Source organism: Rhizobium sp. KDH_Rht_773_N (assembly GCF_052946295.1).
Map to the genome: position 1 here is coordinate 57672 of NZ_CM129525.1, position 55193 is coordinate 112864.

Consider the following 55193-nt stretch of genomic DNA (forward strand, 5'->3'; position numbering starts at 1 on the left):
GATGGCGGCCTTGGCCATTTCCGAAGCGCCCGCATTGGTCGTCATGATCAGAACGACGTTGCGGAAGTCGATCTTCTTGCCGTTATGATCGGTCAGCGTGCCATGGTCCATGACCTGCAGCAGGATATTGTAGATATCCGGATGCGCCTTCTCGATTTCGTCGAGCAGAACCACGCAATGCGGATGCTGGTCGACGCCATCGGTCAGGAGACCGCCCTGATCGAAGCCGACATAGCCGGGAGGGGCACCGAGCAGACGGGAAACCGTATGCCGCTCCATGTATTCCGACATGTCGAAGCGCAGCATCTCGACACCGAGCGAGGCGGCAAGCTGTTTGGCGACTTCCGTCTTGCCCACGCCCGTGGGGCCGGAGAAGACATAGGCGCCGATCGGCTTGTTCGGCTCGCGCAGGCCGGCACGCGCCAGCTTGATCGAGGTGGACAGGGCTTCGATCGCCGTATCCTGACCGTAGACCACCGAGCGCAGTTCCTGCTCGAGATTGGCAAGAACGGCTTCGTCGTCCTTCGAGACGGTCTTGGCCGGAATGCGGGCCATCGTCGCAATCGTCGCTTCGATCTCCTTTTCGGTGATCAGCTTGCGGCGCCTGGAGGGCGGCAGCAGCATCTGGGCCGCACCGGTCTCGTCGATGACGTCGATCGCCTTGTCCGGCAGCTTGCGGTCCGAAATGTAGCGGGCCGAGAGCTCGACGGCAGTCTTGATCGCCTCGTTGGAGTAGCGCAGATGGTGATACTCTTCGAAATAGGGCTTCAGGCCCTTCATGATCTCGATCGCATCGTCGATCGAGGGTTCGTTGACGTCGATCTTCTGGAAGCGGCGGACCAGAGCCCGATCCTTTTCGAAGAACTGGCGATATTCCTTGTAGGTGGTCGAACCGATGCAGCGGATCGCGCCCGAAGACAGAGCCGGCTTCAGGAGGTTCGAGGCATCCATGGCCCCGCCCGACGTCGCACCCGCACCGATGACGGTGTGGATTTCGTCGATGAAGAGCACGGCGCCCGGATATTCTTCCAGTTCCTTGACGACCTGCTTCAGGCGCTCTTCGAAATCACCGCGATAGCGGGTGCCGGCCAGCAGCGTGCCCATGTCGAGCGAGAAGATCGTGGCGTCAGCCAAGGCTTCCGGCACCTTGCCTTCGACGATGCGCTTGGCCAGGCCTTCAGCAATGGCAGTCTTGCCGACGCCGGGATCGCCGACATAGAGCGGGTTGTTCTTGGAGCGACGGCACAGGATCTGGATGGTCCGGTTCACCTCGGCGTGACGGCCGATCAACGGGTCGATCTTGCCGCCCTTGGCCTTCTCGTTGAGGTTGACGCAGTAAGCCTTCAGCGCATCCTGCTGCTTCTTCGGGCCGCCCTCTTCCTCGTTGCCGCGTGCGGTCGGCTTGGATTCGGATTCTTCTTCGGCGCCGCGCGGGGGGCGGCTTTCCGACGAGCCCGGACGCTTGCCGATGCCGTGGGAGATGTAGTTGACGGCATCGTAGCGGGTCATTTCCTGCTCCTGCAGGAAATAGGCAGCATGGCTCTCGCGCTCGGCGAAGATCGCGACAAGCACGTTGGCGCCGGTCACTTCCTCGCGGCCCGAAGACTGGACATGGATCACCGCGCGCTGGATGACGCGCTGGAAGCCCGATGTGGGCTTGGAATCCTCGTCGTAGCCGGTGACCAGGTTGGAGAGTTCGTTATCGACATATTCCAGGAGCGTTTTACGGAGCGCGTCGAGGTCGACATTGCAGGCACCCATGACCGCTGCCGCATCGGCATCGTCGATCAGGGCGAGCAACAGATGCTCGAGCGTCGCATATTCATGGTGCCGCTCGTTGGCAAAGGTCAGTGCCTGATGGAGCGCCTTCTCAAGACTAGGCGAAAATGTTGGCACGTTCAGTTCCTCACTTCTTTTCCATGACGCATTGCAGCGGATGCTGGTGCTGCCGGGCAAAGTCCATCACCTGGCTCACCTTGGTTTCCGCCACCTCGTATGTGAATATTCCGCATTCGCCGACGCCGTGGTTATGGACATGCAGCATGATGCGGGTGGCACTTTCCCGATCCTTCTGAAAAAAACGCTCCAGGATATGGATGACGAATTCCATTGGGGTGTAGTCGTCATTCAAAAGCAGTACGCGATAGAGATTAGGTTTCTTGGTCTTCGGCTTGGTGCGCGTAATGACCGAGGTTCCGCGATTTCCGTTGTCCCCGTTCCTTTCGCTGTCATTCTGCATCCGGATCGGTCTGGCGATCATTGTCATTCATTCCTCAATCAATCCGGCAGGCAGCATGGGAGGGGTGCTTTCCCGTCGAATATCTGAAACACTAACGTAGTTCATAATAGAGCGATTTTAAGCCCCTTGTTTCCGACTGCAATCACAATTCCGCAGGACTTGACGCAAAGGCCAAAAAAGTCTGCGTAAAAACCGGGCGTGCTTCGGGAAACAAAAAAGACCGGCCGCAGATGCGGTGCCGGTCCTTGATTTTCAATAGGCGGCGCGGCGCGCCACAAGATTTATGCGGCTGCGGGGGCGACCGGAGCGGCTTTCGAAACCTTGGCGGCAGCAGCAGCCATCGGTGCTTCGTAGGGCTTATAAGCATTCTTGGCGATGTCGGCATACATTTCGCCGAGCTTGGTCGCCTCGGCGATGAAGGCCTCGTAGGAAGACTTCGCATAATTGGTCTGCAATTCGAAGGCCGCCTCGAAGCTCTTTAAGCCCGACAGCGTTTCGAAATGGGTGACGGCATCCTGGAAGGACTTCTTGGAATATTCGGCCGCCTCAGAGGCGATCGCCTGGAAACCCTTGGCGGTATCGGAATAGCTCTTGAGCATCGAATCCACCGCTTCCTTGCTCTTCCGGTTTGCATCGTCGAAATTGAACATGACCATCCTCCAATTGGCTGTTGCAGGCAGAGGGTAGCTGCAACGCACAAAGAGTCAAGTAGTCTTGTGCATCGCAAAACACCCAAAGGTTGCGGCGACGATCGGCGCCAAAGGCCGGATTTCCGGGCACGTTCGTCTTTTATTGATTTTGCTAAAATATATCACGCGGCTGCAACCAGAGGGTTATCGGAAATTTTGGCAGACCGGCGTATCCGGCGACGGGCGCAAACAAAAAGCCGTGCATCGGTTGGCGACGCACGGCTTTCGATCGAAGTGACGAACAATCAGAGATCGACGTCGAGAATTGCCATCGAGAAATTGTAGGAACGGTCGCCGTCCTCGTCATCGATGTAGATGACACCCAGAAATTCTTCGCCGATATAGACTTCCGCGGAATCGTTCTTACGCGGACGCGCCTTCACCACGATCTGCGGGTTCAGCGTGCGTTTGAAATAGGCGTCGAGCTTCTTGATTTCTTCGGGCTTCACTCTTTCATCTCCGTAATCGATCTCGGTTGGCCGCTTCTTGCACAGGTAAAGCGGCGCTGTAAAGGTCGCGAGATCGAGTTAGCAATGTCTGTCCCTGCCTGGATTTAGGCGCTTTCCCGCATTTTTCCAATGAAAGTTCAGATATCGGCGCCGATGACCTGATCCATGATGCGCGCAGGCTCGGAACAGCCTGCCTCGCCGACGACCTTGGCCGGCACGCCCGCCACCGTCGTCTTCGGAGGCACGGGCTTCAGCACGACGGAACCGGCGGCGACGCGGGAGCAGAAGCCGATCTCGATATTGCCGAGGATCTTGGCGCCGGCGCCGATCAATACGCCCGTGCCGATCTTCGGATGGCGGTCCGCACCTTCCTTGCCGGTGCCGCCGAGGGTTACGCCATGCAGGATGGAAACATTGTCGCCGATGACGGCGGTTTCGCCGACGACCAGGCCCGTCGCGTGGTCGAGGAAGATGCCCTTGCCGATCCGCGCGGCCGGGTTGATATCCGTCTGGAAGACGCTGGACGAACGGCTCTGCAAGTAGAGCGCGAAGTCGCGGCGGCCGCGGTTCAGCAGCCAATGGGCCAGCCGGTGGGTCTGCAGGGCATGGAAGCCCTTGAAGTAGAGAACGGCTTCCATGAAGCGCAGGCAGGCGGGATCACGATCATAGACAGCCTGGATATCGACGCGCAGGATCGAGCCCCATTCCGGCCAGTCCTCCAGCATTTCCTCGAAGGTCTGGCGCAGGAGGTTTGCCTGCATGTCGGGGTGGTCCAGGCGCTCGCAGATGCGGTGTATGACGCATTCTTCCAGCGAGCGATGATTGATAACCGTCGAATAGAGGAAAGCGGCCAGCACCGGATCGCCTTCGGCGGCAAGACGTGCCTCCTCGCGCAGGCTGTCCCAGATCGGGTCCATCACCTTCAGCGGATGGGCTGTGTCCAGCGTGCGGATATCCGTCTTAGCGACCATTACAGGTCTCCTCATTTCCCGTTGGAATGCGATTATATAGAGGAAAACGCCGATAACATAAATGGGTGCCGGAGCCACGCATTTTCAGCGCGTTTTTCGCGATATCACGCATATGTCACCCGCCGGCGACATCAGCCGGCGGCAACCCTTTCGTAGAATTCCAGAACGGCCTTCTTGAAGACCCTGTCGCCCACGGCCAGCATGTGGTCGCGGCCTGGAATATCCAGCGCTTCGGCATTCTGCATCAGCGCCGCAAGCTCCTGGGGAGAGCCGGCGATATCGTCCTTCGTTCCAACCCCGATCAAGGTCGGCGCCTCGATCCTGCCCATATCGGCGCGGGCAACCAGATCGCGCGATCCCTTGATGCAGGCGGCAAGCGCCTCGCGGTCGCTCTTCGTCTGCTCGGCAAAGGCGCGGAACATCTGACCGCGCTGATGGGTGACATCGGCGAGCGACGGCGCCAGCAGCGCATCGGCAATCGGATCCCAGTCGCCGACGCCGTCCGTCATGCCGATGCCGAGGCCGCCGAGAACCAGCGAGCGGACCCGGTGCGGATGGGCAAGTGCCGCAAAGACGGAAATGCGGGCGCCCATCGAATAACCCATCAGGTTGGCTTCGGGAATGCCGAGATGATCGAGCAGCGCAATCGCATCGCCTGCCATGAACCACGGCCTGTAAGCCTCGGCATCACGCGGCTTGTCGCTGGCGCCATGACCGCGGTTGTCGATGGCGATGACCCGGTAGCCGGCGTCACCCAGCGTCTTCAGCCAGCCCGGATGAACCCAGTTGACATTGGCCGAGGAAGCAAATCCGTGGATCAGCAGCACCGGTGCGCCGGACGGATCGCCCTCGTCGAAATAGGCGAGTTTCAGTCCATCATGCGTGAAGCTTGAAAATGCAGGCGTATTCAGGTTCATCGGGTCGTCCTTGTTTGGCGCGACCATAGTCGAGCGGTCTTTCAGCGTGAAGCCAAAAACTCGCAGGGGAGCCATGCTTTGGCACTACACTTTTCCTGCGAAGGCCTATAAGGTCCGCGCAGAATTTCAAAGCATTCGGAGACAGACATGGCCGGCCACAGCATTCCCCACTTCCAGAACGACGGCGGTCACCGCGTTATCGAAGTCGGTGTCAAGGAATTCATGTGCACCGGCGCATCCGTTCCCTTCGACCACCCGCACATCTTCATCGATATGGGCGACGATAACGAGAAGGTCTGCTCCTACTGCTCGACGCTTTATCGCTTCAACGCGTCGCTGAAGTCCAACCAGACCAACCCGCCCGGCTGCGTCTTCCACGTCAAGGCGGCGTAATTTCCCTCTTTAGATCGGATATCCCATGCCGGTCGAACATGCCGCCATTATCGGCGCCGGAATTGCAGGCCTGACGGCCGCTCTGGCGCTGGCGCGACGCGGCATCAGCTCCGATATTTTCGAACAGGCGCCCGAGCTTGCAGAGGTCGGCGCCGGGCTGCAGATCTCTCCCAACGCGTCGCGCGTGCTTGCCGAACTCGGTGTGCTCGACGGGCTTGCCAGCCTCTGGCTCGAGCCGCAATCCATCCGGCTGATCGCGGGCAGTTCGTTGCGCGAACTCGCCGCCGTTCCTGCCGGGAGTTTCGCCAGGAACCGCTGGGGCGCACCCTATGGCGTCCTGCACCGCAAGACGCTGCAAAAGGCCCTTCTGGATGCGGTCAGCGCCAATCCGCTCTGTGCGCTCCATCTGGGAACGCGCTTCGAATCGGGTCTGCCGCAGGCTTCGCGTCCTGCCGATGTCGTCATCGGCGCCGACGGCGTCTGGTCCAGGCTGCGCCAGGCAATACCGGGCGCCCCTGCCCCGCGCTTCTCCGGAAATATCGCCTTCCGCTTCACCATCGCAGAAGCGGAGGCGCCGGGCTTTCTCGATCGCAGCAGCGTTTCGGCCCTGCTCGGCTCGTCGGCGCATATGGTCTGCTATCCGCTGAAGGAAACCGGCGGCTTCAACATGGTGGCGATCACCGCCGGCAATATTGCGCCGCAGGCCTGGCAAGGCGAACCGACCAAGGCGCAGCAGCAGCTTCTGCAGTCGCGCTTCCGCCGCTGGCATCCTGCCGTTGCCGCCTTGCTCGCGCGGCACAGCGATATCACCTTCTGGCCGCTTTTCGAGGCAACGCCAGGCAGATGGCAGGACGGCGGCAGGACCGTGCTGATCGGCGATGCGGCGCATGCCATGATGCCCTTTGCCGCCCAGGGCGCAGCGATGGCGATCGAGGATGCGTTCGAGCTTGCCGCCTTCCTGGCCACCCGGCCGGTTGCGGAAGCCATTTCGCTCTTCGAACGGCATCGCACGCCGCGCATCGCCAGGCTGCGCCAGCGCGGCGCCTTCAACCGCTTCGCCTATCATGCAAGCGGACCGATCCGCCTCGGCCGGGATATCGTGCTGTCGCTGAAACCGCCGCAAAGCCTCGCGGCGGATCTCGACTGGATTTACGGCTACCGCCCGGTTGGCTGACCGGACAAGGGCCGCTCAGACGGCATTTGCCGCAGCAAAGCCGCGCTCGATATCGGCCTTGAGATCAACAATATCTTCAAGGCCGATCTGCAGGCGAATGACCGGACCTTCGGCCGGCGCCGTGGCGATCTTGCGGTCGGAAAGATTGACGAGCACGGCAAGGCTCTCATAGCCGCCCCAGGAATAACCCAGCCCGAAATAGGAAAGCGCATCGAGGAAGGCATGGGCCTTCTGTTTGGCTTTCTGCGGATCGTCGGCCCGCAGCACGAAGGAAAAGATGCCGCTCGCGCCCTTGAAGTCGCGCTTCCAGATGTGATGCGAGGGGAAGCTCGGCAGGGCCGGATGAAGCACGCGGGCAACCTCCTCCCGGTTTTCAAGCCATGAGGCAATCTTCAGCGCGCTTTCGTAGTGACGCTCGAGCCGGATGCCCATGGTGCGCAGGCCGCGCAGGATCTGGTAGGAATCATCCGGCGCGCCGCAGAGGCCAAGCGTGCCGTGCGTTTCGATCAGCCGCGGCCAGTGTTCGGCATTGGCGGAAATCGTTCCCATCAGTATGTCGGAGTGCCCGGAAGGATATTTGGTGGAGGCATGGATCGATACGTCGACGCCATGGTCCAGCGGACGGAAATAGAGAGGCGTGGCCCAGGTATTGTCCATCAGCACGACGGCGCCATGTTTGTGCGCGACAGCCGCGATGGCCGGGATATCCTGCATTTCGAACGTATTGGAACCGGGTGCCTCGGTCAGCACGACCGTGGTGTTCGGCTTGATCATCGTCTCGATGCCCGCACCGGCGGCCGGATCGAAATAATCGACCGCAATGCCCATCCGCTTCAGGATCGTATCGCAGAAATGGCGCGTCGGGCCGTAGACGGAATCGACGATCAGCGCATGATCGCCCGCTGCGACATAGGCCAGAATGGCGACGGTGACGGCCGCGAGCCCGGAAGGCACCAGCACGGTTCCGGCGGAGCCTTCAAGCGCGTTGATCGCTTCGGCGAGGGCGTCGGTGGTCGGCGTGCCGCGCGTGCCGTAGGTATATTTCTTGGTACGCGTCTCCATCGATCTGGCATCGGGAAAAAGCACGGTCGATGCGCGCACGACCGGCGGATTGACGAAGCCGTGGTAGTCGCTGGGGTCGTAGCCGATGTGGGAAAGACGGGTATTGACGCCGGCATCCGGCAGGAGACTGTCTAGATCTTTCATATGGAGAATGGCCTTCTGGCAAGCGTATGCGGAGGCGCAAACTTTTGAACCCCGTGCCCTTTCCGGTCAACCCCTACAACTTGACGTGATCGGCCAGGCCAACGGCGCCTGCGGCCTTTACATCGTGATTTCAGCGCTATTTTTCGTCAGTGCGGCGCTCAATTTCTGACCAAGTGCCTATGGACGCGGCGCAATCTGCCAAAATGCTGAAATTTGCCGCAATTATCGGCCGCGACACTTGACCATGGTGACATTTGCGACTGTGATAGAACCACTCGCGCCGGGAGGGTTGCGGGAAACGGGGAGGCAAACGGGCAATTTCAAACCGGCCAGTCCCCGAATAGATAAAGATAAGACAACGGAAAAGGTTGGGAAAAATGAAGTACAAGCTCCTGTCCGCCGCAGCAGTCGGCGCAGCAGTTTTCGCTTTTGGCGCTTCGGCCGCTTCGGCCACCACACTTGAAGATGTAAAAGCAAAAGGTTTCGTGCAGTGCGGCGTCAATACCGGCCTTGCCGGCTTTGCCGCTCCTGACGCGTCCGGCAACTGGTCCGGCTTCGACGTCGATTTCTGCCGCGCAGTTTCTGCTGCGATCTTCGGCGACGCCAACAAGGTAAAGTTCACCCCCCTCAGCGCCGCCAACCGCTTCCCGGCCCTGCAGTCCGGCGAAGTCGACGTGCTGGCCCGCAACACGACCTGGACGATCAACCGCGATACGGCTCTCGGCCTGAACTTCCGCTTCATCAACTATTATGACGGCCAGGGCTTCATGGTTCGCAAGAGCCTGAACGTGAAGTCGGCGCTCGAGCTTTCCGGCGCATCCGTCTGCGTGCAGTCCGGCACCACGACCGAGCTCAACCTCGCCGACTATTTCAAGGCCAACAACCTCCAGTACAATCCGGTGGTCTTCGAGAAGCTGGATGAAGTCAACGCCGCCTACGATTCCGGCCGTTGCGACGTCTACACGACCGACCAGTCCGGCCTCTACTCGCTGCGCCTGACGCTGAAGAACCCCGACGAACACATGATCCTGCCGGAAATCATCTCCAAGGAGCCGCTGGCTCCGGCCGTGCGCCAGGGTGACGACCAGTGGTTCGATATCGTCAGCTGGGTCGGCTATGCGATGATCAACGCCGAAGAATTCGGCATCACGCAGGCCAATGTCGACGAGATGAAGAACTCGCCGAACCCGGATATCAAGCGCTTCCTCGGCGTTGAGGCCGATACGAAGATCGGTACCGACCTCGGCCTGACCAACGACTGGGCCTACAACGTCGTCAAGAACGTCGGCAATTATGGCGAAGTCTTCGAAAAGAACATCGGCCAGGGCAGCCCGCTGAAGATCGCACGCGGCCTTAACGCGCTCTGGAACAAGGGTGGCATTCAGTACGCTCCGCCGGTTCGCTGACCGGCATTACGCATGAAAAGCCGGAAAGGCGGGCGACCGCCTTTCCTCCTCCTATAAAAAAGCTCCGAAAAGGGGCGCATAACGTGGGGAATTGGCCAGGAATGACGCATCAGGTTGCGGAATCTACACCCATATCCAGGAGCGGATGGACCTTCCAGTCCGCCCTTTACGACCCCAAAATCCGGGGCATCTTCTTTCAAGCTCTTACCATCATACTGCTGGTCGCCTTCATCTGGTCGGTTGCTCACAACACGGCCGTGAATCTGGCCCGCGCCAACATCGCATCGGGTTTCGGCTTTTTGAACGGCCGCGCCGGCTTCGAAGTCGGCCAGTCGCTGATCGCCTATTCGAGCGATTCGACCTATGGCCGCGCGCTGCTCGTCGGCTTCCTCAACACGCTGCTGATCGCCGTGACCGGCATCATCACCGCAACGATCATCGGCTTTGTCATCGGCATTGGCCGCCTTTCACGCAACTGGCTGATCGCCAAGCTCTGCACGGTCTATGTGGAAGTCTTCCGCAATATTCCGCCGCTGCTCGTCATCTTCTTCTGGTATTCCGGCGTGCTTGCCGTTCTGCCAAACGCGCGTGAATCGCTGCACCTGCCCTTCGGCTCCTATCTCAACAATCGCGGCCTTTCTTTCCCGAAGCCGATCTTCGGAGAAGGCTTCTGGTTCGTCGGCGTCGCGTTGCTGGTTGCGGTGGTCGCGGTGATCGTGACCGCCCGCTGGGCACATAACCGGCAGGCGAGAACCGGTCAGCCGTTCCACACGATCTGGGTTTCCATCGGCCTGATCGTCGGCCTGCCGCTTATCGCCTTCCTGCTTGCGGGCGCACCGCTTTCCTTCGACTTTCCGGTCGCGGGCAAGTTCAACCTGAGCGGCGGTTCCGTGATCGGCCCGGAATTCATGTCGCTTTTCCTGGCGCTTTCCTTCTACACGGCGGCATTCATCGCCGAGATCGTCCGTTCGGGCATCCGCGGCGTGCCGAAGGGACAGACGGAGGCGGCAGCCGCACTTGGCCTGCATCCGTCGTCGATCACCCGTCTGGTGGTCATTCCCCAGGCATTCCGTATCATCATTCCGCCGCTCAGCAGCCAATATCTGAACCTCACCAAGAACTCGTCGCTGGCGATCGCCATCGGCTTTGCCGATCTCGTGGCCGTCGGCAGCACGACGCTCAACCAGACTGGCCAGTCCGTCGAGGTGATTCTCATCTGGATGGTCATCTATCTCGCCATCAGCATCGTGACCTCGCTGCTGATGAACTGGTTCAACGCCAAGATGGCATTGGTGGAGAGATAAGATGAGCGACAGTTTCGTCAGAACCAACATGCTGGCGCAGGAACCGCCGCCGCCCGGGGAAAAGGGCGCCGGAGCCTGGATTCGCCGCAACCTGCTTGCAACGCCGAAGGATATCGTCTTCACCGTGCTGGCCCTGGCCTTTCTCGGCTGGGCACTGCCGCAGGCCATCAACTGGCTGTTCGTGCAGGCGGTCTGGACGGGTCCGGACCGCACGTTCTGCGCCACGACTGTTCAGGGCGGCATCCAGCCCGACGGCTGGAGCGGAGCCTGCTGGGCCTTCGTCAACGCCAAGTTCGACCAGTTCATCTATGGACGCTATCCGCTCGACGAGCGCTGGCGGCCGACCCTCGTCGGCATTCTCTTCGTGCTCCTGCTCGTGCCGATGCTCATTCCTTCGGTGCCGCGCAAGGGCCTGAACGCGATCCTTCTTTTCATCGTGCTGCCGATCATCTCCTTCGTCCTGCTCTATGGCGGCTTCGGTCTCGAGACGGTCGAAACGCCGCTCTGGGGCGGGTTGATGGTGACGCTGGTTCTCTCCTTCGTCGGCATCGCGGTTTCCTTCCCGGTCGGCATTATCCTGGCGCTCGGAAGACGCTCGCATATGCCTGTCATCCGCATGGTCTGCATCGTCTTCATCGAAGTGGTCCGCGGCGTTCCGCTGATCACGGTGCTGTTCATGGCAAGCGTCGTGCTGCCGCTTTTCCTGCCGGCGGGCTGGACGGTGGACAAGCTGCTGCGCGCGATCGTCGGCGTGTCGATCTTCGCCTCCGCCTATATGGCCGAGGTCATTCGCGGCGGTTTGCAGGCTATCCCGAAGGGTCAGTTCGAAGGGGCGGATTCGCTCGGCCTCGGCTATTGGCAGAAGATGCGGCTGATCATCCTGCCGCAGGCGATCAAGCTGGTGATCCCCGGCATCGTCAACACTTTCATCGGCATGTTCAAGGATACGTCGCTGGTGTCGATCATCAGCATGTTCGACCTGCTCGGCATCGTCCGCCTGAACTTCACCGACGCCAATTGGGCAACTGCCGTGACGCCGTTGTCCGGGCTGATTTTCGCGGGCTTTACCTTCTGGCTTTTCTGCTTCGGCATGTCTCGCTATTCAGCATTCATGGAACGTCATCTCGATACCGGCCACAAACGATAAAAAGAGGAACAAGCAATGGCAGAAGCCCAAACGAAAAAGATGACCGTGTCGGCAACCGACGTTGCCGTCGAGATCATCAACATGAACAAGTGGTACGGTGACTTCCACGTGCTCCGCGACATCAACCTGAAGGTCATGCGCGGCGAGCGCATCGTCATCGCCGGTCCGTCCGGTTCCGGCAAGTCGACGATGATCCGCTGCATCAACCGTCTGGAGGAGCATCAGAAGGGCAAGATCATCGTCGATGGCACGGAACTGACAAACGATCTCAAGAAGATCGATGAAGTGCGCCGCGAAGTCGGCATGGTGTTCCAGCACTTCAACCTGTTCCCGCATCTGACCATCCTGGAAAACTGCACGCTGGCGCCGATCTGGGTGCGCAAGATGCCGAAGAAGCAGGCGGAAGAAATCGCCATGCATTTCCTCAAGCGCGTCAAGATCCCCGAGCAGGCCAACAAATATCCGGGTCAGCTGTCGGGCGGCCAGCAGCAGCGCGTGGCGATTGCCCGCTCGCTCTGCATGAACCCGAAAATCATGCTGTTCGATGAGCCGACCTCGGCTCTCGACCCGGAAATGATCAAGGAAGTTCTGGATACGATGGTGGGCCTTGCCGAGGAAGGCATGACCATGCTGTGCGTCACGCACGAAATGGGCTTTGCCCGGCAGGTGGCGAACCGCGTGATCTTCATGGACCAGGGCCAGATCGTCGAGCAGAATTCGCCGGCCGAATTCTTCGACAATCCGCAGCATGAGCGCACCAAGCTGTTCCTCAGCCAGATCCTGCACTGATCGGCGATCTCCGCTTCAAAACCCGCCGGCGGGCTGCCGGCGGGTTTTTCCTGTGCTTCAGCGCGATGCCGTCGAACGCAGCAGGCCACACAGTCCGGCAAGGCCGGAATCGTAGCCGCCGCCGGCGGTGATATCCCGGCCGAAAACTGTCAGTGCCTGCCTCGGAATGAGCGCCCAATCCCCAAGAATGGGAACAGCCGGCCTCGTATTTTACGGCAACCCGCTTCAGATCAGTTGCGGCCGTCGTTCGGCCGCGACTTTCGCGCCTGTGTGCTGCGGGAAGAGGCGGTCTTGCCGTCGGGCTGACGGCCGAAACAGGTTGCGCCGAGATGTCCGCCGGCACTGGTCTTCTCTACCTGCCGCTCTGCTTTCCCGCGGATCTCGTCTGAATCGGTCTTGCCCGTTCGGATCGCCATCGTTGGAACAATGGACGATCGCACAACCTTTGCAGCCCGATAGGGTTCCATAAAAGACGGCCGCGGCAGGTTGGCACAGGCAACGGCCGGAACCAAAATGAGAGCAAAGACTTTCCTGCCTTGGTTATGACAAAGCCGACGCTATATCCTTCCTGCGATATCCAAAGGAGATTGAAATGAAAAAGATACTCGCAACCACAATCGCCGCAGCCTCGCTGCTTCAGGCCTTCGTCATGGGTGCCAGCGCTGCAGACATGGTACGGGCGGCGCCGCCGGCTGCTCCCGACGTCAGCGGGGGCGTGAAGATCGGCTACCTTAGCTGCGATATCGGCGGCGGCGTCGGCTATGTGCTTGGCTCCTCCAAGCAGATCGATTGCGTCTTCCAGCCGACGAGCAATGCGGAAGCGCCCGAACATTACAGCGGCGCGCTGCGCAAGTTCGGCGTCGATCTTGGCTTCACCACGCGCGGTCGCCTCCTTTGGGCCGTCTTCGCACCGACCGCCGGCTATCATCGCGGCTCCTTGGCCGGCCTCTATCAGGGTGCAACCGCTGAAGCGACGCTGGTCGGCGGCATCGGCACCAACGTGCTCTTTGGCGGCACCTCCGGTTCGATCCATCTGCAGACGATCAGCGTGACCGGCCAGCTTGGTCTCAACCTGGCCGCCACCGGCACATCGATGACGCTGACGCCCGAGGGCTAAACGGGCAAGGGCCGGCGGCGCCTCGTCATACCGCGTGCGCCGCCGGCCGAACTATTGCTGCCGATGCCAAACAGCATTTGACCGCGAACAGCGGTTCACGGCCAGTCACGGCGTCCAGAAAAGTCTGAAAAGATGGCGACCCCTGCAGGACTCGAACCTGCGACCTGCTGCTTAGAAGGCAGCTGCTCTATCCAGTTGAGCTAAGGGGCCGTCTCAATGTCGCGATGGCGCGACACCAGGCATTTCAGCATGCAAGCCGCAAACGGATCAATGCGTCCAGGGCTGCGTGCGGGTATAGCGGAAATTGTCCGGATAAGCGACGACCTGGCGGGCCGGGTCCTTCGGAGCGATGACGCGGTATTCGATGCCGTTGCGCTTGGCATAGGCTTCGGCAAGTTCCTGCGTTTCGAAAGTCAGCTTCAGCTGCTGGCGCATATCGCCAGACGACGTGTAGCCCATGATCGGATCGATCTTGCGCGGCTGCTCCTGATCGAACTCCAGCACCCAGAGATGGGTCTTGGCCTTGCCCGACTGCATTGCGGTCTTGGCCGGACGATAGATCTTAGCAGACATGACTGCGACGCCTCCGATATGCGGGCAAGGCCCGCCTTTCATGACTTAGCCCGTGACAGGGCGCTTCCACACCCAGCATGGCAGGAAGAAGTGAATTTTGCTTATCCGCGAATCCCCGTTTTTTCAAGGGAAAAGCGCCGTTGCCACAGGACCGGCGGATCGGTGAAACCGAATGGCTCGCAGCGCGTTATTGCTGCAGAGCGCGCAAGCGCAGCCCTCATTCGCAGCCGGGTGTGGATAAACGGGCAATCCTGTCAGCCGATCCGAAATGTTTCGGATTGTTGCATGTTTTGATCGCTTTCTAATTGTTATGGCCGGCATAGGCGACTAGGGTGTCTACCAACCGTTGTGACACGGGTGCGAGCTATGAGAACCTCAGCGGAATTTCATGCCATCATGATTGGAGCAAGCATCACTGCGTTTTTCTATGCGGCGATCAGCTATGCCCAATATGTCGGCCTGCTTGCTCAGGGCTGATTGACGGCACGCCTCAGCAGGCGTGCCCTGCCATGTGAACGGCATCGTCACCATCTTGCAGATCGGGGAAACCATTCTGGCCGAGGGATTTCCTGAACGCGAACCGGCCCTGCGGCCCGCATGTCGACGGACTGCGAAACCAGCTTAAATCACGGAAAATATTGGGAAAACAATGGTCGGAGTGGAGAGATTCGAACTCCCGACCCTCTGGTCCCAAACCAGATGCGCTACCAGACTGCGCTACACTCCGAGCCTTTGATGGCAGCGGGAATACACGCTTCCCCCTGCCCTCGCAACCCCATAAATCGGCCTTTGCCGCCAGATTTCACAGGCTTACTTTGCCTTTTTCGTCGTCGTGGCGCTGACGAGACGATCGCCGGGGCGGATGTTGAGCTTGCGGGCGATGCCGGCATTCAACTCGACCACATAGCGGACCTCCCCCATCGAATCGATGATGTCGCGGGAAAAAGGTGTGGCGTCTTCCTTGATATGGGTGATGATGCCCCTGTCGTCCGCAAAGAGCATGTCGAGCGGCAGCACGGTATTTTCCATCCACATGGTGACGCGCCGCGATACGCCGAAATCGAAGATCATGCCGGCATCCTCGGCCATCGCCTTGCGGAACATCAGCCCGTAAGCGCGCTGGTCGCCGGTGGCGGCGATCTCGACGGTGAAATGCAGCATCTTGCCGGCAGCCGTCTGGATGATCAACGGCTCCTTGTCGAAGTGCATGTCCTGCTGCGCAAATGCCGGCAGGGCGATCATGAAAAAAAGCGCCATGAAGGCGCTTCTCATCATCTCCACAGAGAACAGGCTGCGCATCAGTGAGACCGGCCGACCGGGCTCGGAACGTCAGGATGGATTTCCGCGGCCATCAGGCCCTTCTCGCCGTCGCCGAAGCGCACCAGCACCACCTGGCCGGGCCGCAGTTCCGTGAGGCCGAAGCGGCGCAGCGTTTCCATATGCACGAAAATGTCTTCCGTGCCTTCGCCGCGCGTCAGGAACCCGAAGCCCTTGGTGCGGTTGAACCACTTTACAAGCGCGCGTTCGAGGCCGCTCGTTGCCGTGACCTGCACGTGGGTGCGAACCGGCGGCATCTGCGAGGGGTGGACCGCAGTCGACTGATCCATGGAAAGGATCTTGAAGGCCTGGAAGCCGCGCTCGCGGCGCTGGATGAGAGCGACGATGCGTGTGCCCTCGAGGATGGTCTGGTAGCCGTCGCGGCGAAGGCAGGTCACGTGCAGCAGCACATCCTGCATGCCGTTATCGGGAACGATGAAACCAAAGCCCTTGGCCACGTCGAACCATTTCACCACGCCGGTGATTTCAACGAGGTCAACCGGTTCCCCCGACAACTCTTCAAGGTCGGTAAAGCCATTCGGTGAAATCCTGTCAGCCATGTCGCCAGCCCCTCAATACGCGTCACACTGTTACGGTTAACTGATTCTTGAAATCAAGATTAACATCTTGGTAACGGATAAGCGCAAGTCCTAGTTTTCGGTTATTCCCAACTGTACATTTTATCGCGATGACTTGCCCGAAACTGGCGTCTGTTACTCCAGATGGGCTAGCCTAAATAGAGAGAGGAAACACAATGCGTTATCTCCACACCATGGTTCGCGTCAAAGACCTCGACGCTTCCCTCCATTTCTACACCACACTCTTCGGACTCGAGGAAATCCGCCGCCATGAGAACGAGAAGGGCCGCTTTACGCTCGTTTTCCTGGCTGCTCGCGATGATCTCGACCGCGCCCGCAGCGAAAAAGCCCCCTGCCTGGAGCTCACTTATAACTGGGACACGGAAGATTATACCGGAGGACGCAATTTCGGTCACCTCGCCTATGAGGTGGATGATATCTACGCGATCTGCCAGAAGCTGATGGATAACGGCATAATCATCAATCGCCCGCCGCGTGACGGCAATATGGCCTTCGTCCGTTCGCCCGACGGCATCTCGATCGAGATCCTGCAGAAGGGCGAAAGACTGGCCCCGGCCGAGCCGTGGCTGTCCATGGGCAATACCGGCACCTGGTAAGCCAAGCTGCAGGCAAGCTTCACGAGGCATTCTCCGGCTCCATCGTAACGGAAGCGCGCTTTCGGGCGCCTTCCGCATTCACCGGAGACTTCTCGGTTGACCAGAAACAACAAGCGCATTGCCCCTCCGAGCCGGCAGGCCGTCGGTGCTTTGCTGATCGCCAGCTCCATCCTGGCGCTTTCCGGCTGCGTCTCCGACAAGAAGGCGCTTGATTCGGCCGCCGTCTCCACACCGGCTGCGGAAGGGCAGCCGGCACCGCGGCTGGCGGCGGCAATGCCCGCCGCATCGTCGAGCGCGCCGAAACAGCCCTATCGCGATCCGATGCTGACCAATGTCTCCGGCGTCGATCCGCAGGTGGCGGCGCAGGATGCAAATGCCGCAGCGGTCGCTCCGCCCGCCGATCCGGCGATGCAACAGCAGCAGCCGGCCAATATCGGCGGCCTCGTCATGCAGTCGACGCGAATCAATGCGCAGGCGATGAGCATCTTTTCCGATCATCAGCCGCAGGCGCAGAACAATTCGACCTCGACGATCATCCAGCCGCAGGGCGTGAACGCCTACGCGCCGCAGAATGCCGGCCCGCGATCGAGCGTGTTCAGCGCGCCGCCCGAGCCGCAGCAGGGCGAGATGCTGCCGCAGCAATCGTCGCAGAATACCAGCACGAAGCTCGCGCCCGTGCAGACCGCCTCGCTTACCGGCAGCAGCATTCCGGGATCGACGATGAATGCCCTCTACAGCGCGCCGAAGCAGAACCTGCTCGGCAGCCTTTCCGGGCTCCTGCAGAAAGCGTCGCTGCCCGGCATGACGCGCATCGCGCCGAACGGCCTGCATGTGCAGAACGATGGCGTCCAGGTCGGCTGCTTCAAGCCCGATCTCATGCGGGTCATCAAGACGGTGGAGACGCATTTCGGCAAGCCGGTCGTCGTCACCTCGGGCTACCGCGATCCACAGCACAACCGCGAAGTGGGCGGGGCCGAGGAATCGATGCACAAGAGCTGCGAAGCCGCCGATATCCAGATCGACGGCGTCAGCAAATGGGATATCGCCGAATATATCCGGTCGCTCCCGAACCGCGGCGGCGTCGGCACCTATTGCCACACGGATTCGGTCCATCTGGACACGGGCAATGCCCGCGACTGGAACTGGGGCTGCGGCCGCAAGCGCGCGCCGATTGCTTCGGCGAGAGCGATCTGACCTCGAAGGCCTGCAAACCTGACGCTGGGCAAGCGGTCTGCGCCGGGTTTTCGGCGGCCGCCGCAGCCCTTTGATTCGGCTGCGATAATCCTCATTTTCCACAGACGGAAACTGCCTGTCATTTTTTTGAAAAATTTCGATTTTGCCGCTTGCGGGATCGGAAGTGCCTGACTATAACGGCGCCACCACAGCACGCGCCCTTCGTCTATCGGTTAGGACGACAGATTTTCATTCTGTAAAGAGGGGTTCGACTCCCCTAGGGCGTGCCACTTCCTTCTTTCAATTTCGCATCTCCTTACCGCTTGCCGAACGCGTTGCGCTTTCCTATTTGAGCTGAAAGCCTGCGCCCTTCGTCTATCGGTTAGGACGACAGATTCTCATTCTGTAAAGAGGGGTTCGACTCCCCTAGGGCGTACCAGCATCAGCCGACATTTTCCCTAGAGCAAGATTGTCCGGCTCACGGTCGGCGAGCGGTGAACGGATCCGTGGCGGCACCGAATACGGGCAATGAAGCCGCCATTTCCGGCTTTTCCACAAGCCCAGCAAAAAACTGCATAATCCTACAAAATTTTCTCATTTTGCCGCTTGCGGTGCACAAAAGTGCTGACTATAAGGGCGCCACCACAGAGCACGCGCCCTTCGTCTATCGGTTAGGACGACAGATTTTCATTCTGTAAAGAGGGGTTCGACTCCCCTAGGGCGTGCCACTCTCCTTCATTATTCTCATGTTTTTCATAGAGTTGCGTTTGCGGATCCCGATGGGCAAAAACTGTCGGCAAGAGAAGCGCGCGCCCGTTCCCTCTGCCGCCGGCCATCGGCACGATCGCGGGCGGCGTAACGCCAGCTCCTGCCTGCCTTCACGGAAAATCAGCGCTTTCCCGACCGCAGCCTCGCCTTCGGCCGGTCACTTGGCCGGCGCGGCATCGCTGATGCGCAGCTGGATCCTGCGCGAGCCCTGATAATGCTCTGCGCCGAGCGAGCCTGCGACATGCAGGTTGGCGCCGCGGGAATTGAGCAGCAGGTTGCCGAGCGGGGTCTCGGCGGCCCGGAAGGCGATGCCGTCGAGGCGCGCGCCGTCCATGGCTTCCAAGGTCACTTTCACATGGCGCTCGCCGACCAGGCGCGAATCGCGCACCCGGTGCGCCGGGACGGCAAAGACCGGCTGGGGATGCCCCGAACCATACGGCCCCGCCGTTTCCAGACGGTCGATGAGATCGATCGTCGCGCCGCTTGCCGCAATCGCGCCATCGATCTTCAGCGTTTCATTGGCGACAAGGGCCGACACCGTCTTCTGCGCCTTCTCGGTGAAGAAGGCTCTGAGAAGGCCGAGCTTGCCGCGCTCGACGGTCAGACCGGCTGCCATGGCATGGCCGCCGCCTTTCACCAGCAGCCCTTCATCGACCGCCGCGCGCACCATCCGGCCCATGTCGAAGCCGTTGATCGACCGGCCCGAGCCGGTCCCCCGGCCCGACGGGTCGAAGGCGATGGCGAAGGCGGGCCGCTTGAACCTCTCCTTCAGGCGCGCGGCAATGAGGCCGACAATACCGGGGTGCCATTTCTCATGCGCGGTGACGATGACGGAAGCCCCCTCGCCGTCTCCATATTCTGCGAACGCTTCGGCCTCGGCCTCCTGCAGCATGGCCGCTTCCATGGCCTGCCGCTCGCGGTTGAGTTCGTCCAGCCTTTGGGCGATGGCTTCGGCCTCTACGGGATCATCCAGCGTCAGCAGGCGGCTTCCGAGCGCCGCGTCGCCGATCCGCCCGCCGGCATTGATGCGCGGGCCGATCAGGAAACCGAAATGGTAGGGCGTCACCGGCCCTGCCAGGCCCGCCTTGCGGAACAGCGCCGCAAGGCCGGCATTGCTCTGGTGGCGCGCGGCAACCAGTCCCTTGACCACGTAGGCGCGGTTGAGCCCCTTGAGGGGCACCACGTCGCAAACGGTCGCGAGCGCCACGATGTCCAGCCACTGCAGGAGGTCGATCGCGAGAATGCGCTTGTCTCCCGCCTCGCGCAGCAGGCGCAGCGTTGCCACCAGCACCATGAAGACGACGCCGGCCGCACAGAGATGACCCAGCCCGGACAGGTCGTCCTCGCGATTCGGATTGACGAGAGAATGGCAGGGCGGCAGCTCGTGCGTTACCTGATGGTGGTCGATGACCACGACATCGATGTTGCGGTCGGCGGCGGCCGCCAGCGCCTCATGACTGGTGGAGCCGCAATCGACGGTTACGATCAGGCGCGCGCCGTTGTCGATCAGCTGATTGATGGCGGTCGGATTGGGGCCGTAACCTTCGAAGATGCGATCGGGAATATAGATATGCGCCTTGACGCCGAAATGGGTCAGGAAGCGATACATCAGCGCGGAAGAGGCCGCACCATCGACGTCGTAATCGCCGAAGATCGCAACCGGCTCACCCTTGCGGATCGCGTCCGCGAGGCGCCTGGCGGCCTTCTCGCAGTCGGTCAGCCTGTAGGGGTCGGGCATGAGGCTGCGGATCGTCGGATCGAGAAATTCGACAGCTTCATCCACCGTCACCCCGCGTCCGGCAAGCACGCGGGCGATGAGATCCGGCAGGCCGTGCATCTGTGACATGGCAAGGGCGCGGTTCTGCCCCGCCTGATCGAGGCGCGAAACCCAGCGATTGTCGAGAACGGATCTTTCGACGCCCAGAAAGGCGCGCGGTACCGGATCGACCTGATCTGCCATGCCAAACTCCGCTTTCATCATCTGCCCTTTTTACAGATGCGGAACGGATAGCAAAGCGCTTGATTTCAGGCCTGTGGATTACCAGAAAATTGCCCAGATAACCAAGCCGATAAGCAGCAGCTGGACGAAGAGGACCGAGAGCAGGATCAGCAGCGTGGCCCAATTTCGCCCCTGTCGCGGCTCGCATTCAAGGGCGGCTCCAAGCGCCGTCGGCTCAGATTTCGGAGAACTCGCCCGAGGGCTCTCGAGCTCGATCACTACGTCCTGCGTCTGCTCGATCTTCCTCAACCCGCGACTCCAACGGCTCCCGGATTGATTATATCGATATCCGCATATCTGTTAATATGAATTTTGGTGAAGTGCTTTGATTAATAACAGAAAACCCGCCCGAGAGGCTCCGGGCGGGCTGATCTGTTCCAATCTGGAACAAATGTCAGGCTTCTTCCTTGGGACGCTCGATGCGGATCACCTGCGGTTCACCAACCAGATAGCCCTCTTCCTTGATCGCGGCGACGGCCTTGCGCACTGAGTCTTCCATCGTCGCGTGGGTAACGAGGATGATCGTCTGGTGATGCGAGGGCGCCAGATGCTGCTTGGAGCGCTGGACGATCGATTCGAGAGAAATGTGGTTTTCGGCCATGCGGGTTGCGACGCTGGCGAAGACGCCGGTGCGGTCGAGAACGGTCAGGCGGATGAAATAGCCGCCCTCATGGCTCTGGATCTGCGCCTTGCGATAGGGTTCCAGCGATTTTGCCGGATGGCCGAGAACCGGAACGCGCTGGGCGCCCGGCTGGCTCTTGGCGATGTCGGCGATATCGCCAAGCACCGAAGAGGCCGTAGCGTTGCCGCCGGCACCGGGGCCGACCATCAGAAGTTCGCCGAGAATATCGGATTCGATCGCGACCGCGTTGGTGACGCCATCGACCTGGGCGATGACGGAATCGACCGGCACCATGGTCGGATGCACGCGCTGTTCGATGCCCGTATCGGTGCGCTGGGCAACGCCGAGCAGCTTGATGCGGTAGCCGAGGTCGGCGGCAGCGCGGATATCCTCTATCGAGATATTGGTGATGCCTTCGAGATAGATATCGTCGGCGGCGATCCTGTTGCCGAAGGCAAGCGTCGTCAGGATCGACAGCTTGTGGGCCGTGTCGTTGCCTTCGATGTCGAAAGCCGGATCGGCTTCGGCATAACCGAGACGCTGGGCTTCCTTCAGGCAATCGGCAAAGGACAGGCCTTCCTTCTCCATCTTGGTCAAGATGTAGTTGCAGGTGCCGTTCATGATGCCGTAGACGCGCGAGATCGTGTTGCCCGTCAGGGATTCACGCAGCGCCTTGATGACCGGGATGCCGCCGGCAACGGCCGCTTCGAAGTTGAGCAGCGAGCCCTTTTCCTCGGCGATCGCCGCAAGCTCGACACCATGATAGGCAAGCAGCGCCTTGTTGGCTGTCACCACATGGAGACCGCGCGAAAGAGCGGCGCGAACGGCCTTGTTGGCAGCTCCCTCGGCGCCACCAATCAGCTCGACGAAGACGTCGATATCGGCCTTTTCGGCCAGTTCATCCGGGCGCTCGTACCAGGCGATGCCGGCCAGATCGATGCCGCGGTCCTTCGTTCGGTCGCGGGCCGAAACTGCCGTAATCGTAATCGGGCGTCCGCAGGTGACTGCAAGTTCGTTGCTCTTCTGCCTGATGATGCGAACAAGCGAGGCACCGACGGTACCCAAGCCCGCAATGCCGATTTTAAGGGCATCTGCCATGGATCGATCCTGAAATGTCTGGTGAAAGACAGCCGCAGATCTTGCGGCTGTCTTCGCGGTTGGAATTAACGGTGGGCGTTGAGCGAGATGACGTTGTGCATCGTCTCGTCTGCCGTCGACATGAACTTCTTGATGTTGCGCGCAGCCTGGCGGATGCGGTGTTCGTTCTCGACCAGCGCCAGACGAACGTAGTCATCGCCCTGTTCTCCGAAGCCGATGCCCGGGGCAACGGCAACGTCTGCCTTCTCGACCAGGAGCTTGGAAAATTCCAGCGAACCGAGATGACGGAACTTTTCCGGGATCTTCGCCCAGGCGAACATGGTGGCGGCCGGCGGCGGCACTTCGAAGCCGGCCTTGCCGAAGCTTTCGACCATGACGTCGCGGCGGCGCTTGTAGACGTTGCGGACTTCGGCGATGTCGGAACCATCGCCATTCAGCGCATGGGTCGCCGCGACCTGGATCGGCGTGAAGGCACCATAATCCAGGTAGGACTTCACACGCGTCAGGGCCGCAATCAGCCGTTCGTTGCCGACTGCAAAGCCCATGCGCCAGCCCGGCATGGAGAAGGTCTTGGACATGGAGGTGAATTCGACCGTCACATCCATTGCGCCCGGAACCTGCAGGACCGACGGTGGCGGCTCGCCATCGAAATAGATTTCCGAATAGGCAAGGTCCGAAAGCACGATGATGTCGTGCTTCTTCGCAAAGGCCACGACCTCCTTATAGAAGTCGAGGGTTGCCACGAAGGCCGTCGGGTTCGACGGATAGTTCAGGATCAGCGCCAGCGGCTTCGGGATCGAATGGCGCACGGCGCGCTCGAGCGGCGGGAAGAAGCTGTCGTCCGGCTCGACCGACATGGAGCGGATCACGCCGCCGGCCATCAGGAAGCCGAAGGCATGGATCGGGTAGGTCGGGTTCGGGCAGAGGATGACGTCGCCCGGCGCGGTGATGGCCTGCGCCATATTGGCGAAGCCTTCCTTGGAGCCGAGGGTGGCAACCACCTGCGTGTCGGGGTTCAGCTTCACGCCGAATCGGCGGGCGTAATAGGCAGCCTGGGCGCGGCGCAGGCCGGGAATGCCCTTGGAGGACGAGTAGCGGTGGGTGCGCGGGTCCTGGACGACTTCGCAAAGCTTGTCGACGATCGCCTGGGGGGTCGGAAGGTCAGGGTTTCCCATGCCGAGATCGATGATGTCGGCCCCGCCCGCTCGCGCGCTCGCTTTCAAACGGTTGACCTGTTCGAAAACGTAGGGCGGCAAACGCCGGACTTTGTGAAACTCTTCCATCTCTTTCCCCATGGAAATGCGGCCAACCTGACCGCTGTCGAAGCTCGTTCCGTCTCCCGGCATCTGCGATACGAGCTTCAGACTCGCAGCGCCGTATTCCTCTTGAACTCAAGCTGCGCGGCAAATCTTTGACGGAGAGGCCGCGCATGAAGCGCATTATCGGGAAAATTGCATCTTCCGATCCATCCGGAAGGCTTTGCGTCCAAATCGCCTGAAAGGCAAGGCTTATTTGGAGATTTCGGAGAGCGTTTCGGCCCCGTGTTCGGCGGCCAGTTTCCGCATCTCGGCAACGCGGCGCTGATACTCCGCCTCCGTGATCGCGCCGGCCTGGCGCTTGGCGGTCAGGGCCGTCAGCTGATGCTGCAGTTCGGCCGCCTGTTCGTCGCTCATCTGCACGTTGGCGGCCGTCAGCGGCGCGCCGAAGGACGGGTAGCCGTCCTTGCTCTTGGCCAGGCCGCCTTCGACGGGCTCGCCCTTGGAGGCCGGCATTACAACGGCCGTCGGCGCGGCCATGCGCCGGGCGAAGGCCTGCTTCTCCTCGGCGGTCTTGTTGCATCCGGCAAGCGCGATGGCCATGGCCGCAGCCGCCGCGCAGAGTGCTGCCGTGCGGGTGAAGGTCGCGATATGCCCAATGCCTGTCGTCGTCATGCCTGATGATCCAATCCTGCCTGCTTCGACTGTTAAATTCGTCGCAGCGACAAAGCAATAGCATGAGAGCGAACGTGCGGAACTTGTTTTCTTCATCGACGCAGATGTACAACGAACAAACAATGGATGCTGCCGCCGGAGGAAATGCGTGACCGACAGCAAACAGGAGAATGGTGCCAAGCTGGGTTTCGACGCCAAGGATCTCGATCCCTATCTCCTGAAGGATCCCGAGGCCATGGCGATGAACTTCGCGCGTGCGCTCGAAAATCTCGGCAAGGCGGCGTCTGCATGGCTTGGCCCGCGCGAGCGCGGCGAAATCTCCGATACGGTCGTCGAACCCGTCACCGACATGGTGAAGACGCTTTCCAGGGTCACGGAATACTGGATTTCCGATCCGCGCCGGACGTTTGAGGCGCAAACCCAGCTCATGACCTCCTTCTTCGGCATCTGGATGCGCTCGATGCAGCGTATGCAGGGCGAGACGATCAAGCAGGAGGCCGAGCGCAAGGACAAGCGCTTCGCAGACGAGGACTGGCAGAAAAATCCCTTCTTCGAATTTCTAAAGCAGGTCTATTTCGTGACCGCCGACTGGGCCGAAAAGCTCGTGGCCGAGACCGAGGGACTGGACGAGCACACGAAACACAAGGCCGGCTTCTATGTGAAGCAGATCACGGCTGCGCTTTCGCCCACCAATTTCGTCGTCACCAATCCGCAGATCTACCGCGAGACGATCGCGACCAGCGGCGAAAACCTCGTGCGCGGCATGAAAATGCTCGCCGAGGACATCGTCGCCGGGCGCGGCGAACTCAGGCTGCGCCAGACCGACATGACCAAATTCGCGGTCGGCCGCGACATGGCGCTGACGCCGGGCAAGGTGATCGCCCAGAACGAGATCTGCCAGATCATCCAGTACGAAGCTTCCACGGAAACCGTGCTGAAACGGCCGCTGCTGATCTGCCCGCCCTGGATCAACAAATTCTACATTCTCGACCTCAACCCGCAGAAATCCTTCATCAAATGGTGCGTGGACCAGGGGCACACGGTTTTCGTCATTTCCTGGGTCAACCCGGACAGCCGCCACGCATCGAAGGACTGGACGGCTTACGCAAGGGAAGGCGTCGATTTCGCGCTGGAAACGGTCGAGAAGGCGACAGGCGAGAAGGAGGTCAACGCCATCGGCTATTGCGTGGGCGGCACGCTGCTGGCGGCAACCCTTGCCCTGCACGCCAAGGAGAAGAACAAGCGCATCAAGAGCGCGACGCTCTTCACCACCCAGGTGGATTTCACTCATGCCGGCGACCTGAAGGTCTTTGTCGACGAGGAGCAGCTGCAGGCGCTGGAAGCGCATATGCAGGAGCTTGGCTATCTCGACGGTTCGCGCATGTCGACGGCCTTCAACATGCTGCGGGCGAGCGAGCTCATCTGGCCCTATTTCGTCAACAACTACCTGAAGGGCCAGGAGCCCCTGCCCTTCGACCTGTTGTTCTGGAACGCCGATTCGACCCGCATGGCGGCGGCCAACCATGCCTTCTACCTGCGCAACTGCTATCTCAGGAACGCACTTACCAAGGATGAGATGATCCTCGACGGCAAGACCCTGTCGCTGAAGGACATCAAGATCCCGATCTATAATCTTGCAACCCGCGAGGATCACATCGCGCCGGCGAAATCCGTTTTCCTCGGCAGCCGGTTTTTCGGCGGCAAGGTGCAGTTCGTCGTTGCCGGCTCCGGCCATATTGCCGGGGTCGTCAATCCGCCCGACAAGCACAAGTACCAGTTCTGGACCGGCGGACCGGCCAAGGGCGACTATGATGCATGGCTTGCCAAGGCAAAGGAGACGGCCGGCTCCTGGTGGCCGCACTGGCACGCCTGGATCGAGGCGCAGAACGGCGAGCGCGTGGCTGCCCGCAAGGTGGGCGGGGCAGCCCTCAACGCGATCGAAGAAGCTCCCGGCAGTTACGTCATGGCCCGCAGCTGACGGCAGGAAAACCTACCCGCAAGCCATCCCGCACCGGACGGTGACACGCAGACGAGACGAGCCTTCGAAAAACAGCTATCCCTAAAATATTGCGTCTCTTTTCGCGACAATCGAAGCAGAGCCCCGCATCCGTAAACCAATTGGAAACCATAGTTCGTCATCCTTAAGAAACGGTCGCATGTCGCGGACAGGCCAAAATTCGGCCTTTTTGGGCAGTTAGCGGCTCCGGCAAAGATCAAGTAGCCAGTGCTGCCGGCCTGCGTAGCGTGTTTGGAAGACGAGTAGAGTATGGCGTTTGCGGTAGGGACGTTCAATAACGTCGCCCCTTTTGGCGGATCCCCTGTTCGTTCGGGAAGATCTCGCGGTTTTCTTGCCGGCATCGCAATCGCCGGGCTCCTGACCTCCACATGGCTGATCGGCACTGTCGCGACGATGCAATCCGTGTCGATGCCGTTTTCCTCGCATAAGGAAATGGCCGAGGTCACGGCAGCGCCAAGGCCAGCACCTGTTGCCGCCACGCGTGAGCGTCTCATCCATGTGAACAAGGCTTCACGCCTTGCCGCATTCGATGCCAAGCCGGTTGTGCCTTTGACGGCGCAGTTGATCCAGTCGCATGCAGAGAAGACATCGGCGGCCTCGAATGCGGTCCTGGCGCTTGCGAAGACCAATCGTCTTGCCGTTGCCGTCGCACAGGTTCAGCCGGTTGCCGTCTCCGACAATCCGCGCTTCAGCAAGGAAGATGCCATCAAGGCGACACCGCCGGCCGTCGAAACCGCTTCCGCCGTCTCCGACGAGGACGATGCCGACCGGATCATCATTCCGTCGAAGGAGGTTGTCGCTGCCGCCGAGATGCCGGCGATGCTCGCCCTGGCCGATGCCGGGGCACGCGTGACACCTGCTCCGATCGAACCGGCGCCGGTCAACCGCGCCACCGCTCCTGTCGCCGCTCAGCCCGTCGACGTTGCCGAGGCGGACGATGGCGCCCAGCCTTTCGATCTGGTTCTCGCGCCCGATGAGGATTCCATACCGCTGCCGATGGCGCGGCCCGACGGTCTCGTCGGCAAACCCGCCCCGGCCTCCAAGGGGGCGCCTCGCGCTGCCGAGCCGGTGCTTGCCTATGCCAAGCCGAACTCGCCGATCGAGGATGACGACGACGATGCCGTGCCGCGCTATGACAAGCCGGTCTTTACGCCGCGCCTGCGGGCCGGCGTCGCCATCTACGATATCGAAAACAGCACGGTCTATCTGCCGAACGGCGAACGCCTGGAGGCCCATTCCGGCCTCGGCAAGATGCGTGACAATCCGCGTTTCGTGAACCAGAAGATGCGCGGACCGACGCCGCCGCACACCTACAACCTGACGATGCGCGAGGCGCTGTTCCATGGCGTGGAAGCCATTCGCCTGACACCGGTACAGGGCTCGGAAGCGATCTTCAACCGTGTCGGCCTGCTGGCGCATACCTATATGCTCGGCCGGAACGGCGATTCCAACGGTTGCGTTTCCTTCAAGGATTACAAGCGCTTCCTCGCCGCCTACAAACGCGGCGATATCAGGCAGCTCGTCGTCGTGCCGCGGCTGAACAACAAGCCGTCATCGACGCTGGCCTCGCTCTTCTCCTCACGCACCTAAAGATTGGCCGCAAGGAAATCGGCAAGCGAGCGGCTCTCCGCCGAGAGCCGCGGCCTTCCCCCGACAAGGGCAAGTTCGGAGGCTGGCTGCGGATCGAAGCCGTCCGCCGCTCCAAGCCGGCGATGTTCAGGCAGGACGGCATCCGACGGAAGCAGGCTGATGCCGAGGCCTGACGCGACCGCCGCCTGGACACCCATCAGGCCTTGGCTCGTATAGGCGATGCGCCAGCGCCGTCCGCTGCGTTCGACAAAACGGATGGCCCTCTCCCTGTAGATGCAGCCGACGGGAAAAACCGCAAGCGGGACAGGCTCACCCCGAACCGGCCGGCTCATGCTTTCGACCCAGACCAGTTCCTCCTTCCAGCTCGCCAGACAGCCGCCGTCGCCCGGCTCGCGCTTGATCAGCGCAAGGTCGATCTCGCCGGCGTCCAGAAGGCGGCGAAGCTCGACGCTCCAGCCGCTGACCGTATCGAGCCTTATATGCGGAGAGGCGGCCGCAAAGCCCGACAGCAGATCGATAAGCCTGCGGCCGGCAAAATCCTCGGGAACACCGAGCCTGACGGTCTTGGGTGCAGCCGGCTTGCGCATGATTTCCATCGCCTCTTCGGCCGTTGCCAGCAGGCGCCGCGCATAGCTGAGCAGAACCTCGCCCTCCTCCGTCGTCTGGACGCTGCCCGTCGATTTGTCCCGCAGAAGCAGGCTGTGGCCGATATTGGCTTCGAGTTTTTTGATCTGCTGGCTGACGGTGGACTGGGTGAGATGAATGCGCTCGGCCGCGCGCGTGAAACCGCCGGCGTCGATGACGGCCGCGAAAGTCCGGAGAAGATCGAGATCGAAGGCGAAGCTCATTCGATTTTCCAATGTTGATGATTTCGACATTTAATTTTTCAATGGCCCGCTTCTTTGTCAACATGCGGCAAATCATGGAGACGAGAGATGACGCTTCCCGGAAACCGGCCGACCTGGCTGACCTTCGATTGTTACGGCACGCTGATCCAATGGGACGAAGGCCTGCTGGCCGCCATGGATGCGATCCTGTCGGCCAAGGGCGGCGACATCGACCAGCCCGCCTTCATTGCCGTTTATGACCGATACGAACATCAGCTGGAAGAACAGCGGCCGCACCGTTCCTTCAAGCAGGTGACGGCGCTCGCGCTGCAACTGGCGATGAAGGAATTCGGCCTGAATTTCGACAGCGCCGATGGCGACCTCCTGACCTCCTCGATCGGCCGGATGCCGCCCTTCCCGGAAGTCGTCGAAACGCTCGGCAGGCTCAAGGCCGCCGGCTTCAAGCTGGCCGTCATCTCCAATACGGACGATGCGATCATCGCCGGCAACATCGCGCAGCTTGGCGGTTTCGTCGACCGGGTGATAACCGCCGAGCAGGCACAAGCCTACAAGCCGTCCGCGCAGATCTTCCGGCATGCCTGGAAAACGCTCGGCATCGGCATGGATGATCTCGTGCATATCTGCGCCAGCCCGCATCTCGACCTTGCCGCCGCCCGCGAACTCGGTTTTCGTGCGATCTGGGTGGATCGCGGCACCGGGCGCAAACCGCTCAGCGACTACCGCCCAAACGAGATCGTGCCGACGCTGGACAGGGTCCCCGGCCTGTTTGCGGCGAAGGGCTGGATGTAATTCATTGGAGGCGAGACATGGCTCATGAACTGAATCTGGCGAAGGGACAGCCGGCGATATTGCGCAATCTGCCGCTCGATACGGACGAGATCCGGCAGGCCCGCGTCGATCTGGCCGCATGCCTGAGAATGGCGGCACGGCTCGGCCTCGAAGAAGGCATCTGCAACCATTTTTCCGCGGTCGTGCCCGGCCATCCCGATCTCTTTCTCGTCAACAGGCTTGGCTGGGCATTTCAGGAAGCCACGGCCTCATCGCTGCTGATCTGCGATTTCGAAGGCAATGTCGTGGCCGGCGATGGCGTGCCCGAGGCCACCGCCTTCTTCATCCATGCCCGTCTGCACAGGATGTCGCCGCGCGTCGGAGCCGCCTTTCACACCCATATGCCGAACGCGACGGCGCTCAGCATGATCGAAGGCGATCCTTTCGTCTGGGCCGGGCAGACGGCCCTGAAGTTCTACGGGCGCGTCGCCGTCGACGAGAATTATAACGGTCTGGCGCTCGATGAGCGCGAGGGCGACAGGATTGCCGCCGTGCTCGGCGACAAGGACATCCTGTTCATGAAGAACCACGGCGTCATGGTCTGCGCGCCCAATATCGCGGAAGCCTGGGACGATCTCTATTACCTGGAACGTGCGGCAGAGGTTCAGCTGAAGGCGATGAGCAGCGGACGTCCGCTGATCCCCGTTCCCGCCGACATCGCCGCACAGGCGGCCAGACAGATGCGCGAAGGCGATCCGGAAAGCGCACGGCTGCATCTGGAAAGCGTCCGGCGTGTCCTCGACCGGCAGGCGCCGGAATACAAGAACTAGGAACCTCTATTTCAGCCAGGCGCCGATGCGCTCCAGCGCTTCGGCGATTTCGGCTTCCGAACCGGCATAGGACATGCGCAGGGTGCGCGGTCCCTCCACCGGATCGAAATCGAGGCCGGGAGTTGCCGCGACATTGATCTGCGCCAGCATGCGGCGGGCAAAATCCATGCTGTCGTTGGTGAAGCGCGAGACATCGACATAGGCATAGAAGGCGCCATCCATGGGTGACGCCGGCTCAAGGCCGATCTTCGGCAGCCGGTCGAGCAGCAGCTCGCGATTGGCGGCATAACTTGCCTTGACGCGATCCAGCTCCTCGCTCGCGCCGAGCGCTGCGGTCGCTGCGATCTGGGAAAGTTCCGGCGGAGAGATGTAGAGGCTCTGGGCAACACGCTCGATCGGGCGCACCAGCCGTTCGGGCAGCACCATCCAGCCGATCCGCCAGCCGGTCATGCAGTAATATTTGGAGAAGGAGTTGATGACGATCGCCTCGTCCGTCAGTTCCAGTGCGCTGGTCTCTTCGCCCGCGAAGGTCAGGCCGTGATAGATCTCGTCGGAAATGAAGGCGATGTCGTTGGCGTCGCAATAGGCAGCCAGCGCTTTCAGGCCTTCGCGGCCGGTTACGGTACCGGTCGGATTTGCCGGACTTGCAAGCAGCACGCCCTTCAGCTTCACGCGTTTTTCCAGCTGGATTGCTTCAAGGCTTTCGGGCGTCAGAGTGAAATGGGTCTCGGCCGTAACCGGCACTTCGACGACATTGAGGCCAAGCGCGCCGAGGATGTTGCGGTAGGCGGGATAGCCCGGCCGGGCAATGGCAACTGCATCGCCGGCATCGAAGAGCGACAGGAAGGCGAGATTGAAGGCGGCCGACGAGCCCGTGGTGATGGCGATGCGGGCGGGGTCGATCTCCAGACCGTGGCGGTCGCGATAATGCCAGGCAAGCGCATGTTTCAGCCGCGCCGTACCCAAAGCATCGGTATAGCCGATGCGCCCTTCGGCGAGCGCCGTGCGGGCCGCTTCGAGAGCCGCCTGGGGCGCGGGGTGCGAGGGCTGGCCGACAGCCATGGAGATGACGGGGTGGCCGCCCGCACGCCGTTTCGTCGCTTCAGCCAGAACGTCCATGGCGTGGAACGGCTCGACTTCGCTGCGTTTGGAGATGGAAAACACGATCACTTCCTGCCTGACTTCAACTGACGGCCAGACAATTGCCGCAATAATCGGTTCATCACAATCCCGCGAGGGCCTGGATCGGGGGAAATTTCCTGTTTGATGGCGGCCCGAGGCGCCGTAATTTGATACGACGCTCCAAGCCCATTAACCCGGCGATGCTATTTTCCGCTTCGAAAATCCATCAGCCGACGACGAGGATATCATGGCCTTCTTCCCCAAAACGCTTACCGCGCTGGCGCTCGCAGCCTCCATCGCCCTTCCGGTTCAGGCATTTGCGCTCGACGACCAGCAGAAGAAGGAACTGGGTGAGTTCATCAAACAGTATCTGATCGAAAATCCGGAGATCATGCTCGACGTGCAGGATGCGCTGCAGAAGAAGCAGCAGATGGCCCAGCAGGTGAAGGCCACCATGGCCATCGAAGACAACAATGGCGGTATCTTCGATTCCAAGGATGACGTGACCCTCGGCAACCCCAAGGGCGACGTCACCGTCGTCGAGTTCTTCGACTACAACTGCACCTATTGCCGCCACGCCCTGCCCGACATGCAGGCGCTCCTGAAAAAGGACCGGAACGTCCGCTTCGTGCTGAAGGAATTCCCGATCCTTGGGCCGGATTCGGTTGCGGCGCACCGCGTTGCCGATGCCTTCCGGCGGCTTGCGCCTGAAAAATATGGCGATTTCCACGTCGCGATGCTGAGCAGCGATGGCCGCGCCTCGGAGGACACGGCAATGCAGGTCGCCGCCGCCCTCGGCGTCAGTGAAGACAAGATCCGGGCGGAGATGAAAAAGAGCCCGAACGACGATATCGTGCAGGCGACCTATCAGCTCGCCGCCAATCTCGGCATCAGCGGTACGCCGTCCTACGTGATCGGCAACGAAATGGTGCCCGGCGCCGTCGGCATCGACGATCTCGAAGCCAAGGTGAAGAATATGCGGGCCTGCGGCAAGACAAGCTGCTGAATACACGCTCATCAAATAGCCTGAATCAAAGCGTTTCAGCCATGTGGACAAACATGGCGCGACGTCCCCTGCCGATTCTGTAAGGGCTTTCAATAAGCCCGCGTGGAGTCTATAGGTGGCGCTCGCGCATTCCCGTGCCTTGTCGCCAAAAGGCTGGCGCAGGACGTGATGAATACAATGAACCGCGTAACGGTTGCCCGGTCCAGAGAGGATCGGGAGCCGAAGCGCCAAACGGAACATTCGATGACGCAAACGATTTTTGTCCTGAACGGACCCAACCTGAATATGCTGGGCAAGCGAGAACCTGGCATCTATGGCGGCAAGACGCTCAAGGACATAGAGGCGGACTGCAAGGCTGCAGGCCGCGAACTCGGGTTCGACATCGATTTCCGCCAAAGCAATCACGAAGGCACGCTGGTGGACTGGTTCCACGAAGCGGATGAAAAGGCCGCCGGCGTTGCCATCAATGCAGGCGCCTATACGCATACGTCGGTCGCTCTGCATGATGCGATCCGCGCCATTTCCATTCCCGTCATCGAACTCCACATATCCAACGTGCATGCACGGGAAGAATTCCGCCACAAGTCGATGATCGCGCCGGCATGCAAGGGCGTGATCTGCGGCTTCGGGCCTCACAGCTACATCCTGGCGCTGCAAGCGCTGAAGAACATCACAGCATAAGAAGAAGACAGGGCAACACTCATGGCTGAAAAGAAATCCGGTATCGATCAGGCTCTGATCCGCGATCTCGCCAACATTCTCAAGGACACGGATCTGACCGAGATCGAGGTCGAACAGGAAGACCTGCGCATCCGCGTTTCGCGCGCCGGCACGACCCAGTACATCCAGGCGCCGATCGCAGCTCCTGCCTATGCGGCACCTGCCGCTGCAGCCGCAGCCCCGGTCGCGGCCGCCGCCGCCCCGGCCGCCGTTGCCGGCCGCAACCCGGCCAATACGGTCAACGCGCCGATGGTGGGCACCGCCTACATGGCGCCGGCACCGGGCGCGCGCGCCTTCATCGAAATCGGCGCGACCGTCAAGGAAGGCCAGACGCTGCTCATCATCGAAGCGATGAAGACGATGAACCAGATTCCTTCGCCGAAGTCCGGCAAGGTCACGGAAATCCTCGTCGAAGACGGCATGCCCGTCGAATACGGTCAGGCGCTCGTCGTCATCGAATAAGGCTTCAGCCATGATCTCGAAGATCCTCATAGCCAATCGCGGCGAGATCGCCCTTCGCGTGCTGCGCGCCTGCAAGGAACTCGGCATTGCCAGCGTTGCCGTGCATTCGACGGCCGACGCCGACGCCATGCATGTGCGCCTTGCCGACGAGAGCGTGTGCATCGGCCCGCCGCCGTCGCGCGAAAGCTATCTCAACATCCACCAGATCGTCGCGGCCTGCGAGATCACCGGCGCCGACGCCGTGCATCCGGGTTACGGCTTCCTGTCGGAGAACGCCAAGTTCGCCGATATTCTCGAAGCGCACGGCATTACCTTCATCGGCCCGACGGCGGAACATATCCGCATCATGGGCGACAAGATCACCGCCAAGACGACGGCGCAGGAACTCGGCATTCCCGTCGTTCCCGGTTCCGACGGCGAAGTAAAGACCGAAGAGGACGCGCTGAAGACGGCGGCCTATATCGGCTATCCGGTGCTCATCAAGGCAACGGCCGGCGGCGGCGGACGCGGCATGAAGGTCGCCAAGACCGAAGCCGACCTGATCGAAGCCTGGTCGACGGCCCGCACCGAGGCGGCCGCGGCCTTCGGCAACGATGCCGTCTACATGGAAAAATACCTCGAAAAGCCGCGCCACATCGAAATCCAGGTGTTTGGCGATGGCGAGGGCAATGCGATCCATCTCGGCGAACGCGACTGCTCGCTGCAGCGCCGTCACCAGAAGGTCTGGGAAGAGGCCAATTCGCCTGCCCTCAATGTCGAACAGCGCATGAAGATCGGCCAGATCTGCGCCGACGCCATGAAGAAGCTGAAATATCGCGGCGCCGGCACGATCGAGTTCCTCTACGAAAACGGCGAGTTCTATTTCATCGAAATGAACACCCGCCTGCAGGTGGAGCATCCGGTCACGGAAGCGATCACCGGCATCGACCTCGTGCATGAGCAGATCCGCGTCGCCTCCGGCGGCGGCCTCTCGGTCACGCAGGACGAGGTGCATTTCCAGGGCCATGCCATCGAATGCCGCATCAATGCCGAGGACGCGCGCACCTTCGTGCCCTCGCCCGGCACGATCACGCATTTCCATGCGCCCGGCGGTCTTGGCGTGCGCATCGATTCCGGTGCCTATCAGGGCTACAAGATCCCGCCCTATTACGACAGCCTCATCGGCAAGCTGATCGTCCATGGCCGCACGCGTGTCGAGTGCATGATGCGCCTGCGCCGTGCGCTCGATGAATTTGTCGTTGACGGGATCAAGACCACGCTGCCACTGTTCCAGGATCTCGTTTCCAACCAGGATATCGCCAATGGCGACTATGATATCCACTGGCTGGAAAAGTATCTCGCCAACAGTAAACCGGCAGCATAGGACGGGAATGGCAGGAGCGCGCAGGAAATCACCGGGCATTACCCCTGAGATCCTCCTGCGCGCCTATTCGATCGGCCTCTTTCCCATGGCCGAATCCGCCGACGACCCGGAAATATTCTGGGTCGAACCTGACGTTCGCGGCGTCTTGCCGCTCGACAATCGCTTCCACGTTTCCAGAAGCCTCCGAAAGACGATCAAGCAGAAGCCTTTCGACATTCGCTTCAACAGCAATTTCGCCGGCGTTATTGCCGCCTGCGCGCAGGAAACATCCGACCGCCCGAGCACCTGGATCAACGAAACGATCAAATCGCTCTACACGGCCCTGCACCATATGGGCCATGCCCATTCCGTCGAGGCCTGGGATGGCGACGAACTCGTCGGCGGCCTTTACGGTGTATCGCTCGGTTCCGCCTTCTTCGGGGAGAGCATGTTCTCGCGGCGTACCGACGCTTCCAAAATCTGCCTCGTGCATCTGGTGGCGCGTTTGCGGCAGCAGCATTTCACGCTGCTCGACACGCAATTCACGACGGAGCACCTGAAGACCTTCGGGGCGATCGACGTACCCAAGGCGGACTATGCGCTGCTGCTCGCTGCAGCAATGGAATCGCCACACCTGAAGTTTTAAGGTTGAATTTTTCATCTTCACGTTGATTTTCCGGCCAACCGGTTTAAGGTCGGACCGCAACGGAGGGTGAAATCTTGAAGCGATATTTTGCGGCAGCGATCCTGCTCGCCATGGCTGCCGGCGCAGCCGATGCCCGTCCTTACCAGGACATGTTTCCAAACCGAACGGATTTCTCCGATCAAGAGAAGCCGCTCCTGGAGAAGCTCGACTTCCAGCAGGGGGCAATCAGGCTGCCGGCTGCGAAGGCGACGCTGAACGTGCCGGAGGGGTTCTATTATCTCAGCCCCGAGGATACGAAGACCGTGCTCGTCGACATATGGGGGAACCCTCCGACGTCGGCGACTGATGCGCTCGGCATGTTGTTTCCTGCACAATATTCCCCGACCGATGTCGGATCATGGGGGTCGGTCGTCGAATTCAGCGCCGATGGCTATGTCTCCGATGCCGACGCAGCGACGATCGACTACGATGAGCTGTTGCAGTCCATCAAGGACTCGATTGCGGAGAGCAATGCCGAGCGACAGAAGCAGGGCTTTCCGACGGTGACGCTCGTTGGCTGGGCCTCTTCCCCGCATTACGACCAAGCCGCACATGCCTTGCACTGGGCGCGCGATCTGGTGTTCAACGAAAACGGAAACACGCAGCATACCCTGAACTATTCCGTGCGCACGCTGGGCCGCGAGGGCGTCTTGCAGTTCGACTTCGTTGCCGGCCTCGAGCAGCTGAAGGAAATCGAAACCGCAGTCCCGACCGTGACCAAGCTCGTGCAATTCGACAATGGAATGGCCTACAGCGATTACGTGGATGGCGACAAGGTCGCGGCCTACGGGATGGCGGGCATGATCGCTGCCGGTGCCGGCGCCAAGGTGGCCGCGAAGGTCGGCCTGCTGGCTATCGCCGCCGCTTTCCTGAAGAAGGCCTGGATCCTTGTCTTCGTGCTATTTGGCGGAGCGGTCAGCCTTGTAAAGAAGCTCTTCACCGGCAACAAGACGCCCAGCGCATAGTTCTTACATGCGGGCAGTGTCGCTTCGGAGGTCTTTCGCACGACATTGCCCGGCGTCCTCGCGGCAAGAGCTGATATCGCGAACGCGGCGAATACGCCCTGCGCCTTTACTTCGCGCCGGCGCTATCGGGCGGCGGCACGTCGGAATTCTGTTTGCAGTCCTTCAGCCAGACGTCATAAATCGGGTGTTCGACGGCGTTGAGACCGGGGCTGTCGGCAAACATCCAGCCGGTGAAGATGCGGCGGATCTTGCGGTCCAGCGTGATCTCGTCAACTTCGACGAAACCGTCGATCTTCTGGGCTTCCGACTGGTCGCGCGAATAACAGGCCTTCGGTGTGACCTGCAGGGCGCCGAACTGGACCGTTTCGTTGACATATACGTCAAAGGTCGTGATACGCCCGGTGATCTTGTCGAGGCCGGAGAAGACGGCAACCGGATTGTCGATGCGGGCAGCCTGTGCCGGATTGGAAAGAAGCCCGGCGGACAGCGCCAATAGCGATACAGCTCCCGCCGCCGGCAGAACCGTGTTTCGCAGGGAAAGCTTCATATCTACCCGTCTCCAGCACATATCAGGTTCACGGCCGCAGCGATTGCGGCCAACCTGCGGGTAAAGGTCAATTGTGGCCAAAGCGCGGGGCAGAACCCGCCATCGGGCGCCCGATGCTCAGTTGCCCGGCGTCCATGCGTCGTAGTCGCCGGTCACGCGCGGACGTTCGCCGGCTACCGAAAGCGAGCCCGGCGGGCGGTATGCCTGCGGTGAGCCCGTGGGGTTGGCGCGATGCGGCTTCTGCCATTCCTTGGCAACGTAATTTTCCTTGGACGGCGGAACGTCGGTGCGGTGATGCATCCAGCCGTGCCAGCCCGGAGGAATAGCCGAAGCTTCGGCATAACCCTTGTAAATCACCCAGCGCTTCGGCAGGCCGTAGGAGGAAAGACCGCCTTCGTAATAGACATTGCCAAACTCGTCTTCACCAACGCGCTTAAAGCCGCGAAGGGCAAACAGCGTGCCGAAAGTGTAATTGTTCCACCAGGTGAAGGTGTGAAGCAGGAACTTGATCATGTCTTTTCCTCGTGGCCGCAGGACGCGGACGAAAGCAGATAGGCTTTTTCGCTTATGCCGCCGCCAAGCCGAATTGTCCAGTGATTCCCGCCGAAACTGCGGTCATTTCAGCGCCATCTTGAAACCGAGATGCGACGGCTTGAAACCCAATCTCTCATAGAAACGATGGGCATCCTTGCGCACAGCATTCGATGTCAGCTGGACAAGCCGCACGCCGCGACTTTTCGCCTCGGCAACGGCAAATTCGATCATCCGGGCGCCGATGCCCTGCCCGCGCATGTCGGCACGCGTCTGCACCGCCTCGATGATCATGGCGGATGAGCCGCGGGCGTTCAGCGAGGTGGTAATCATCGTCTGGAAGGTACCGACAACGTCAGCGTCCCGCTCCGCGACATAAAGCGTCTGGCCGGACGAAGCCGCAATCGTCGCAAAGGCGCTGAGATAATCCGGATAGGCTTCAGGATCGACAGTATCCCCGTGGCCGCCGAGCGGATCGGCGGCAAACATCGCGATCAGGGCCGGCAGGTCGGCTTCACGCGCCTCGCGGATGATGATGTTGCCCGATTTCATGTCAGTGAAGCTCGAGCGCCTTTTCGAAAACCAGCGTCGGAACGCCGGACTGGCCCGGGCCGCTGTTCTCGTTGCGGCCGGCTTCGACAAAGCCGAGCCGCTCATAGAAACGGATGGCTTCCCGGTTCTGAACCTCGACCTCCAGCCGCATGATCTCGGCATCCGGAAAACAGGTTTCGAGTTCGGCGAAAATATCGCGGCCGATACCCTGCCGCTGCAGATCCGGCTTCACGTAGAGGAGATGCAGCATGACGGTTTTCGTCATCTCGGACGACATTGCCGCATAACCCATGCCGCCGATATGCCGGCCGTCGTCGGCGACGAGGAATTCGGCATTCTTCTTCGCCAGCCGCGCTTTCAGCGCAGCCGGCGAAAACAGATGGGCGATCAGTTCGTTGACCTTCGCAGTGCCATGGCTTGCGTCATAGGCCGCATGAAAGCTCTCGACCAGCAGGGTGCGGACCTTCTCCAGATCGCGTTCGCTCGCCGTTCGGACGAAATAGACCAAGACCTTCTCCTTGCGGCATCGGCCCCCGAAAACCGCTTCGCGCTGTTGGCCGAGACCGCTGGCTTATTCTTCCTCGATGCCGAGCTTGGCCTTGACGAGGGCCTGAACGGCCTGCGGGTTGGCCTTGCCGCCGGTTGCCTTCATGACCTGGCCGACGAACCAGCCGGCCAGCGTCGGCTTGACCTTGACCTTGGCGACCTGATCCGGGTTGGCGGCGATGATCTCGTCAACGGCCTTTTCGATGGCGCCGGTATCCGTCACCTGCTTCAGGCCGCGGCTCTCGACGATCTCGGCCGGATCGCCGCCTTCGTTGAGGATGATCTCGAAGACGTCCTTGGCGATCTTGCCGGAGATGGTTTCGGCCTTGATGAGGTCGATGATGCCGCCGAGCTGGGCCGGGGAAACCGGTGTTTCCTCGATACCCTTGCCGGTGCGGTTCAGGGCGCCGAGCAGATCGTTGATAACCCAGTTGGCGGCCGTCTTGCCGTCACGGCCTTCGGCGACGGCTTCGAAATAGTCGGCGATCGCCTTTTCCGAGACGAGCACGGAAGCGTCGTAGATCGACAGGCCGAGCTCGCGGACGAAACGCTCCTTCTTGTCGTCGGGCAGTTCCGGCAGGTGGTCGGCCAGTTCCTTGACGAAAGCGTCGTCGAATTCGAGCGGCAGCAGGTCCGGATCGGGGAAATAGCGATAGTCATGCGCATCTTCCTTGGTGCGCATAGCGCGCGTCGTGCCCGTGCTCGGGTCGTAGAGCCGCGTCTCCTGCTCGATCTCACCGCCTCTTTCCAGAATGTCGATCTGTCGGGTGGCTTCGGCTTCGATCGCCTGGCCGATGAAACGGATGGAGTTGACGTTCTTGATTTCGCAGCGCGTGCCGAAGGGCTCGCCCGGGCGACGCACGGAAACGTTGACGTCGGCGCGCATCGAGCCTTCGTCCATGTTGCCGTCGCAGGTGCCGAGGTAGCGCACGATCGAGCGCAGCTTCGTCATGTAGGCCTTGGCCTCATCGGCGGAGCGCATGTCGGGCTTGGAGACGATTTCCATCAGCGCCACGCCGGAGCGGTTGAGATCCACGTAGGACATGGTCGGATGCTGGTCGTGCATCGACTTGCCGGCGTCCTGTTCCAGGTGCAGGCGCTCGATGCCGATCTCGATATCCTCGAACTGGCCCTGGCGATCCGGGCCGAGGGAGATGACGATCTTGCCCTCGCCGACGATCGGGTCCTTGTACTGGGAGATCTGATAGCCCTGCGGCAGGTCCGGATAGAAGTAGTTCTTGCGGTCGAAGAGCGAACGCTTGTTGATCTGAGCCTTCAGGCCGAGACCGGTGCGCACCGCCTGCTTGACGCATTCCTCGTTGATGACGGGCAGCATGCCGGGCATGGCGGCATCGACGAGCGAGACGTTCGAATTCTGCGGCTTGCCGAATTCCGTCGACGCGCCGGAAAACAGCTTGGAATTGGAGAGCACCTGGGCATGGACTTCCATGCCGATGATGACTTCCCAATCGCCGGTGGCGCCGGGGATATAACGTTTCGGATCAGGCGTGCGAACGTCGACAATGGTCATGAGATGCTCTTCGAAGGCTGTTCTTTTCAACTGGTGAGGTAAAGGAAATGGCCTGCCGGTGCAAGGCTTTCGGCAGCCTAGAAACCCGGACCGTAGCCTTCCGGCTCCTGCGGGCCGAGATGCTTGCTGAGGCCGACGGACGGCAGGTCGCGATCAAGCTTCGGATTATAGGCGACCGAAAGCCAGTGGATCGCATAACCGTGCTTCTGGAAGAAGGAGATCGCCTCCGTATTTCCGGAATGGGTCTGCATCGCTGCCTCCTCGAATCCCTGCTCGAAAATATCGGCCTCGATATGTTCCAGCAGCGCGCTGCCCAGCCCCTGGCGGTTGAAACTCGGATCGATCCAGAAGTCGGAAATGGTCTCGTCCAGCCCCTCGCGCGCAGCCCAGCCGGCAACCTGCCCGTTCTGTTCGATAACAGTGATGGTCAGCCAGTTATTGTCCACGAAGGTTCGGAAAGCGTTGCGGGCTGCATCCGTCATGGCATCCGATTCGCCGATCAACGCCATCGCCCGTTGCCAGGCGCGCAAGCCGATTTCGCCCAAGAGCTCCGTTTCGCCTTCGCGGGCATTGCGAATGTGGATCAATGGCACCTCCGCGTTACAGCCAAGAGTAGACCATTGAGTCGGGCTTTTTTCCAGTCCCTCCAATAAGATAAACGACCAAAGCGCAACTTCTTCGGCGTTTTCCCTATCCCTGCACCGGCTTGACCGGATTGCGGTTGCTGATAAAAAGCGCGATAGGGCCGTTCCGTTTTCTTCGAACTGCGGAACGACCCTATCTCTTTGTTTACACGCAGTTCCCAAAGCAAAACCGCTGCATGCTTTTGCTGGAATTGCTCAAGAGGTGTCTATGTCTAACCTGTCTGAGTCCCGGTAAAGGCCCCTGCCCGCAAGCACTGCCTCGCGCGCATGGGCCAGAAAAACGAAGCCGCGGCGTATCGGATAAGCCCGATCGCCAGATCGTTTTCGTGCGCCTTCATGAAGGCGCGTTTCCGGATCAACAGCAATGGACATCTCACGCGCGGAACAGCGCATCCTGCACCTTATGGCCCAGGGCGGCCGCATCGAAATTACCCGTGACGACAACAGGAAAATCGAGGCCGTCAGCTGCTTCACCCGCGACGGCTGGGTCTATCCCGGTTTCGGTCTCGAACTTTTCCGCAAGCTGAAACGGCTGAAGGCCATCAAGTCTTCCGCCGGCCAGCCCTACCGGATCACCGAACGCGGGCTGCGCCTCGTCCGCTCGCAACTCGACAACAGATAGGGTGTGACAAGAACCCGGCCGCGCGGCGACATCGCCGTGCGGCCGGAACGCTCAGAGCTTCTCAGAAAGCGCCGGGCGCATTGCCGCCCACTCCTCGGCGATCGTGCCGGCGCCGACCGTCTTGCCGGCACGGCGATACCAATAGCCGGCGTTCCAGTCGTCGCCTTCGACCCGGTGGCAGAGGGCATGGCCCCAATCGAACAGCTGTTCGCCCTCGTGGTTCTGGCAGATTTCGTGAACCGTTTCCCACTCCGAACCGATTTTGAAGCCGGCGGAGGCGAGGCGATCAAAGGCCTCGATCAATCGTGCAAGATCATTAATTGCCATAACACCTCCTCGGGCCGCCGCCATCAATCGGTCAGCCGTTTCTCCAGTTGGACCTTTTCGAGCGGAACACCCATGCGCTCGGAAAACTCGATGCCGTGCCAAATGATGCTGAAACCGCATCGCCCGTAAAGACGGATCGCACCGATATGCTCGCATGTGTCTCGAGTCGCGCCGTTTCCAGACGCTCCGCCTTCATCAATTCGCAGAGACAGAGAGGCTTCGCGGTCCAGTTCGGCAACGACAATATCTCCTGCCGTCTTATTGGCGAAGATCGCAAATTCCTGCCGCACGCGCTCGATGACATCAGGGTCGCGGTCGCTGTCCTCGCGCGGATCGCTCGCTGCCGATGCGGCAAAACCGACAGCGCCGACCGCTTGACGGTCGGCGTCGGTCATCTTGCGGATCGTAAGGTCCGTTACCACCACCTGGCCGGCGTGAACTTGCCGGCGGCCTGTTCGATGACATGGGCGGTCTTGAAGAGGGTTTCCTCGTCGAAGGCCTTGCCGATGAGCTGCAGGCCGAGCGGCAGGCCCTTGTGGTCGAGGCCGGCGGGAACGGCAATGCCCGGCAGGCCGGCCATGTTGACCGTGACCGTGAAGATGTCGTTCAGGTACATCTTCACCGGATCGGCAGCCAGGTTCTCGTCGGCAACGCCGAAGGCAGACGACGGCGTGGCAGGCGTCAGGATGGCATCGACGCCGGCATCGAAGGCGATTTCGAAGTCGCGCTTGATGAGCGTGCGAACCTTCTGGGCGCGCAGGTAATAGGCGTCGTAGTAGCCGGCCGACAGAACATAGGTGCCGATCATGATGCGGCGCTTGACTTCCTGGCCGAAGCCGGCGGCGCGCGTCTTTTCGTACATGTCGACGATGTCCTTGCCGTCGACGCGCAGGCCGTAGCGCACGCCATCGTAGCGGGCGAGGTTCGAAGAGGCTTCGGCCGGGGCCACGATGTAATAGGCCGGCAGGGCATATTTCGTGTGCGGCAGCGAGATGTTGACGATCTCCGCACCAGCGTCCTTCAGCCAGGCAATGCCCTGCTGCCAGATGGATTCGATTTCGTCCGGCATGCCGTCAACGCGATATTCGTTCGGAATGCCTATCTTCATGCCCTTCAGCGACTGGCCGATGGCGGCTTCGTAATCCGGAACCGGCAGATCGACGGAGGTCGTGTCCTTGGCGTCGACGCTTGCCATCGACTTCAGGAGGATTGCGGCATCGCGAACGTCGCGGGCGATCGGGCCGGCCTGATCGAGCGAGGAGGCGAAGGCGACCGTGCCCCAGCGCGAGCAGCGGCCATAGGTCGGCTTGATGCCGACGGTGCCGGTGAAGGCGGCCGGCTGACGGATCGAGCCGCCCGTGTCGGTCGCGGTGGCGCCGGCGCAGAGATGGGCGGCAACGGCTGCTGCCGAACCGCCGGACGAGCCGCCGGGGACGAGCTGCTGGTTGGAGCCGGCGGCGCGCCAGGGGTTGATAACCGCGCCGTAATAGGAGGTCTCGTTGGAGGAGCCCATCGCGAACTCGTCCATGTTCAGCTTGCCGAGCATGACGGCGCCGTCGTCCCAGAGGTTCTGGGTCACGGTCGATTCATAACGCGGCTCGAAACCGTCGAGAATGTGGCTGCAGGCCTGCGTATGCACGCCGACGGTGGCGAACAGGTCCTTGATACCGAGCGGGATGCCTTCAAGGTCGCCCGCCTTGCCGGCTGCGATGCGCTCGTCGGAATTCTTCGCCATGACACGGGCGAGATCCGGCGTTGTCTTGATATAGGCGTTGAGCTGGCCATTGGCCGCATCGATCGCCGAAATATAGGCCTCGGTCAGTTCGGTCGCGGTGATCTCCTTGGCGCGCAGCTTCTTGCGGGCTTCGGCAATGGTCAGGCTGGTGAGTTCGCTCATCGTGTTTTCGCTTCAGATCTGAAAATGGCAACAGGGTCGGAAAGAGGCGGGCGAAGCCTTATTCGACGACTTTCGGCACCAGGAAGAAATTGTGGTCGGTGATCGGCGCATTGGCGACGATATCGGCGGCCTTGTTGCCGTCGTTGACGACGTCAGCGCGCTTCTTCATGTCCATCGGAGTCACCGAAGTCATGGCCTCGACGCCATCGACATTGACTTCCGACAGCTGCTCGACGAAGCCGAGGATGCCGTTCAGCTCACCGACCATGCGATTTGCCTCTTCTTCCGAGACGGCAATACGGGCAAGGCGCGCGACGCGCTTAACGGTGGCGAGATCGACGGACATGGCATTCTCCGGATAGGAATTTTCCTACCGCTATAAAGACCATGGCCGTCCTGTGCAACGGGTTTGCCTTTTCTGTAATGCAGAATTCCTGCCCTCAAACCCACCGGGATTTGAGGGCTGACACATCAGAGCGACAGGCTTTCGCCGGGCTTCGGCGCCTTCACTTCCGTCTTCGATGCCTCCATGCCGACAACGAATTTTTCCGGCGTCTGGTCGATGATCGGGAAGGTGCCGTAGTGGCAGGGAATGGCCGTCTTGAAGGTGAAGTAACGCTGGCAGGCAAGGGCCGCCACCGCGCCGCCCATGGTGAACCGATCACCGATCGGCACGATGCCGATATCGGGCTGGTGCAGCTCGTTGATCAGCGCCATATCCGAGAAGATGTCCGTATCGCCCATGTGGAAGAGGCTCGGCTCGTCGTCGAAATGCAGCATCAGGCCGTTGGCGCTGCCGAGCGAATGGGAAACGCCGTCTTCGGTGGTCTGTGCAGACGAATGCAGCGCATTGGTGAAGGTGGCGGTGAAGCTGCCGAGCGGGACAGTGCCGCCGGTATTGCCCATTTCGAGCTTCTCGACACCCTTGGTGCCGAGCCAGGACGCAAGGTCGGCATTGGCGAGGACGACGGCACCGGTCTGCCTGGCGATCTCGACGGTATCACCGACATGGTCGGCATGGCCGTGCGTCAGCAGGATATGGGTGATGCCCCTGGTCACTTCCTTGATATCCTGGCCGGCGAAAGACGGATTATAGGTCAGGAAGGGATCGATCAGGATTTTGGCGGCTTTCGTCTCAAGGCGGAAAGCAGAATGGCCAAGCCAGGTGATCTTCATGAAAAGTCTCCTTTATTACGTGCTGCAAAAGACGATTTCGGGGGCCAGAATGGGTTAAAACAATTCCGGTCGGAAAACCGTTTCGCACTTTTTCTGGAATTGCTCTAAGGACATAGCCGATATGGCCGCAAAGAAAAGCGGTGGGAGCTTCAATTTCTTTTGACGGGATGACAGGGCAATGACAGTGCTGACGATCGAGGAACTGGCGGGAATGCTCGGCCCCGGACAGGCAATTGCCGGCCTCGACCTCGGCACGAAGACGATCGGCCTTGCCATGTCCGATCTGGGGCGCCGTTTTGCCACGCCGCGCCCTGTCATCAGGCGCGAGAAATTTTCGATCGATGCCGAGACGCTGCTGGGTTTCGCGGCGAAGGAGAAGGTCGCGGCCTTCGTCATCGGCCTGCCCATGAACATGGACGGATCGGCGGGACCGCGCGTGCAGGCAACGCGGGCCTTCGTGCGCAACATGGAGCAGAAGACCGCCATTCCCTTCATTTATTGGGATGAGCGGCTATCGACCGTGGCGGCCGAACGGGCCTTGCTGGAAATGGATGTCTCGCGGGCAAAACGCGCCGAACGCATCGATTCGGCAGCGGCGAGTTTCATCCTTCAGGGAGCGCTCGACAGGCTTTCCTTGCTGGCGAGATCGGCTGACGACACGCAGGCGTGACGCGCCTTCCACCAGCCGGCGATCTGGCGGCGCTTGCGGAAGCCCATGACGGCGAAGACGACAAGGCTGTCGACGGCAATGGCGCGGGCGACGAGCGGCGGAATTTCCTGCGGCGGCAGGCCGAGCGCCTTGCCGTAAATCTCGAAGGTCAGGTCATGGACCTGCCGGGTCAGCATGAAGATGCCGAAATTCAGATCGTAGTAGGAAAGCCAGTACCAACCCGCCAGGAAGACGATCGGGCCGGCCCAGAAGATCAGAAACCACTTCATGCGGCTCCTCCTTCGTGCTTGCGCAGGACCGGCATATCAAGAGACACGAGCCAGACCGACGATGCCATGATGCAGAGTACGAGCGTGGGCACGGCGATATCCAGCGCCAGTACGGCGAAAAACATCATCGCCGCAACAAGCAACGCGGTTCTGGCTGCTCTGGTTCCCATCACTGAACTCGGGTCCACACTCGTTCATCTCTCATGTGGGGCACACTGGCGAGTTAACCAGTGCCACGCAACGTAAACCAATTGTTAAGGTTAACGAGGACGCGGAGGCTGTGGATTGCCTGAAGCGCGCTGCCATCGCGCAGAGACGCCCGCCCCTCAGACTCCCGTTTTCGCATGTGCATGTCGCAAAGCCGCGGCACATTTCCTGCGCGGCAGGCCTTAGCCGTAGACGCCCCGCACCAGCCGCTTCAGCGCGGTTGCCGCCTTTTCCCAATCCTTGCCGTTCTTCAGAACCAGGCCCGCGCATTGCCCGCCGGCGGCGGCCGCAAGCACGAGATGCTGGATCGAAGCGAAGATCAGGGCGTTGACGGCTGCGGTATCGACACCCTTCGGCGGCGCCAGCGAACCGCGCATGCGGTCAAGCCACAGTCCGAGCGCTTTCGAACGCGCTTCGGAAAGACGCCTCACCTGCTCGGTATTTTCCGAGACCTCCCAGGCGACGATGCGGCGCATCAGCGGATCGTCGCGCAACGCTTCGAGAAATAGCAGCGACAGCCGCTCCATCAGGTCGCCATAGGTCAGGAGGAACATGCCGCCGGTATCCTCGGGAATGCGGTCCTTGACCCAGCTGCCCAGATCGGCGCCGATCGCTTCGACGAGTCCGTCGAGGCCGCCGTAATAGCGGTAGATCAACTGCTTGTCGCAGCCGGCGCGGCGGGCCACCGCATTGATGCCGAAATTCTGGAACCCCTCTTCCGCCAGCAGGTTCTTGGCCGCCTTCAGAATGGCGCGCTCGGTGGCGCCCCTGTCGCGGATACGCTTCTCAGGCTCGGCTGCACCCGTCTGTTCGAGCGCGGCCACGGCAGTTTCATTCAGCATTCGGTCAACCCCGGTCTGTCACCAATCGGTGAGTAACAGTGGAATTTTCCGCCCACAATCCTATCTCATTGACAAGACTGTGGATACTGATGGTCCGCAGCTCCCGTGAAGCCGGTGGGCGGCCCGGCGGCACCCTTTCATCCGATCCGACACGCCCGAGAAATCTTGCCCATGCGGTTGATCCCGATGGACGAACCCGGCATAGCTGCATTATGAAAAGAGACGACAATTTCTGCTAAGGCCTTGCAATGGTGAACTATATCGAAGCCGCAACCGCGCCGCCCAAAAATACCGGCGCCATCAGGCTTTACGGCCCCGAAGCATTCGAGGGAATGCGCAATGCGTGCCAGCTGACCGCACGCTGCCTCGATGCGCTTGCCGATATCGTCAAGCCGGGCCTCGCAACCAATGAAATCGACCGCTTCGTTTTCGAATTCGGTATGGATCACGGCGCCTATCCGGCGACGCTGAACTATCGCGGCTATACGAAATCCACCTGCACGTCGATCAATCATGTGGTCTGCCACGGAATTCCCGACGACAAGCCGCTGCGCGACGGCGACATCGTCAATATCGACGTGACCTTCGTCGTCGACGGCTGGCACGGCGATTCGAGCCGCATGTATCCGGTCGGACAGATCAAGCGCGCCGCCGAACGGCTGCTGGAAGTGACCTACGAGTCGCTGATGCGTGGCATTGCCGCCGTTCACCCCGGCGCCCGCACCGGCGCGATCGGCGAAGCGATCCAGACCTATGCCGAAGCCGAGCGCTGCTCGGTCGTGCGCGATTTCTGCGGCCATGGTGTGGGCCGCCTTTTCCACGATTCGCCGAACATCCTGCATTACGGCCGCGCCAACGAAGGGCCGGAAATGCGCGAGGGCATGATCTTCACCATCGAACCGATGATCAATCTCGGCCGCCCGCATGTGAAAGTGCTGGCAGACGGCTGGACCGCGGTGACGCGCGACCGCTCGCTGTCTGCCCAATACGAACATACGATCGGCGTGACCGCCAACGGCTGCGAGATCTTCACGCTGTCGCCGGCCGGCCTCGACCGGCCGGGCCTGCCGCCGCTGAACGGGTGACGGTCTCCATGGCGAAGAGCCCCGTTCCGCAGGCTGGCGAAGACAAGCTGCCTTTCGACATGGACGAGGATATCGCTGCGGACGAACGGGCGTTTTTCGCTCAGCCGGCAAAGGCGGCATCTTCCGTGCCGAAGGCCGCCCTGCCCGCCGGGCAGGAGCACTATCACGGCCATCGCGAGCGGTTGCGCAATCGCTTCCGCGACCATGGCGATACGGCGCTTGCCGATTACGAAATCCTCGAACTCCTGCTTTTCCGGCTGATCCCCCGCCGCGACACCAAACCGATCGCCAAGGCGCTGATCGATCGCTTCGGTTCGCTTGCCGGCGTCTTCGGCGCGCCGGCAGCGCTGCTGCAGGAGGTCAAGGGCGTCGGAGAGGCGGTGGCGCTCGATCTGAAGCTGATATCCACCATTGGCCATCGCACGCTGAAGAGCGAACTCAAGGGCAAGCAGGTGCTGTCCTCCTGGTCGTCGGTCGTACAGTATTGTCATGCGGCCATGGCGCACGAGACGCGCGAGCAGTTCCGCATTCTCTTCCTCGACAAGCGCAATGCGCTGATTGCAGACGAGGTGCAGGGACAGGGGACCGTGGACCACACGCCTGTCTATCCGCGCGAGGTGGTGCGGCGGGCGCTCGAGCTTTCGGCAACGGCGCTGATTCTGGTGCACAACCACCCTTCGGGCGATCCCACGCCGTCGCGCGCCGATATCGACATGACGAAGATGATTATCGATGCCGCAAAGCCGCTCGGCATTGCCATTCACGATCACATCATCATCGGCAAGGACGGACAAGCGAGCCTCAAGGGCCTGCGCCTGATTTGAGACGGCGGCCAAGGCATGAAAAAGCCATCTTGACGTTCTCCAAGCTGGATGACTGACAACCGGATGGGAACTATGGGCATTTCTCCTCGTCGCTTGTACGCGCCGCCGAGCCTTCGATCGCTGGTACGGCTGACGCTTCTGCTGCTCGTCGTGACCGGCCTCTATCTCGGCTACCTGCAGCTTTCGACCAACGTGCATGCGGTCGTCGAAGGCCAGGTCTACCGTTCCGCCCAGCCCTCGCCGGCAAAGCTTGGCGAACTCGCCAAGGAATACGGCATCAAATCCGTACTGAACCTGCGCGGCGACAGCAGCGGCCAGGCCTGGTACGACAACGAAGTCGCCGCAGCAAAGGGCCTCAACATAAAGCATATCGATTTCCGCATGTCGGCAACGAAGGAGCTGTCGGTCGAGGAAGGACGCCAGCTGATGGCGATCATGGCCGCCGCCCCCAAGCCGATGCTCATCCACTGCAAGGCCGGCGCCGACCGTACGGGACTGGCTTCCGCCATCTACGTCGCCGGGGTTGCCAAGGAGGGAGAGATGGCGGCGGAGTCGCAGATCTCGCTGACATACGGCCATCTGTCCCTTTTCTTCATCGGCGCCTATGCGATGGATCGCACCTTCGAGCGGCTTGAGCCAATGTTCGGCTTTTTGAATTCCTGAACTGCCCGGAATACCAAACTGTAACATTGACCGGCTACCGATGAACGCGCGACATTTCGCGTCGCAAAATGATTCCAATTCAAGTTCGGGGCTAAAGGATGTTCCAGTACGATCTCGTGGTAGTGGGCAGCGGACCGGCGGGGCGCCGCGGCGCAATCCAGGCTGCAAAACTCGGCAAGAAAGTGCTGGTCATCGAGCAGGGAAAACGCGTCGGCGGCGTTTCCGTCCATACCGGCACGATCCCGTCCAAGACGCTGCGCGAAACCGCGCTCAATCTTTCCGGCTGGCGTGAGCGCGGCTTCTACGGCCGCAGCTACCGCGTCAAGCAGGAGATCAGCGCCGAGGACCTGCGCCGCCGCCTGCTGATCACGCTCGACCACGAAGTCGAAGTGCTCGAACACCAGTTCGCCCGCAACCGCGTCCAGCATATCCGCGGCAAGGCAAGCTTCATCGACGCCAACAGCCTGCAGGTCATCAAGGACGACGGCGAGACCATGACGGTGACGGGCGCCAGCATTCTGCTTGCCGTCGGCACCAAGCCCTTCCGGCCCGACTACATGCCCTTCGACAACAAGACCGTACTCGACAGCGACGAGTTGCTCGATATCGAGGAACTGCCGCGCAGCATGGTCGTCATCGGCGCCGGCGTCATCGGCATCGAATATGCGACGATCTTTTCGGCGCTGGATACGGCCGTCACCGTTATCGACCCGAAATCGACCATGCTCGACTTCATCGACAAGGAGATCGTCGAGGATTTCACCTATCAGCTGCGCGACCGCAACATGAAGCTGCTGCTCGGCACGAAGGCCGAAAAGGTCGAGCGGCTCGACAGCGGCAAGGTTCAGCTGACGCTGGACAGCGGCCGGCATCTCGTGACCGACATGGTGCTCTTTGCGGCCGGGCGCATGGGCGCCACCGACACACTCAACCTGGAGGCCATCGGCCTCGAGGCCGACAGCCGCGGACGCCTGAAGGTCAATCCCGAGACGTTCCAGACGTCCGTGCCCAATATCTACGCCGCCGGCGACGTTGTCGGCTTCCCGAGCCTTGCCTCGACCTCGATGGAACAGGGCCGTATCGCGGCGCGCGTCGCAATCGGCGCCGTGGCCAAGGAGCCGCAGAAATATTTTCCCTACGGCATCTATGCCGTGCCGGAGATTTCGACCTGCGGCCTGACGGAAGAGGAAATGAAGGAACGCGGCATTCCCTACGAATGCGGCATTGCGCGTTTCCGCGAAACCTCGCGCGGCCACATCATGGGTCTGGACACGGGCCTGCTGAAGCTGATCTTCTCGCTGAAGACGCGCCGCCTGCTCGGCGTGCACATTGTCGGCGAAGGCGCCACGGAACTCGTGCATATCGGTCAGGCGGTGCTTAACCTGAAGGGCACGGTCGAATATTTCGTCGAGAATACGTTCAATTACCCGACGCTCGCCGAAGCCTACAAGATTGCCGGTCTCGATGCCTGGAACCGTATGGGCGATATAAAATCCGAACTGTGAGGAAGCGGGGGGATCTCCCCTCGCCTTTCCGGGCACTATTCCCAACCCATTGATCTTTGAGCTTTATTTCTTGACGAGGCGCCGATCGGCGCATCGCCTGCGGCTGACTGGAGCCCTGCGCCAACTACCTATATCCTATGTCAAAAGATATTGGTAAGCTAGGGTTGCAGGCGCCCGCATCGGTCCATTGCGTTTTGTTTACAGCGTTCCCACTTATGGGACCGCGCCTTTCGACAGCATGAAATACATGTCTCAGACCGGTCTGCCACGCCACCCGGATACGGCGCGCAGCCCATAACGAAAGATCGATATTTTGCCCCATAGTTCAGAGGTTGCTCGCAGGCGGTTTCAGCTGATCCTGATAAAACCGTCGCACTATGACGATGACGGCTACGTCATTCGCTGGTGGCGGGCCATGATTCCGTCCAACTCGCTGGCTGCCATTTACGGCATCGCCGTCGACTGCGCCGAGCGACAGGTCCTGGGCGCCGATACCGCCATCGACATCACCGTTATCGACGAAACCAATACGCGAATCGATTTTGCGGCATTGCTGTCGCAGTTCAGCCGAAACGGCAATTTCGGCATGGTCGCGCTGATCGGCGTGCAATCCAACCAATATCCCCGCGCGCTCGACATTGCGCGCCCCTTCCGCGATGCGGGACTGCCGGTTTCGATGGGCGGCTTTCATGTCTCGGGATGCCTGTCGATGCTCGACGGCGATGCGATCGGCCTCGAGGAATGCCGCAAGATGGGCGTTTCCATGTTTGCCGGCGAGGCCGAAGGGCGGCTGGAGACAGTGCTGCGGGATGCCGCCGCCGGCGAGTTGAAGCCGCTCTACAATTTCATGAACGATCTGCCCGGCATCGGCGGCACCCCGGTGCCGTTCCTGCCGAAAGACAATATCCAGCGCACGCTTGGCCTCAGCACCAGCTTCGATGCGGGCCGCGGCTGTCCCTATCAATGTTCGTTCTGCACGATCATCAACGTGCAGGGCCGCAAATCCCGTTTCCGCTCGGCCGACGATGTCGAGAAACTGGTGCGCATGAACTGGGCGCAAGGCATCCATAAGTTCTTCATCACCGACGATAATTTTGCCCGCAACAAGGATTGGGAAGCCATCTTCGACCGGCTGATCGAGCTCAGGGAAAAGGACGGCATTCCGCTCGGGCTGATGATCCAGGTGGACACGCTCTGCCACAAGATCCCGAATTTCATCGAAAAATCGAAACGCGCCGGTGTCACCCGCGTCTTCATCGGCCTTGAAAACGTCAACCCGGACAACCTGACCGCCGCCAAGAAGAACCAGAACAAGATCACCGAATACCGCAAGATGCTGCTTGCCTGGAAGGCGCAGGGCATCATGACGCTTGCCGGCTATATCCTGGGTTTCCCGGCAGACACGCCGGACTCGATCCGCCGCGACATCAGGATCATTCAGGAAGAGCTGCCGCTCGACGTCATCGAATTCTTCGTCCTGACGCCGCTGCCCGGTTCGGAGGACCACCAGGTCCTCTGGAGGAAGGGCGTCGATATGGACGCCGATCTCAATATTTACGACGTCGAACATGTCTGCACGGCGCATCAGAAGATGAGCAAGCCGGAATGGGAGAGCATCTACCGGGAGGCCTGGTCGCTCTACTATTCGCCCGAGCACATGAAGACCCTGCTTCGCCGCGCTGTCGCAACCGGCATTTCGCTGAGCAGTCTGGTCAAGGTCCTGGTCTCGTTTGCGACCACCGTGCCGCTGGAGAACGTGCATCCGCTGCAGAGCGGCCTTCTGCGCCTGAAACATCCTTCCGAGCGGCGCCCCGGCCTCAAGCGCGAGCATCCACTACTGTTCTGGCCGCGCTTTACCTTCGAGACGATCCGCAAACACGTCTCGCTCGCCGGCACGATCATCAATCTCAGCGTCACGGCCTTCCTGATTGCGCGCAGGGCAGATGCCGGAACCTATATGGACAAGGCCCTGACGCCGGTTGGCGACGACGATGAAGACGTTCTCGACCTCTTCACCAAGACCGCCGGCGGCACGGCTGCCGTCAGCCACATCAAGAAGATTGCCAAACTTACTCACGCTCCCAAACCCGTCTGACACGGGTTCCGGGCCGAGGATCGGCCGGCTGGTCTCCAAGCTTCGACAAGAAGCACTAAATGACAAACGAGGCCGGTGCTTCGTATGAAGCACCGGCCTCGCAATATATAAGCCCTGCCGCGAGCGGCAGGGCTTTCGATGTCGGTCCGGAAGAGCCGATTATTCGGCGCTGTCCTCGGAAGCCTTCTTCTTCGGAGCGGCCTTCTTCTTCGGCGCAGCTTCTTCACCTTCGGCAGAAGCCTCGGCCTTGGCGGCAGCCTTCTTCTTCGGAGCAGCCTTCTTGGCGTCGGCCTTTTCGGAAGCTTCGCCCTCTTCGTCGGCGAGCAGCTCTTCCTTCGTCACCTTCTTGTCGGTGACGTCGATTTCGGTCAGCAGGTGATCGATGACCTTCTCTTCGAAGATCGGAGCGCGGATCGAGGCTGCGGCACCCGGCTGGCTGCGGAAGAACTCGAGGATCTGCTTTTCCTGGCCCGGATACTGGCGCAGCTGCTCATAGATGGCGCGCTGCATTTCGTCTTCGGAAACTTCGACGCCGGCCTTTTCGCCGATCTCGGAGAGAACGAGGCCGAGGCGGACGCGACGCTCAGCGAGCTTCTGATATTCTTCGCGTGCCTGCTCTTCGGTCGTGTCTTCGTCTTCGAAGGTCTTGCCGGACTGTGCGAGGTCGTTGCTGACCTGGCTCCAGATGCCGTTATATTCGGCTTCGACGAGCTTGGAGGGGGTTTCGAACTTGTACATCTCGTCGAGCTGGTCGAGAATCTGGCGCTTCAGCTTCTGACGCGTCAGCGAGCCGTACTGGGATTCGATCTGGCCGCGGACGATTTCCTTGAGGCGATCGGCGGATTCGAGGCCGAGCTTCTTGGCGAGTTCGTCGTTGATTTCGACATCAGCCGGAGCGGCAACTTCCTTGACGGTGACGTCGAAAGTCGCTTCCTGACCGGCGAGGTTCTTGGCCGGGTAGTCGGCCGGGAAGGTTACGGTGATGGTCTTCTCGTCGCCAGCCTTGACGCCGACCAGCTGGTCTTCGAAGCCCGGAATGAAGCGGCCGGAACCGAGAACCAGTTCGGCGTCCTGATCGGTGCCGCCGTCGAAGGCAACGCCGCCGACCTTGCCGACATAGTCCATCTTGACGCGATCGCCGTTGGCGGCCTTGCCCTTCTTTTCGGTGTAGTCGCGGGCGCTTTCAGCGACCTTGAGAACCTGTTCGTTGACTTCGTCGTCGGAGATGTCGACGACTTCGCGCGTGACCTTGATGCCCTTGTTCGACTTCAGTTCGATCGGCGGGAGAACTTCGTAGGACAGGGTGAACTCGAAATCCTGCTCGGCAGCGAGAATCTTGTCTGCCTCGTCCTTGTCTTCCGTCATGTTGATTTCCGGCTGGGTCGCCGACTTTTCGCCACGGCTAGACAGGATCTGGGTCGGCTGGTCGCGAACGATCTCGTTGACGAGATCGGCCATGATGGACTTGCCGTAGACCTTCTTAAGGTGCGCGGCCGGAACCTTGCCCGGACGGAAGCCGTTGATGCGGACCTTGTCCTTTACGTCGGCAAGGCGCTCGTTCAGCTTGTTTTCCATGTCCTTGGCCGGGATAACGACCTTGATTTCGCGCTTCAGCCCTTCAGCGAGCGTTTCGATAACCTGCATGTCTTCCTACCTTCATTTCAGTGGCGGCCGTGCCCAGACGCCGTTCGTTTCGGTGAGCACGACGCCGGCCAACTGCCGCACGTGGCTTTTTTCTCAATTCCTGTTCGTTCCGCCTGAAGCGGAACAGCACTCGCTTTTCGGGTATCCGAGACTATGAAGTTCCCAGTCCTCCCGCGCTGCAAGG

The 55193-nt window shown here is 60.8% G+C and carries 58 protein-coding genes and 5 tRNA genes (1 of these 63 only partly in view); 30 read left to right on the top strand and 33 right to left on the bottom strand.

Features of this window, described 5'->3' with window-relative positions:
- From clpA to ACU8HS_RS00320, 6 genes are all read right to left on the bottom strand, one after another.
- Window positions 1–1896, bottom strand: partial view of an ATP-dependent Clp protease ATP-binding subunit ClpA gene (gene clpA, locus ACU8HS_RS00295; protein ID WP_112704860.1) — the 5' portion only. Its footprint begins 594 nt before the window's first position; only the first 1896 of its 2490 coding nucleotides appear in the window; it begins with the start codon at window positions 1894–1896; its stop codon lies off the left edge, out of view.
- Window positions 1897–1906: 10 nt separating this feature from the next.
- Window positions 1907–2260 carry an ATP-dependent Clp protease adapter ClpS gene (gene clpS, locus ACU8HS_RS00300; RefSeq protein ID WP_112568291.1) on the bottom strand — a complete coding sequence of 118 codons (354 nt, stop codon included), beginning with the start codon at window positions 2258–2260 and terminating at the stop codon, window positions 1907–1909.
- A gap of 260 nt (window positions 2261–2520) precedes the next feature.
- Complete coding sequence (locus ACU8HS_RS00305; RefSeq protein WP_112568088.1) at window positions 2521–2889, bottom strand: phasin family protein; 369 nt, start codon at window positions 2887–2889, stop codon at window positions 2521–2523.
- 284 nt (window positions 2890–3173) lie between these two features.
- Complete coding sequence (locus ACU8HS_RS00310; RefSeq protein WP_007827403.1) at window positions 3174–3377, bottom strand: DUF3126 family protein; 204 nt, start codon at window positions 3375–3377, stop codon at window positions 3174–3176.
- Window positions 3378–3514: 137 nt separating this feature from the next.
- The gene (gene cysE, locus ACU8HS_RS00315; RefSeq protein ID WP_112758123.1) at window positions 3515–4348 is read right to left on the bottom strand and encodes a serine O-acetyltransferase; all 834 of its coding nucleotides are present in this window, start codon (window positions 4346–4348) and stop codon (window positions 3515–3517) included.
- 131 nt (window positions 4349–4479) lie between these two features.
- Window positions 4480–5265 (bottom strand): alpha/beta fold hydrolase, encoded by a 786-nt coding sequence (locus ACU8HS_RS00320; RefSeq protein WP_112754496.1) that lies wholly within the window; start codon window positions 5263–5265, stop codon window positions 4480–4482.
- Between the two features lie 147 nt (window positions 5266–5412).
- Here ACU8HS_RS00320 and ACU8HS_RS00325 point away from each other — a divergent pair, with 147 nt between their 5' ends.
- Together ACU8HS_RS00325 and ACU8HS_RS00330 are read left to right on the top strand one after the other, a co-directional pair.
- On the top strand, window positions 5413–5658 hold the full coding sequence (locus ACU8HS_RS00325) for a zinc-finger domain-containing protein (protein ID WP_112568092.1): 246 nt from the start codon (window positions 5413–5415) through the stop codon (window positions 5656–5658).
- Between the two features lie 25 nt (window positions 5659–5683).
- A complete protein-coding gene (locus ACU8HS_RS00330) occupies window positions 5684–6832 on the top strand; it encodes an FAD-dependent monooxygenase (RefSeq protein WP_447015206.1) in 1149 nt (382 codons plus the stop codon).
- A gap of 15 nt (window positions 6833–6847) precedes the next feature.
- On the opposite strand, the gene ACU8HS_RS00335 is transcribed toward ACU8HS_RS00330, so the two are convergent.
- Window positions 6848–8038 (bottom strand): cystathionine beta-lyase, encoded by a 1191-nt coding sequence (locus tag ACU8HS_RS00335; protein ID WP_112704863.1) that lies wholly within the window; start codon window positions 8036–8038, stop codon window positions 6848–6850.
- A 7-nt stretch (window positions 8039–8045) separates the two neighbouring features.
- On the opposite strand from ACU8HS_RS00335, the gene ACU8HS_RS00340 reads away from it, so the two are divergent.
- The 6 genes from ACU8HS_RS00340 to ACU8HS_RS00365 all read left to right on the top strand — a co-directional run bounded on the left by ACU8HS_RS00340 (window position 8046) and on the right by ACU8HS_RS00365 (window position 13801).
- Window positions 8046–8207, top strand: a complete 162-nt coding sequence (locus ACU8HS_RS00340) for a hypothetical protein (protein ID WP_447015207.1) — start codon at window positions 8046–8048, stop codon at window positions 8205–8207.
- A 208-nt stretch (window positions 8208–8415) separates the two neighbouring features.
- The gene (locus ACU8HS_RS00345) at window positions 8416–9444 is read left to right on the top strand and encodes an amino acid ABC transporter substrate-binding protein (protein ID WP_112568098.1); all 1029 of its coding nucleotides are present in this window, start codon (window positions 8416–8418) and stop codon (window positions 9442–9444) included.
- Between the two features lie 101 nt (window positions 9445–9545).
- A complete protein-coding gene (locus ACU8HS_RS00350) occupies window positions 9546–10748 on the top strand; it encodes an amino acid ABC transporter permease (RefSeq protein WP_112568100.1) in 1203 nt (400 codons plus the stop codon).
- A gap of 1 nt (window position 10749) precedes the next feature.
- Entirely contained in the window at window positions 10750–11895 is a 1146-nt protein-coding gene (locus tag ACU8HS_RS00355) for an amino acid ABC transporter permease (protein WP_112568102.1), read from the top strand.
- 15 nt (window positions 11896–11910) lie between these two features.
- Entirely contained in the window at window positions 11911–12684 is a 774-nt protein-coding gene (locus ACU8HS_RS00360) for an amino acid ABC transporter ATP-binding protein (protein WP_112568104.1), read from the top strand.
- Between the two features lie 592 nt (window positions 12685–13276).
- A complete protein-coding gene (locus ACU8HS_RS00365) occupies window positions 13277–13801 on the top strand; it encodes a DUF992 domain-containing protein (RefSeq protein WP_112568108.1) in 525 nt (174 codons plus the stop codon).
- A gap of 133 nt (window positions 13802–13934) precedes the next feature.
- Here ACU8HS_RS00365 and ACU8HS_RS00370 read toward each other — a convergent pair.
- From ACU8HS_RS00370 to ACU8HS_RS00390, 5 genes are all read right to left on the bottom strand, one after another.
- A tRNA-Arg gene (locus ACU8HS_RS00370) sits at window positions 13935–14011 on the bottom strand.
- Window positions 14012–14068: 57 nt separating this feature from the next.
- Complete coding sequence (locus ACU8HS_RS00375) at window positions 14069–14374, bottom strand: ETC complex I subunit (protein WP_112568114.1); 306 nt, start codon at window positions 14372–14374, stop codon at window positions 14069–14071.
- 650 nt (window positions 14375–15024) lie between these two features.
- Window positions 15025–15101: transfer RNA gene (locus ACU8HS_RS00380), tRNA-Pro, on the bottom strand.
- Between the two features lie 83 nt (window positions 15102–15184).
- The gene (locus ACU8HS_RS00385; protein WP_112704865.1) at window positions 15185–15673 is read right to left on the bottom strand and encodes a DUF192 domain-containing protein; all 489 of its coding nucleotides are present in this window, start codon (window positions 15671–15673) and stop codon (window positions 15185–15187) included.
- Entirely contained in the window at window positions 15673–16251 is a 579-nt protein-coding gene (locus ACU8HS_RS00390; protein ID WP_112568118.1) for a cold-shock protein, read from the bottom strand. The genes ACU8HS_RS00385 and ACU8HS_RS00390 overlap by 1 nt, the downstream gene beginning before the upstream one ends.
- A gap of 194 nt (window positions 16252–16445) precedes the next feature.
- On the opposite strand from ACU8HS_RS00390, the gene gloA reads away from it, so the two are divergent.
- From gloA to ACU8HS_RS00415, 5 genes are all read left to right on the top strand, one after another.
- On the top strand, window positions 16446–16886 hold the full coding sequence (gloA, locus tag ACU8HS_RS00395) for a lactoylglutathione lyase (RefSeq protein WP_112568120.1): 441 nt from the start codon (window positions 16446–16448) through the stop codon (window positions 16884–16886).
- A gap of 96 nt (window positions 16887–16982) precedes the next feature.
- The gene (locus ACU8HS_RS00400) at window positions 16983–18080 is read left to right on the top strand and encodes a YcbK family protein (protein WP_447015208.1); all 1098 of its coding nucleotides are present in this window, start codon (window positions 16983–16985) and stop codon (window positions 18078–18080) included.
- Between the two features lie 194 nt (window positions 18081–18274).
- A tRNA-Glu gene (locus ACU8HS_RS00405) sits at window positions 18275–18349 on the top strand.
- A gap of 74 nt (window positions 18350–18423) precedes the next feature.
- Window positions 18424–18498, top strand: a tRNA-Glu gene (locus tag ACU8HS_RS00410).
- Between the two features lie 214 nt (window positions 18499–18712).
- Window positions 18713–18787, top strand: a tRNA-Glu gene (locus tag ACU8HS_RS00415).
- A gap of 197 nt (window positions 18788–18984) precedes the next feature.
- On the opposite strand, the gene recJ is transcribed toward ACU8HS_RS00415, so the two are convergent.
- The 4 genes from recJ to ACU8HS_RS00435 all read right to left on the bottom strand — a co-directional run bounded on the left by recJ (window position 18985) and on the right by ACU8HS_RS00435 (window position 24477).
- Window positions 18985–20787 carry a single-stranded-DNA-specific exonuclease RecJ gene (gene recJ, locus ACU8HS_RS00420; protein WP_447015209.1) on the bottom strand — a complete coding sequence of 601 codons (1803 nt, stop codon included), beginning with the start codon at window positions 20785–20787 and terminating at the stop codon, window positions 18985–18987.
- A gap of 433 nt (window positions 20788–21220) precedes the next feature.
- Window positions 21221–22546: a homoserine dehydrogenase gene (locus ACU8HS_RS00425; protein ID WP_447015210.1), complete on the bottom strand. Its 1326-nt coding sequence runs from the start codon at window positions 22544–22546 to the stop codon at window positions 21221–21223.
- A gap of 65 nt (window positions 22547–22611) precedes the next feature.
- Window positions 22612–23829, bottom strand: coding sequence for an LL-diaminopimelate aminotransferase (locus ACU8HS_RS00430; RefSeq protein WP_112568128.1), 1218 nt, complete (start codon window positions 23827–23829; stop codon window positions 22612–22614).
- Between the two features lie 225 nt (window positions 23830–24054).
- Window positions 24055–24477: a hypothetical protein gene (locus ACU8HS_RS00435; protein WP_112568130.1), complete on the bottom strand. Its 423-nt coding sequence runs from the start codon at window positions 24475–24477 to the stop codon at window positions 24055–24057.
- A 148-nt stretch (window positions 24478–24625) separates the two neighbouring features.
- Between ACU8HS_RS00435 and phaC the strand changes: the two genes are divergently transcribed.
- Window positions 24626–26455: a class I poly(R)-hydroxyalkanoic acid synthase gene (gene phaC / locus ACU8HS_RS00440; protein ID WP_447015211.1), complete on the top strand. Its 1830-nt coding sequence runs from the start codon at window positions 24626–24628 to the stop codon at window positions 26453–26455.
- A 288-nt stretch (window positions 26456–26743) separates the two neighbouring features.
- Window positions 26744–28084: a tlde1 domain-containing protein gene (locus tag ACU8HS_RS00445; protein ID WP_447015212.1), complete on the top strand. Its 1341-nt coding sequence runs from the start codon at window positions 26744–26746 to the stop codon at window positions 28082–28084.
- Here ACU8HS_RS00445 and ACU8HS_RS00450 read toward each other — a convergent pair.
- Entirely contained in the window at window positions 28081–28932 is an 852-nt protein-coding gene (locus ACU8HS_RS00450) for a LysR substrate-binding domain-containing protein (protein ID WP_447015213.1), read from the bottom strand. The genes ACU8HS_RS00445 and ACU8HS_RS00450 overlap by 4 nt on opposite strands.
- 87 nt (window positions 28933–29019) lie before the next feature.
- Between ACU8HS_RS00450 and ACU8HS_RS00455 the strand changes: the two genes are divergently transcribed.
- The gene (locus ACU8HS_RS00455) at window positions 29020–29721 is read left to right on the top strand and encodes a haloacid dehalogenase type II (protein ID WP_447015214.1); all 702 of its coding nucleotides are present in this window, start codon (window positions 29020–29022) and stop codon (window positions 29719–29721) included.
- 17 nt (window positions 29722–29738) lie between these two features.
- On the top strand, window positions 29739–30530 hold the full coding sequence (locus tag ACU8HS_RS00460; protein WP_112704873.1) for an aldolase: 792 nt from the start codon (window positions 29739–29741) through the stop codon (window positions 30528–30530).
- A gap of 6 nt (window positions 30531–30536) precedes the next feature.
- On the opposite strand, the gene ACU8HS_RS00465 is transcribed toward ACU8HS_RS00460, so the two are convergent.
- Window positions 30537–31694, bottom strand: a complete 1158-nt coding sequence (locus tag ACU8HS_RS00465) for a pyridoxal phosphate-dependent aminotransferase (protein ID WP_447015215.1) — start codon at window positions 31692–31694, stop codon at window positions 30537–30539.
- Between the two features lie 205 nt (window positions 31695–31899).
- Here ACU8HS_RS00465 and ACU8HS_RS00470 point away from each other — a divergent pair, with 205 nt between their 5' ends.
- The 6 genes from ACU8HS_RS00470 (at window position 31900) to ACU8HS_RS00495 (ending at window position 36832) form a co-directional block, all read left to right on the top strand.
- Complete coding sequence (locus ACU8HS_RS00470; RefSeq protein ID WP_447015216.1) at window positions 31900–32658, top strand: DsbA family protein; 759 nt, start codon at window positions 31900–31902, stop codon at window positions 32656–32658.
- Between the two features lie 243 nt (window positions 32659–32901).
- A complete protein-coding gene (gene aroQ / locus ACU8HS_RS00475; RefSeq protein WP_003578965.1) occupies window positions 32902–33339 on the top strand; it encodes a type II 3-dehydroquinate dehydratase in 438 nt (145 codons plus the stop codon).
- A 21-nt stretch (window positions 33340–33360) separates the two neighbouring features.
- On the top strand, window positions 33361–33840 hold the full coding sequence (gene accB, locus ACU8HS_RS00480; RefSeq protein WP_112568144.1) for an acetyl-CoA carboxylase biotin carboxyl carrier protein: 480 nt from the start codon (window positions 33361–33363) through the stop codon (window positions 33838–33840).
- 10 nt (window positions 33841–33850) lie between these two features.
- The gene (gene accC, locus ACU8HS_RS00485) at window positions 33851–35203 is read left to right on the top strand and encodes an acetyl-CoA carboxylase biotin carboxylase subunit (RefSeq protein WP_112568146.1); all 1353 of its coding nucleotides are present in this window, start codon (window positions 33851–33853) and stop codon (window positions 35201–35203) included.
- 7 nt (window positions 35204–35210) lie between these two features.
- Window positions 35211–35828 carry a leucyl/phenylalanyl-tRNA--protein transferase gene (gene aat, locus ACU8HS_RS00490; protein WP_112754342.1) on the top strand — a complete coding sequence of 206 codons (618 nt, stop codon included), beginning with the start codon at window positions 35211–35213 and terminating at the stop codon, window positions 35826–35828.
- Window positions 35829–35902: 74 nt separating this feature from the next.
- On the top strand, window positions 35903–36832 hold the full coding sequence (locus ACU8HS_RS00495) for a DUF2167 domain-containing protein (RefSeq protein WP_447015217.1): 930 nt from the start codon (window positions 35903–35905) through the stop codon (window positions 36830–36832).
- Between the two features lie 106 nt (window positions 36833–36938).
- On the opposite strand, the gene ACU8HS_RS00500 is transcribed toward ACU8HS_RS00495, so the two are convergent.
- The 6 genes from ACU8HS_RS00500 to ACU8HS_RS00525 form a co-directional block, all read right to left on the bottom strand.
- Window positions 36939–37379: a DUF2155 domain-containing protein gene (locus ACU8HS_RS00500; protein WP_112704878.1), complete on the bottom strand. Its 441-nt coding sequence runs from the start codon at window positions 37377–37379 to the stop codon at window positions 36939–36941.
- 117 nt (window positions 37380–37496) lie between these two features.
- Window positions 37497–37892, bottom strand: a complete 396-nt coding sequence (locus ACU8HS_RS00505) for an NADH:ubiquinone oxidoreductase subunit NDUFA12 (RefSeq protein ID WP_112568154.1) — start codon at window positions 37890–37892, stop codon at window positions 37497–37499.
- 102 nt (window positions 37893–37994) lie between these two features.
- On the bottom strand, window positions 37995–38462 hold the full coding sequence (locus tag ACU8HS_RS00510) for an N-acetyltransferase family protein (protein ID WP_447015218.1): 468 nt from the start codon (window positions 38460–38462) through the stop codon (window positions 37995–37997).
- Between the two features lies 1 nt (window position 38463).
- Window positions 38464–38970, bottom strand: coding sequence for a GNAT family N-acetyltransferase (locus ACU8HS_RS00515; protein ID WP_112568158.1), 507 nt, complete (start codon window positions 38968–38970; stop codon window positions 38464–38466).
- A 63-nt stretch (window positions 38971–39033) separates the two neighbouring features.
- Window positions 39034–40539 (bottom strand): Asp-tRNA(Asn)/Glu-tRNA(Gln) amidotransferase subunit GatB, encoded by a 1506-nt coding sequence (gatB, locus tag ACU8HS_RS00520; RefSeq protein ID WP_447015219.1) that lies wholly within the window; start codon window positions 40537–40539, stop codon window positions 39034–39036.
- Window positions 40540–40616: 77 nt separating this feature from the next.
- The gene (locus ACU8HS_RS00525; protein WP_112568162.1) at window positions 40617–41126 is read right to left on the bottom strand and encodes a GNAT family N-acetyltransferase; all 510 of its coding nucleotides are present in this window, start codon (window positions 41124–41126) and stop codon (window positions 40617–40619) included.
- 421 nt (window positions 41127–41547) lie between these two features.
- On the opposite strand from ACU8HS_RS00525, the gene ACU8HS_RS00530 reads away from it, so the two are divergent.
- Entirely contained in the window at window positions 41548–41805 is a 258-nt protein-coding gene (locus ACU8HS_RS00530; protein ID WP_112704879.1) for a YjhX family toxin, read from the top strand.
- Between the two features lie 51 nt (window positions 41806–41856).
- Here ACU8HS_RS00530 and ACU8HS_RS00535 read toward each other — a convergent pair whose 3' ends face one another.
- The 5 genes from ACU8HS_RS00535 to ACU8HS_RS00555 all read right to left on the bottom strand — a co-directional run bounded on the left by ACU8HS_RS00535 (window position 41857) and on the right by ACU8HS_RS00555 (window position 45205).
- The gene (locus tag ACU8HS_RS00535; RefSeq protein ID WP_112704880.1) at window positions 41857–42132 is read right to left on the bottom strand and encodes a hypothetical protein; all 276 of its coding nucleotides are present in this window, start codon (window positions 42130–42132) and stop codon (window positions 41857–41859) included.
- 23 nt (window positions 42133–42155) lie between these two features.
- Window positions 42156–42527: a GNAT family N-acetyltransferase gene (locus tag ACU8HS_RS00540; protein ID WP_447015220.1), complete on the bottom strand. Its 372-nt coding sequence runs from the start codon at window positions 42525–42527 to the stop codon at window positions 42156–42158.
- 20 nt (window positions 42528–42547) lie between these two features.
- Complete coding sequence (gene gatA / locus ACU8HS_RS00545) at window positions 42548–44029, bottom strand: Asp-tRNA(Asn)/Glu-tRNA(Gln) amidotransferase subunit GatA (RefSeq protein WP_112568167.1); 1482 nt, start codon at window positions 44027–44029, stop codon at window positions 42548–42550.
- 58 nt (window positions 44030–44087) lie between these two features.
- Window positions 44088–44375 carry an Asp-tRNA(Asn)/Glu-tRNA(Gln) amidotransferase subunit GatC gene (gene gatC, locus ACU8HS_RS00550; protein WP_112568168.1) on the bottom strand — a complete coding sequence of 96 codons (288 nt, stop codon included), beginning with the start codon at window positions 44373–44375 and terminating at the stop codon, window positions 44088–44090.
- Window positions 44376–44500: 125 nt separating this feature from the next.
- Entirely contained in the window at window positions 44501–45205 is a 705-nt protein-coding gene (locus ACU8HS_RS00555) for a metal-dependent hydrolase (protein WP_112704882.1), read from the bottom strand.
- Window positions 45206–45383: 178 nt separating this feature from the next.
- Here ACU8HS_RS00555 and ruvX point away from each other — a divergent pair, with 178 nt between their 5' ends.
- Window positions 45384–45875 (top strand): Holliday junction resolvase RuvX, encoded by a 492-nt coding sequence (gene ruvX / locus ACU8HS_RS00560; protein ID WP_112754337.1) that lies wholly within the window; start codon window positions 45384–45386, stop codon window positions 45873–45875.
- Here the strand turns inward: ruvX and ACU8HS_RS00565 are convergent.
- From ACU8HS_RS00565 to ACU8HS_RS00575, 3 genes are all read right to left on the bottom strand, one after another.
- The gene (locus ACU8HS_RS00565; protein ID WP_112754335.1) at window positions 45815–46144 is read right to left on the bottom strand and encodes a DUF6105 family protein; all 330 of its coding nucleotides are present in this window, start codon (window positions 46142–46144) and stop codon (window positions 45815–45817) included. The two genes, ruvX and ACU8HS_RS00565, sit on opposite strands and share 61 nt — an antisense overlap.
- Entirely contained in the window at window positions 46141–46314 is a 174-nt protein-coding gene (locus ACU8HS_RS00570; protein WP_377310121.1) for a hypothetical protein, read from the bottom strand. The genes ACU8HS_RS00565 and ACU8HS_RS00570 overlap by 4 nt, the downstream gene beginning before the upstream one ends.
- Window positions 46315–46533: 219 nt before the next feature.
- On the bottom strand, window positions 46534–47193 hold the full coding sequence (locus ACU8HS_RS00575) for a TetR/AcrR family transcriptional regulator (protein ID WP_112568172.1): 660 nt from the start codon (window positions 47191–47193) through the stop codon (window positions 46534–46536).
- A gap of 248 nt (window positions 47194–47441) precedes the next feature.
- On the opposite strand from ACU8HS_RS00575, the gene map reads away from it, so the two are divergent.
- The 5 genes from map (at window position 47442) to ACU8HS_RS00600 (ending at window position 53365) form a co-directional block, all read left to right on the top strand.
- The gene (gene map, locus ACU8HS_RS00580) at window positions 47442–48278 is read left to right on the top strand and encodes a type I methionyl aminopeptidase (RefSeq protein WP_112568173.1); all 837 of its coding nucleotides are present in this window, start codon (window positions 47442–47444) and stop codon (window positions 48276–48278) included.
- Between the two features lie 8 nt (window positions 48279–48286).
- Entirely contained in the window at window positions 48287–49102 is an 816-nt protein-coding gene (gene radC, locus ACU8HS_RS00585) for a RadC family protein (protein ID WP_112758160.1), read from the top strand.
- A 72-nt stretch (window positions 49103–49174) separates the two neighbouring features.
- Window positions 49175–49765 carry a dual specificity protein phosphatase family protein gene (locus ACU8HS_RS00590; RefSeq protein WP_112704884.1) on the top strand — a complete coding sequence of 197 codons (591 nt, stop codon included), beginning with the start codon at window positions 49175–49177 and terminating at the stop codon, window positions 49763–49765.
- A 98-nt stretch (window positions 49766–49863) separates the two neighbouring features.
- Entirely contained in the window at window positions 49864–51270 is a 1407-nt protein-coding gene (sthA, locus tag ACU8HS_RS00595) for a Si-specific NAD(P)(+) transhydrogenase (protein WP_112568179.1), read from the top strand.
- Between the two features lie 313 nt (window positions 51271–51583).
- Window positions 51584–53365, top strand: coding sequence for a B12-binding domain-containing radical SAM protein (locus ACU8HS_RS00600; protein ID WP_447015221.1), 1782 nt, complete (start codon window positions 51584–51586; stop codon window positions 53363–53365).
- Between the two features lie 159 nt (window positions 53366–53524).
- On the opposite strand, the gene tig is transcribed toward ACU8HS_RS00600, so the two are convergent.
- On the bottom strand, window positions 53525–55009 hold the full coding sequence (tig, locus tag ACU8HS_RS00605) for a trigger factor (protein WP_112568183.1): 1485 nt from the start codon (window positions 55007–55009) through the stop codon (window positions 53525–53527).
- Window positions 55010–55193 lie beyond the last annotated feature (184 nt).

Excerpts from the sequence above, each read along its gene's own strand:
- aroQ (WP_003578965.1), top strand. The coding sequence starts at position 32,902 with ATGACGCAAACGATTTTTGTCCTGAACGGACCCAACCTGAATATGCTG.
- ACU8HS_RS00320 (WP_112754496.1), bottom strand. The coding sequence starts at position 5,265 with ATGAACCTGAATACGCCTGCATTTTCAAGCTTCACGCATGATGGACTG.
- ACU8HS_RS00455 (WP_447015214.1), top strand. The coding sequence starts at position 29,020 with ATGACGCTTCCCGGAAACCGGCCGACCTGGCTGACCTTCGATTGTTAC.
- gatA (WP_112568167.1), bottom strand. The coding sequence starts at position 44,029 with ATGAGCGAACTCACCAGCCTGACCATTGCCGAAGCCCGCAAGAAGCTG.
- ACU8HS_RS00435 (WP_112568130.1), bottom strand. The coding sequence starts at position 24,477 with ATGACGACGACAGGCATTGGGCATATCGCGACCTTCACCCGCACGGCA.
- sthA (WP_112568179.1), top strand. The coding sequence starts at position 49,864 with ATGTTCCAGTACGATCTCGTGGTAGTGGGCAGCGGACCGGCGGGGCGC.
- tig (WP_112568183.1), bottom strand. The coding sequence starts at position 55,009 with ATGCAGGTTATCGAAACGCTCGCTGAAGGGCTGAAGCGCGAAATCAAG.
- ACU8HS_RS00350 (WP_112568100.1), top strand. The coding sequence starts at position 9,546 with ATGACGCATCAGGTTGCGGAATCTACACCCATATCCAGGAGCGGATGG.
- cysE (WP_112758123.1), bottom strand. The coding sequence starts at position 4,348 with ATGGTCGCTAAGACGGATATCCGCACGCTGGACACAGCCCATCCGCTG.
- ACU8HS_RS00385 (WP_112704865.1), bottom strand. The coding sequence starts at position 15,673 with ATGCGCAGCCTGTTCTCTGTGGAGATGATGAGAAGCGCCTTCATGGCG.
- ACU8HS_RS00575 (WP_112568172.1), bottom strand. The coding sequence starts at position 47,193 with ATGCTGAATGAAACTGCCGTGGCCGCGCTCGAACAGACGGGTGCAGCC.
- ACU8HS_RS00565 (WP_112754335.1), bottom strand. The coding sequence starts at position 46,144 with ATGAAGTGGTTTCTGATCTTCTGGGCCGGCCCGATCGTCTTCCTGGCG.
- gloA (WP_112568120.1), top strand. The coding sequence starts at position 16,446 with ATGCGTTATCTCCACACCATGGTTCGCGTCAAAGACCTCGACGCTTCC.
- clpS (WP_112568291.1), bottom strand. The coding sequence starts at position 2,260 with ATGATCGCCAGACCGATCCGGATGCAGAATGACAGCGAAAGGAACGGG.
- ACU8HS_RS00555 (WP_112704882.1), bottom strand. The coding sequence starts at position 45,205 with ATGAAGATCACCTGGCTTGGCCATTCTGCTTTCCGCCTTGAGACGAAA.
- ACU8HS_RS00375 (WP_112568114.1), bottom strand. The coding sequence starts at position 14,374 with ATGTCTGCTAAGATCTATCGTCCGGCCAAGACCGCAATGCAGTCGGGC.
- ACU8HS_RS00430 (WP_112568128.1), bottom strand. The coding sequence starts at position 23,829 with ATGGAAGAGTTTCACAAAGTCCGGCGTTTGCCGCCCTACGTTTTCGAA.
- ACU8HS_RS00340 (WP_447015207.1), top strand. The coding sequence starts at position 8,046 with ATGGCCTTCTGGCAAGCGTATGCGGAGGCGCAAACTTTTGAACCCCGT.
- ruvX (WP_112754337.1), top strand. The coding sequence starts at position 45,384 with ATGACAGTGCTGACGATCGAGGAACTGGCGGGAATGCTCGGCCCCGGA.
- ACU8HS_RS00365 (WP_112568108.1), top strand. The coding sequence starts at position 13,277 with ATGAAAAAGATACTCGCAACCACAATCGCCGCAGCCTCGCTGCTTCAG.
- aat (WP_112754342.1), top strand. The coding sequence starts at position 35,211 with ATGGCAGGAGCGCGCAGGAAATCACCGGGCATTACCCCTGAGATCCTC.
- map (WP_112568173.1), top strand. The coding sequence starts at position 47,442 with ATGGTGAACTATATCGAAGCCGCAACCGCGCCGCCCAAAAATACCGGC.
- ACU8HS_RS00330 (WP_447015206.1), top strand. The coding sequence starts at position 5,684 with ATGCCGGTCGAACATGCCGCCATTATCGGCGCCGGAATTGCAGGCCTG.
- ACU8HS_RS00450 (WP_447015213.1), bottom strand. The coding sequence starts at position 28,932 with ATGAGCTTCGCCTTCGATCTCGATCTTCTCCGGACTTTCGCGGCCGTC.
- gatC (WP_112568168.1), bottom strand. The coding sequence starts at position 44,375 with ATGTCCGTCGATCTCGCCACCGTTAAGCGCGTCGCGCGCCTTGCCCGT.
- accB (WP_112568144.1), top strand. The coding sequence starts at position 33,361 with ATGGCTGAAAAGAAATCCGGTATCGATCAGGCTCTGATCCGCGATCTC.
- ACU8HS_RS00345 (WP_112568098.1), top strand. The coding sequence starts at position 8,416 with ATGAAGTACAAGCTCCTGTCCGCCGCAGCAGTCGGCGCAGCAGTTTTC.
- accC (WP_112568146.1), top strand. The coding sequence starts at position 33,851 with ATGATCTCGAAGATCCTCATAGCCAATCGCGGCGAGATCGCCCTTCGC.
- gatB (WP_447015219.1), bottom strand. The coding sequence starts at position 40,539 with ATGACCATTGTCGACGTTCGCACGCCTGATCCGAAACGTTATATCCCC.
- ACU8HS_RS00535 (WP_112704880.1), bottom strand. The coding sequence starts at position 42,132 with ATGGCAATTAATGATCTTGCACGATTGATCGAGGCCTTTGATCGCCTC.
- ACU8HS_RS00460 (WP_112704873.1), top strand. The coding sequence starts at position 29,739 with ATGGCTCATGAACTGAATCTGGCGAAGGGACAGCCGGCGATATTGCGC.
- ACU8HS_RS00470 (WP_447015216.1), top strand. The coding sequence starts at position 31,900 with ATGGCCTTCTTCCCCAAAACGCTTACCGCGCTGGCGCTCGCAGCCTCC.
- ACU8HS_RS00570 (WP_377310121.1), bottom strand. The coding sequence starts at position 46,314 with ATGGGAACCAGAGCAGCCAGAACCGCGTTGCTTGTTGCGGCGATGATG.
- ACU8HS_RS00510 (WP_447015218.1), bottom strand. The coding sequence starts at position 38,462 with ATGAAATCGGGCAACATCATCATCCGCGAGGCGCGTGAAGCCGACCTG.
- ACU8HS_RS00425 (WP_447015210.1), bottom strand. The coding sequence starts at position 22,546 with ATGGCAGATGCCCTTAAAATCGGCATTGCGGGCTTGGGTACCGTCGGT.
- ACU8HS_RS00335 (WP_112704863.1), bottom strand. The coding sequence starts at position 8,038 with ATGAAAGATCTAGACAGTCTCCTGCCGGATGCCGGCGTCAATACCCGT.
- recJ (WP_447015209.1), bottom strand. The coding sequence starts at position 20,787 with ATGGCAGATCAGGTCGATCCGGTACCGCGCGCCTTTCTGGGCGTCGAA.
- ACU8HS_RS00360 (WP_112568104.1), top strand. The coding sequence starts at position 11,911 with ATGGCAGAAGCCCAAACGAAAAAGATGACCGTGTCGGCAACCGACGTT.
- ACU8HS_RS00355 (WP_112568102.1), top strand. The coding sequence starts at position 10,750 with ATGAGCGACAGTTTCGTCAGAACCAACATGCTGGCGCAGGAACCGCCG.
- ACU8HS_RS00390 (WP_112568118.1), bottom strand. The coding sequence starts at position 16,251 with ATGGCTGACAGGATTTCACCGAATGGCTTTACCGACCTTGAAGAGTTG.
- ACU8HS_RS00540 (WP_447015220.1), bottom strand. The coding sequence starts at position 42,527 with ATGACCGACGCCGACCGTCAAGCGGTCGGCGCTGTCGGTTTTGCCGCA.
- radC (WP_112758160.1), top strand. The coding sequence starts at position 48,287 with ATGGCGAAGAGCCCCGTTCCGCAGGCTGGCGAAGACAAGCTGCCTTTC.
- ACU8HS_RS00445 (WP_447015212.1), top strand. The coding sequence starts at position 26,744 with ATGGCGTTTGCGGTAGGGACGTTCAATAACGTCGCCCCTTTTGGCGGA.
- ACU8HS_RS00505 (WP_112568154.1), bottom strand. The coding sequence starts at position 37,892 with ATGATCAAGTTCCTGCTTCACACCTTCACCTGGTGGAACAATTACACT.
- ACU8HS_RS00590 (WP_112704884.1), top strand. The coding sequence starts at position 49,175 with ATGGGCATTTCTCCTCGTCGCTTGTACGCGCCGCCGAGCCTTCGATCG.
- ACU8HS_RS00325 (WP_112568092.1), top strand. The coding sequence starts at position 5,413 with ATGGCCGGCCACAGCATTCCCCACTTCCAGAACGACGGCGGTCACCGC.
- ACU8HS_RS00530 (WP_112704879.1), top strand. The coding sequence starts at position 41,548 with ATGGACATCTCACGCGCGGAACAGCGCATCCTGCACCTTATGGCCCAG.
- ACU8HS_RS00500 (WP_112704878.1), bottom strand. The coding sequence starts at position 37,379 with ATGAAGCTTTCCCTGCGAAACACGGTTCTGCCGGCGGCGGGAGCTGTA.
- ACU8HS_RS00305 (WP_112568088.1), bottom strand. The coding sequence starts at position 2,889 with ATGTTCAATTTCGACGATGCAAACCGGAAGAGCAAGGAAGCGGTGGAT.